47 protein-coding genes (1 of these 47 cut by a window edge) are annotated in these 57671 nt (G+C 38.9%); 26 read left to right on the top strand and 21 right to left on the bottom strand.

Annotation, left to right across the window (positions count from 1 at the left end):
- Window positions 1–382: 382 nt before the first annotated feature.
- The 4 genes from ABVT42_RS09815 to ABVT42_RS09800 all read right to left on the bottom strand — a co-directional run bounded on the left by ABVT42_RS09815 (window position 383) and on the right by ABVT42_RS09800 (window position 9211).
- Window positions 383–3058, bottom strand: coding sequence for a TonB-dependent receptor domain-containing protein (locus ABVT42_RS09815; protein WP_353874492.1), 2676 nt, complete (start codon window positions 3056–3058; stop codon window positions 383–385).
- Between the two features lie 170 nt (window positions 3059–3228).
- Complete coding sequence (locus tag ABVT42_RS09810; RefSeq protein WP_353874493.1) at window positions 3229–7314, bottom strand: hypothetical protein; 4086 nt, start codon at window positions 7312–7314, stop codon at window positions 3229–3231.
- Between the two features lie 489 nt (window positions 7315–7803).
- The gene (locus ABVT42_RS09805) at window positions 7804–8514 is read right to left on the bottom strand and encodes a dioxygenase family protein (RefSeq protein WP_353874494.1); all 711 of its coding nucleotides are present in this window, start codon (window positions 8512–8514) and stop codon (window positions 7804–7806) included.
- A 61-nt stretch (window positions 8515–8575) separates the two neighbouring features.
- On the bottom strand, window positions 8576–9211 hold the full coding sequence (locus ABVT42_RS09800) for a dioxygenase family protein (RefSeq protein ID WP_353874495.1): 636 nt from the start codon (window positions 9209–9211) through the stop codon (window positions 8576–8578).
- Between the two features lie 362 nt (window positions 9212–9573).
- On the opposite strand from ABVT42_RS09800, the gene ABVT42_RS09795 reads away from it, so the two are divergent.
- The 4 genes from ABVT42_RS09795 to ABVT42_RS09780 all read left to right on the top strand — a co-directional run bounded on the left by ABVT42_RS09795 (window position 9574) and on the right by ABVT42_RS09780 (window position 15840).
- Window positions 9574–10365 (top strand): IclR family transcriptional regulator, encoded by a 792-nt coding sequence (locus tag ABVT42_RS09795; RefSeq protein WP_353874496.1) that lies wholly within the window; start codon window positions 9574–9576, stop codon window positions 10363–10365.
- 350 nt (window positions 10366–10715) lie between these two features.
- Complete coding sequence (locus ABVT42_RS09790; RefSeq protein ID WP_353874497.1) at window positions 10716–12761, top strand: DUF3857 domain-containing transglutaminase family protein; 2046 nt, start codon at window positions 10716–10718, stop codon at window positions 12759–12761.
- 6 nt (window positions 12762–12767) lie between these two features.
- Window positions 12768–14885 carry a tetratricopeptide repeat protein gene (locus tag ABVT42_RS09785; protein ID WP_353874498.1) on the top strand — a complete coding sequence of 706 codons (2118 nt, stop codon included), beginning with the start codon at window positions 12768–12770 and terminating at the stop codon, window positions 14883–14885.
- Window positions 14886–15171: 286 nt separating this feature from the next.
- Window positions 15172–15840 (top strand): hypothetical protein, encoded by a 669-nt coding sequence (locus ABVT42_RS09780; protein WP_353874499.1) that lies wholly within the window; start codon window positions 15172–15174, stop codon window positions 15838–15840.
- Here ABVT42_RS09780 and ABVT42_RS09775 read toward each other — a convergent pair.
- The 4 genes from ABVT42_RS09775 to ABVT42_RS09760 form a co-directional block, all read right to left on the bottom strand.
- The gene (locus tag ABVT42_RS09775) at window positions 15837–16901 is read right to left on the bottom strand and encodes a GNAT family N-acetyltransferase (protein ID WP_353874500.1); all 1065 of its coding nucleotides are present in this window, start codon (window positions 16899–16901) and stop codon (window positions 15837–15839) included. The two genes, ABVT42_RS09780 and ABVT42_RS09775, sit on opposite strands and share 4 nt — an antisense overlap.
- Window positions 16888–18066 (bottom strand): GNAT family N-acetyltransferase, encoded by a 1179-nt coding sequence (locus ABVT42_RS09770; protein WP_353874501.1) that lies wholly within the window; start codon window positions 18064–18066, stop codon window positions 16888–16890. Before ABVT42_RS09770 ends, ABVT42_RS09775 begins: the two co-directional genes overlap by 14 nt.
- Window positions 18056–19759 carry an ABC transporter ATP-binding protein gene (locus tag ABVT42_RS09765; protein WP_353874502.1) on the bottom strand — a complete coding sequence of 568 codons (1704 nt, stop codon included), beginning with the start codon at window positions 19757–19759 and terminating at the stop codon, window positions 18056–18058. The genes ABVT42_RS09770 and ABVT42_RS09765 overlap by 11 nt, the downstream gene beginning before the upstream one ends.
- 413 nt (window positions 19760–20172) lie before the next feature.
- Complete coding sequence (locus ABVT42_RS09760) at window positions 20173–24600, bottom strand: two-component regulator propeller domain-containing protein (RefSeq protein ID WP_353874503.1); 4428 nt, start codon at window positions 24598–24600, stop codon at window positions 20173–20175.
- A 335-nt stretch (window positions 24601–24935) separates the two neighbouring features.
- On the opposite strand from ABVT42_RS09760, the gene ABVT42_RS09755 reads away from it, so the two are divergent.
- The gene (locus ABVT42_RS09755) at window positions 24936–26219 is read left to right on the top strand and encodes a threonine/serine exporter family protein (protein ID WP_353874504.1); all 1284 of its coding nucleotides are present in this window, start codon (window positions 24936–24938) and stop codon (window positions 26217–26219) included.
- A 33-nt stretch (window positions 26220–26252) separates the two neighbouring features.
- Here ABVT42_RS09755 and mutH read toward each other — a convergent pair whose 3' ends face one another.
- Window positions 26253–26933, bottom strand: a complete 681-nt coding sequence (mutH, locus tag ABVT42_RS09750; RefSeq protein ID WP_353874505.1) for a DNA mismatch repair endonuclease MutH — start codon at window positions 26931–26933, stop codon at window positions 26253–26255.
- 142 nt (window positions 26934–27075) lie between these two features.
- On the opposite strand from mutH, the gene rppH reads away from it, so the two are divergent.
- From rppH to ABVT42_RS09710, 8 genes are all read left to right on the top strand, one after another.
- Window positions 27076–27615: an RNA pyrophosphohydrolase gene (rppH, locus tag ABVT42_RS09745; RefSeq protein WP_353874506.1), complete on the top strand. Its 540-nt coding sequence runs from the start codon at window positions 27076–27078 to the stop codon at window positions 27613–27615.
- A 39-nt stretch (window positions 27616–27654) separates the two neighbouring features.
- Window positions 27655–29928, top strand: a complete 2274-nt coding sequence (ptsP, locus tag ABVT42_RS09740; RefSeq protein WP_367023727.1) for a phosphoenolpyruvate--protein phosphotransferase — start codon at window positions 27655–27657, stop codon at window positions 29926–29928.
- A 96-nt stretch (window positions 29929–30024) separates the two neighbouring features.
- The gene (locus tag ABVT42_RS09735; protein ID WP_353874508.1) at window positions 30025–30819 is read left to right on the top strand and encodes a sulfite exporter TauE/SafE family protein; all 795 of its coding nucleotides are present in this window, start codon (window positions 30025–30027) and stop codon (window positions 30817–30819) included.
- Window positions 30820–30898: 79 nt separating this feature from the next.
- A complete protein-coding gene (gene lgt, locus ABVT42_RS09730; RefSeq protein ID WP_353874509.1) occupies window positions 30899–31732 on the top strand; it encodes a prolipoprotein diacylglyceryl transferase in 834 nt (277 codons plus the stop codon).
- A gap of 146 nt (window positions 31733–31878) precedes the next feature.
- Complete coding sequence (gene thyA / locus ABVT42_RS09725; protein WP_353874510.1) at window positions 31879–32673, top strand: thymidylate synthase; 795 nt, start codon at window positions 31879–31881, stop codon at window positions 32671–32673.
- A gap of 17 nt (window positions 32674–32690) precedes the next feature.
- Complete coding sequence (folA, locus tag ABVT42_RS09720; protein ID WP_353874511.1) at window positions 32691–33185, top strand: type 3 dihydrofolate reductase; 495 nt, start codon at window positions 32691–32693, stop codon at window positions 33183–33185.
- Between the two features lie 15 nt (window positions 33186–33200).
- Window positions 33201–33407: a hypothetical protein gene (locus ABVT42_RS09715; RefSeq protein ID WP_353874512.1), complete on the top strand. Its 207-nt coding sequence runs from the start codon at window positions 33201–33203 to the stop codon at window positions 33405–33407.
- An 84-nt stretch (window positions 33408–33491) separates the two neighbouring features.
- Window positions 33492–34079: a DUF6942 family protein gene (locus ABVT42_RS09710; protein WP_353874513.1), complete on the top strand. Its 588-nt coding sequence runs from the start codon at window positions 33492–33494 to the stop codon at window positions 34077–34079.
- A 34-nt stretch (window positions 34080–34113) separates the two neighbouring features.
- Here ABVT42_RS09710 and ABVT42_RS09705 read toward each other — a convergent pair whose 3' ends face one another.
- The 6 genes from ABVT42_RS09705 to yihA all read right to left on the bottom strand — a co-directional run bounded on the left by ABVT42_RS09705 (window position 34114) and on the right by yihA (window position 39155).
- Entirely contained in the window at window positions 34114–34518 is a 405-nt protein-coding gene (locus ABVT42_RS09705; RefSeq protein ID WP_353874514.1) for an SMI1/KNR4 family protein, read from the bottom strand.
- Between the two features lie 168 nt (window positions 34519–34686).
- The gene (locus ABVT42_RS09700) at window positions 34687–35160 is read right to left on the bottom strand and encodes a hypothetical protein (RefSeq protein ID WP_353874515.1); all 474 of its coding nucleotides are present in this window, start codon (window positions 35158–35160) and stop codon (window positions 34687–34689) included.
- Between the two features lie 18 nt (window positions 35161–35178).
- Window positions 35179–35745, bottom strand: coding sequence for a hypothetical protein (locus ABVT42_RS09695; protein ID WP_353874516.1), 567 nt, complete (start codon window positions 35743–35745; stop codon window positions 35179–35181).
- A 333-nt stretch (window positions 35746–36078) separates the two neighbouring features.
- Window positions 36079–37281, bottom strand: a complete 1203-nt coding sequence (gene arsJ, locus ABVT42_RS09690; protein ID WP_353874517.1) for an organoarsenical effux MFS transporter ArsJ — start codon at window positions 37279–37281, stop codon at window positions 36079–36081.
- Between the two features lie 139 nt (window positions 37282–37420).
- On the bottom strand, window positions 37421–38428 hold the full coding sequence (locus ABVT42_RS09685; protein WP_353874518.1) for an ArsJ-associated glyceraldehyde-3-phosphate dehydrogenase: 1008 nt from the start codon (window positions 38426–38428) through the stop codon (window positions 37421–37423).
- 115 nt (window positions 38429–38543) lie between these two features.
- On the bottom strand, window positions 38544–39155 hold the full coding sequence (gene yihA / locus ABVT42_RS09680) for a ribosome biogenesis GTP-binding protein YihA/YsxC (protein ID WP_353874519.1): 612 nt from the start codon (window positions 39153–39155) through the stop codon (window positions 38544–38546).
- Between the two features lie 168 nt (window positions 39156–39323).
- On the opposite strand from yihA, the gene ABVT42_RS09675 reads away from it, so the two are divergent.
- The 5 genes from ABVT42_RS09675 to ABVT42_RS09655 all read left to right on the top strand — a co-directional run bounded on the left by ABVT42_RS09675 (window position 39324) and on the right by ABVT42_RS09655 (window position 44878).
- Window positions 39324–39920, top strand: coding sequence for a c-type cytochrome (locus ABVT42_RS09675; protein WP_353874520.1), 597 nt, complete (start codon window positions 39324–39326; stop codon window positions 39918–39920).
- A gap of 369 nt (window positions 39921–40289) precedes the next feature.
- Window positions 40290–41000, top strand: coding sequence for a thioredoxin domain-containing protein (locus ABVT42_RS09670; RefSeq protein ID WP_353874521.1), 711 nt, complete (start codon window positions 40290–40292; stop codon window positions 40998–41000).
- 17 nt (window positions 41001–41017) lie between these two features.
- Window positions 41018–41860: an endonuclease/exonuclease/phosphatase family protein gene (locus ABVT42_RS09665; protein ID WP_353874522.1), complete on the top strand. Its 843-nt coding sequence runs from the start codon at window positions 41018–41020 to the stop codon at window positions 41858–41860.
- 185 nt (window positions 41861–42045) lie between these two features.
- Window positions 42046–43620: a diguanylate cyclase gene (locus ABVT42_RS09660; RefSeq protein WP_353874523.1), complete on the top strand. Its 1575-nt coding sequence runs from the start codon at window positions 42046–42048 to the stop codon at window positions 43618–43620.
- Between the two features lie 79 nt (window positions 43621–43699).
- Entirely contained in the window at window positions 43700–44878 is a 1179-nt protein-coding gene (locus ABVT42_RS09655) for a hypothetical protein (protein ID WP_353874524.1), read from the top strand.
- Here ABVT42_RS09655 and ABVT42_RS09650 read toward each other — a convergent pair.
- Entirely contained in the window at window positions 44859–45488 is a 630-nt protein-coding gene (locus tag ABVT42_RS09650; RefSeq protein WP_353874525.1) for a GNAT family N-acetyltransferase, read from the bottom strand. The genes ABVT42_RS09655 and ABVT42_RS09650 overlap by 20 nt on opposite strands.
- Window positions 45489–45704: 216 nt before the next feature.
- On the opposite strand from ABVT42_RS09650, the gene ABVT42_RS09645 reads away from it, so the two are divergent.
- The 7 genes from ABVT42_RS09645 to accC all read left to right on the top strand — a co-directional run bounded on the left by ABVT42_RS09645 (window position 45705) and on the right by accC (window position 51953).
- Window positions 45705–47030, top strand: a complete 1326-nt coding sequence (locus tag ABVT42_RS09645) for an amidohydrolase (protein ID WP_353874526.1) — start codon at window positions 45705–45707, stop codon at window positions 47028–47030.
- Window positions 47031–47055: 25 nt separating this feature from the next.
- Entirely contained in the window at window positions 47056–47613 is a 558-nt protein-coding gene (locus ABVT42_RS09640; RefSeq protein WP_353874527.1) for a DUF2390 domain-containing protein, read from the top strand.
- A gap of 213 nt (window positions 47614–47826) precedes the next feature.
- Entirely contained in the window at window positions 47827–48258 is a 432-nt protein-coding gene (gene zntR, locus ABVT42_RS09635) for a Zn(2+)-responsive transcriptional regulator (protein WP_353874528.1), read from the top strand.
- An 8-nt stretch (window positions 48259–48266) separates the two neighbouring features.
- On the top strand, window positions 48267–49394 hold the full coding sequence (locus tag ABVT42_RS09630; protein WP_353874529.1) for an SO_0444 family Cu/Zn efflux transporter: 1128 nt from the start codon (window positions 48267–48269) through the stop codon (window positions 49392–49394).
- Window positions 49395–49556: 162 nt separating this feature from the next.
- Window positions 49557–49994: a type II 3-dehydroquinate dehydratase gene (gene aroQ, locus ABVT42_RS09625; RefSeq protein ID WP_353874530.1), complete on the top strand. Its 438-nt coding sequence runs from the start codon at window positions 49557–49559 to the stop codon at window positions 49992–49994.
- 59 nt (window positions 49995–50053) lie between these two features.
- Entirely contained in the window at window positions 50054–50512 is a 459-nt protein-coding gene (gene accB, locus ABVT42_RS09620) for an acetyl-CoA carboxylase biotin carboxyl carrier protein (protein WP_353874531.1), read from the top strand.
- Between the two features lie 91 nt (window positions 50513–50603).
- Window positions 50604–51953: an acetyl-CoA carboxylase biotin carboxylase subunit gene (gene accC / locus ABVT42_RS09615; protein ID WP_353895598.1), complete on the top strand. Its 1350-nt coding sequence runs from the start codon at window positions 50604–50606 to the stop codon at window positions 51951–51953.
- Window positions 51954–52392: 439 nt separating this feature from the next.
- On the opposite strand, the gene ABVT42_RS09610 is transcribed toward accC, so the two are convergent.
- A complete protein-coding gene (locus ABVT42_RS09610; protein WP_353874532.1) occupies window positions 52393–53001 on the bottom strand; it encodes a DUF4124 domain-containing protein in 609 nt (202 codons plus the stop codon).
- A gap of 328 nt (window positions 53002–53329) precedes the next feature.
- On the bottom strand, window positions 53330–54739 hold the full coding sequence (glnA, locus tag ABVT42_RS09605) for a glutamate--ammonia ligase (protein WP_353874533.1): 1410 nt from the start codon (window positions 54737–54739) through the stop codon (window positions 53330–53332).
- Between the two features lie 332 nt (window positions 54740–55071).
- Between glnA and ABVT42_RS09600 the strand changes: the two genes are divergently transcribed.
- The gene (locus ABVT42_RS09600) at window positions 55072–56076 is read left to right on the top strand and encodes a DMT family transporter (protein ID WP_353874534.1); all 1005 of its coding nucleotides are present in this window, start codon (window positions 55072–55074) and stop codon (window positions 56074–56076) included.
- A gap of 19 nt (window positions 56077–56095) precedes the next feature.
- Here ABVT42_RS09600 and ABVT42_RS09595 read toward each other — a convergent pair whose 3' ends face one another.
- The 3 genes from ABVT42_RS09595 to ABVT42_RS09585 form a co-directional block, all read right to left on the bottom strand.
- Complete coding sequence (locus tag ABVT42_RS09595) at window positions 56096–56527, bottom strand: GNAT family N-acetyltransferase (protein WP_353874535.1); 432 nt, start codon at window positions 56525–56527, stop codon at window positions 56096–56098.
- Window positions 56528–56630: 103 nt separating this feature from the next.
- Window positions 56631–57473 carry a hypothetical protein gene (locus tag ABVT42_RS09590; protein ID WP_353874536.1) on the bottom strand — a complete coding sequence of 281 codons (843 nt, stop codon included), beginning with the start codon at window positions 57471–57473 and terminating at the stop codon, window positions 56631–56633.
- A gap of 126 nt (window positions 57474–57599) precedes the next feature.
- Window positions 57600–57671 carry the 3' portion of a hypothetical protein gene (locus tag ABVT42_RS09585; protein WP_367023719.1) on the bottom strand. It continues 771 nt past the right edge of the window, so the window shows 72 of its 843 coding nt (coding positions 772–843); its start codon lies beyond the right edge, outside the window; it ends in the stop codon at window positions 57600–57602.

Genomic DNA, 57671 nt, shown 5'->3' with positions numbered 1-57671 from the left:
GAAATATTCATTTTTTCCATTACAACATGAATATTTTTTTAAATTCAAGTTCTGCTTGAATTAAATAATGTTTTTTCTTGGCTTAATTAATCGTAAGTTAATGCTAATTTAACTTTGAGATGGGATTGTATATTTTAAATATTTCAATTGTTTTACAGATATATGACAAACAAAATACAAATTTAAAAATTGCGAAACATTTTTGTCATACTTAGCTTTTTATCTGTTTATTGTAATAATTCATAAAATAAAAAAGGAGAGTTTCCTCTCCTGTTAATTAGATAGCTTTTTTATTTTAATTCATTATTTTTCGCAATCAACGGATTAAACATATTTGCAATGAGCTGACCGCATTTAATAATTTTTTTATATAGTTTTGTTATTAGAAATCAGTTGTAAATTGAACTGAGAATTCGGTACCAACCGTTTCACGTAATATATCAATACCTTCCTGTTCGATAGTTTTCTCTTCATTGAGAATATTTTTCAACTTGAATTTAACAGTACTATCGTAAGTTGGATACCAAGTATATACCAGATCTAAAGAGTGGAATGCTTGCTCTTCCGCATCTTCAAACCCGCCAACTCCAGGAACAATAATGCGAGGGCCAAAAACATTATAAACTACCGTTGCCGAGTGTTCATTGTTTAATGAATCCCAACCAAACTGCATATTCACTACCCATTCAGAGTGACCAATTAAGCGTCTTGTATTGTTGGTAATAACATTAGTAACATTAGAAGAAGTGTTCAATGCTTCTTTTAACTGTTCTTCAAACAAACAAGGCGTGTCAGGGTTAGTATCACTACAAATATTCACTTCAGAATCTGAAATTGTGAAGTTACCTGTCATAAAGTAGTTGGCAAAATCATCACCCAAGAATGAAAAGTCTTTTAAGAACTCAACTTCCATACCAATGACATCACCGTCTTCAGCATTTGCAGTTAATAGCTGCGGAGCCCCTTCAGTAGCACTGGGCAGCTCAATCATTTCGATTGGTCGGTCAATTTGTTTGGCAAACAGCGCAACCGACAGATTTTCACCTGACTCCATGTACCATTCCCAGCGGAAATCAACATTTTGTACTTCAGCACTTTGCAATGAAGTCGAACCACGAACCAAAAATTCAGTTAACGGATCGATGTAAAAACTGGTTGAAATATCTCGTAGATCTGGACGAATTGCGGTTTCGCTATAGTTAAAGCGGAACTGCATGGTGCTATCCAGCACATAAGTCGCAGCTAACGACGGATACCATTTATCTTCAGCAAAAGGAAGTCGTTCAAGCTCTTCTTTTTCTGCATCAAAAAATTCGCTATGAGGCTGTAATGGAATAGACACTTGGCGGAAGTCTTCGTAGCGAGCACCGAGTGTAAAGCGCCATGCCATTCCAAAATCCATATTCGCCATTAAATAATATGAATCAACCAATGTTGCAGCTTTATATTTATCACCACCACTGGTTTGGTCATTTAAACGAACACGATAGTCTTCCGCAAGTAGATTTTCATTTGAAAAGATATCTGAATAAACACTACCTTGCAGATAGTTTGAAGGAATAGCGAAGGTTTGTATCGCAATATCAATATTTTCTGCAGAACGCTCTTTTTCAATAAAATCAGCGCCAGCTTTCAGTTCTATGCTTGAATTGTCAAAATAGAACGGTAGTGAAAAATTAACGCCATAGTTTTCTGCTTGATCTTCAAGGTTTTGAAAGTGATATATGGTATCTACATCACTGGCAATTCTTTCTGCACGCTGTCCGCCTTCTAGATTAACTCGGAAAAAGGCATCCAAACCACCTGGTGCAAAGCGCTCGGAATTACTATCAGCATAATACCAGTCGATACCCAGATTATTATAGTCATTAAAGTTATGCGATCCTTTCAGTTGATGAGAAATCATTTCTCTTTCTTCATAGATCACATCTAATTGACGACGTTCATCATCTGGCTCATCGATTGTATTGGTCGATTCGAGTAATCGATTACGCATTCTATCGCGCGTATCACGTAACAAAATATTATTAAATTCAAACTTATGGTTTTCGTCATAATTAAATCCAACATTCACCATACCACTAAATTTAACATTATGTTCAGTTGAAGGACCATCAGAAAACTCATTAATTTTTACTGTGTCACCTGAACGGGAAAGATTATTAACATTTCGCTCTTCTGACACAACCCATTTATTCTTGTATGAAAAAGCAGCTAAAAAGCCTAACTCTGAACCATTATCAAAATCCAGTTTATTACCAAAAGTAAAATTCATACCAACATTTGGATCGATGCTTTCATCGTTGGCTTCAAAGTTTCGGTTTAACGAACCAAACAGTGCAACGGCTTGTTCATTAGGTATCTGATTGATTCCATCACCCGCAAAAGCTTGTTGCATGGCAATCGGTAATTCACGTGTACCATCATCACGACCATACCAGTCATGATCGCCACCTTCATACCAAGGCGAAGTATCTGAATTGTTACTATTAGTGCCTAGTTCAACTCCAACACGCAGTACAGGTTCTTTAGGAATCGACTTAATACGAATATTTACATTACCACCTGCAAAGTGCGCAGGTAGTTCGGGGGAATAAGCTTTCTGCACGCTTAAACTTTCAATAATACCAGCAGGAAATAAATCCAATGGCAAAACAGTTCGGGTTGGGTCAGGACTTGGTACGGTCATACCGTCCAATTGTGTTGCTGAATAGCGCTCACCCAAACCACGTATATAAATAAATTTTCCATCAACCAAGGTCAAACCGGTTACTCGGCGAAGCGCTGACGCAGCATCGCTGTCACCAGTACGCGAGATTTGCTCTGAACCTAAAATATCAGCAACAAATGCCTGTTCTTTTCTTTCGTCAAGAACCGCTTGCGCACTACCCTGTAAACGGCTACCTGTTACTACAACTTCTTCGACTTCTTCATTTTGCTGGTTATCAACCTGTTCGCTTTCTGCGGCGAAAACATTCACAGAAAAACCACCAGCCACTAATGCCAGATAAACCGCACGAGCAGTTTTTGGCATTTGAAATTTGTTTTTTCTAAACATGGCTTACTCCAACAAGTTACTTAATTTTTTCCCGGGAATTTATCCTTCAGGATTTATGCACAAGTAACCTATGATCTTTTTAACCCTTAAAAAAATGGTAAGGTACCTTTGAAAATTCATGATACCTTACCTATTTACTACTTTTCTTTTCGTTTTAAATCAAAACGGGCTTACAGACCAACGGTCACCCAACCAGCAGTCCAGTCGTCGTCTTCTTTTACTGCGCCGATAAAGTCAACATCATCAAACCAGCTATCGATAGCATTCATATCAGCAGCAGGATTAGTCGAAATTGTTTCGTATCCACTTAATACCGCAGCCATATTTGCAGCAACTGCGTTGCCTGTCTGACTCAGGAACCATTGCTCAACAGTCGTTGTAGCATTGATGTCGCCTTTGAAGTTTTCACCATTTTCACAAGCCATTACTGAGTGAGTCATAACCAGGTTAGCCGCTTCAGCTTGCGCTTTGGCTTCTGCACCATCAACTTCCAGACATTCACCCATGCCAGCAGGGCCAGTAACAATAACATTATGTAGTGCACCAGCAGTTCCATTTCTTAACAAAATACCTTCAGAACCTTCATCAGTCGCTGTAGAACCAATGATTGTAATGTTAGCAACTGTTGGTTTGGTTAAAGGTGTCGCTAATGGGAAGTCTTCACCGTTATCTAATTCAAAACCACGATTAGCTTTAGTATCATTCTGTTTCACTAATACATATTGTGCTTTACCAGTCCAACCAAATGACCAGTCAAAGCTGTCATCACCGTTACCCGTTAAGACAACGTGACGAACATTTACTGTACCACCGAAAAACTCAACACCGTCATCCAGATTTTCGTGTACATGAATGTAGTCAACAGTTGTACCGTTACCAACACCAGCAAACGAAATACCATTGAGCTCATCACCTGAACCTAATGTTTTACCCGCTTGCTTAACAACGACATAACGCAATGTACCCGAATTATCAGCTGGATCATCACCGCCATATAATCCTGCGTCACCTTCGGCAGCAATACTACAGTTAGCTAATTCAGTCGCATCAGCATCGTCACCTGCATCTGAAGTATCACATAAGTTAGAAGGTGCATTACCTAACAGCACTAACCCACCCCATTGACCAATATCAGTTGCTTGACCAGTCACATCTTGAATAGAAGTCATCGTAATTGGTGCTGAAGCACTTCCTAACGCTTCAATTTTTGAACCACGACGGGCAACCAGGAAGTCATCACCTGTCTCACCAATTAAAGTGGTACCTGGCTCAATATAAAGTGTGGCACTGTCGGCACGGTCATTACCAACGGCAGTGCGACCTTTTAAGATCCAGTGCTTATCGCTAGTCAGTACAGTGTCGGTAGTGAAAACAACATTATTATTTAATCGATAAACCGGTTTATCGGTTAATGCAGGGTAACTACCAGAAACATCGGTAGCTAAACCTTGCTCATCAGCTGCTGTTACGTTGGCAGGAACGCCAGAATTGACACCAACAGTCCAACCTTCCATCCAGTTAGTAGAACCATCGAAAGCACCAATGTAATCAGTCGCTGCAAACCATGAATCATCGTAGGCTTTCGCAGTATTAGTGCCATTACCTAGTAAAGGAGAGTCAGATTTAGGTGTATAACCATCAGCTAAAAGTTTAACCGCTTCAACATTATCGTAAGCGCTATTACCATCTTGGCCCAAGAACCATTGTTCTGCAGTTAATGTTGCTGTTGCGTTGCCTTTGAAGTTTTCACCATTTTCACAAGCAATCACTGAGTGAGTCATTACCAGGCTACCAGCTTGGGCATTGGCCATTGATTCATCACCATTAATTTCAAGACACTCACCCATACCCGCAGGGCCAGTTACAAAGACATTGTGCAAGCTACCAGCAGTACCGTTACGCAGTAAGATACCTTCTGATCCTTCACTAGTTGCATTGCTACCGACGATAGTAATATTTGAAACTACCGGATTAGTTAAAGGCGTTGCTAATGGGAAATCTTCACCGTTATCTAATTCAAAACCACGATGAGCGATAGTGTCATTGTGTTGCACATAAACAAACTGCGCTTTACCAGTCCAGCCAAATGACCAGTCAAAGCTATCATCACCATTACCGGTTAAGACAACGTGACGAACATTTACCGTTCCACCAAAGAATTCAACACCATCATCCAGATTTTCATGAACTTGAATGTAATCAACAGTTGTGCCATTACCAACACCGGCAAATGAAATACCGTTTAGCTCGTTGCCTGAACCTAACGCTTTACCTGCATGTTTAACTTGAACAAATTTAAGCGTACCAGAATTATCTTCTGGATTATCACCGCCGTATAATCCCGCATCACCTTCTGCACTAATACTACAGTTAGCTAGCTCAGTGGCATCGGCATCAAAACCATCATCAGCAGTGTCACATAAATTAGAAGGCGCGTTGCCGAGTAGTACTAAACCACCCCATTGACCAATGCCAGTTTCTTGACCAGTCATATCTTGAATTGAGGTCATTACGATTGGCGCACCACGTGTACCTAAGGCTTCAATTTTTGAACCACGACGGGCAACTAAGAAGTCATCACCTTGTTCACCAATAATGGTTGTACCTTGCTGGATATAAAGCGTGGCATTATCTGCACGATCATTACCTACCGCAGTGCGACCTTTTAAGATCCAATGCGCGTTATTGGTTAAGGTTGCATCTTCAGTAAAGGTCAAATTGTTTGCCAGACGATAAACCGGTTTATCGGTAATTTCTGGATAATCGGTTGATACATCTGTTGCTAAGCCTTTTTGGAAAGCATTTTGAATATCAGATGGGAAACCGCCATTAACCCCGACTGTCCAACCTTCAGTCCAGTCAACCGTTCCATCAAACGCACCAATATAGTTAGTTGAATCAAACCAGTTATCAATCGGCGCAGGATTCACACCAGCCCCTAATAAAGGAGAACCCGCTTGTGGCATATAACCATTAGGTGCCAGATTTAAAGTAGAGGAATCACTATAAGCTGAGTTGCCTTCTTGAGCCAAGAACCATTGTTCAACAGTTTGTGCTCCTGCTTGAACCTCACCTTTAAAGTTTTCGCCATTATCACAAGCGATAACCGAGTGAGTCATAATCAGATTGCCAGCAACAGCATTGGCCATTGATTCATCGCCATCAACTTCCAGACACTCACCCATACCTGCTGGGCCAGTTACTAAAACGTTGTGTAAACGACCAGCCGTACCATTACGTAGTAAAATGCCTTCTGAACCTTCATCAGATGCAGTGCTACCAACAATAGTAATGTTTGAAACCATTGGATTAGTTAGTGGAGTAGCAGCAGGAAAATCTTCATTATTGTCAAGCTCAAAACCACGGTGCGCTTTAGTACCATTATGTTGCACATAAACATACTGTGCACGCCCAGTCCAACCAAAAGACCAGTCAAAACTGTCATCACCGTTACCCGTTAATACAACGTGCTTAACATTGACTGTACCACCAAAGAATTCAACGCCATCATCCAGATTTTCGTGTACCTGAATATAGTCGACTTCAGTTTGGTCACCAACACCAGCAAAGGAAATACCGTTCAATTCATCACCAGAACCTAATGTTTTGCCCGCATATTTCACAACAACATATTTTAAAGTTCCAGAATCATCATTGGGTTTATCACCACCAAACAAGCCCGCATCGCCTTCAGCTTGTACACCGCAATTAGCTAATTCAGTCGCATCAGTATCTACGCCGTCATCTGAGCTATCACACAAATTCGAAGGGGCATTACCTAAAAGCACCAGACCACCCCATTGGCCAATACCGGTTGCTTCACCAGTAATATCTTGAATTGAGGTCATCGTAATTGGTGCAGTTGAAGTGCCTACGGCTTCAATTTTAGAGTCACGACGTACCACTAAAAAGTCATCGCCCGTACGGCCAACAATAGTTGTACCTGGCTGAATAGTTAATGTTGAGGCATCAGCACGGTCATTCCCAACGCCAACTTGACCTTTTAACACCCACAAGGTATCACTTTTGAAAGTAGCGTCTGAAGTCAATGTACCAGTGACTTCACAAACCTTATTGAATGCTCCAATTGGATCAACTGGAGTGGCAAAGTCAGGACATACTTCTACGGGAGGAGGAGGTGTTACTGGACCTACAATTTCATCCCCTTCATTAATATTGATATCGCCGCCGCCACAGCCAGCGAGTGCGAAAACCCCTGCAACAGCGCTAACTGAAATCAGTCGCTTAAAATTCATAATTCTCTCCATAAGGATATTTTATTTTTGCTAATTAAAAATCCCGACAAGCGTAGCGACATCGGATGTCACGAAGATTACAAAATGTGACAATCCCATGACATCTCGTTAAGCTATTAATTTATAAAAATAATTTCATATGAAGATATTTGAATATTAATTTATGTGCCACATTTCTCATTTTTTCATTAAACAATGTAATACATGAATAATTTCAGATTTTAGATTGTAAAGAAGGTAATTAGGAATAATTTAATTAATGTGATCAAATAAACAACGAAAATTTAAATTAAACTCTTCATTATAAAGGAGAAAAATGACAGAAAATCTCAGAAGAGCTGATCACTTTGCCAAAACATTACTTTTATATAAATTTTGTATAAAGTTAATAGCAGGAATCAAATTGTAAAAGCGAATAAAAATGCCGCAATCAATAGAAATTTTTAAGCGTGAAATCCTTGTGATTAACACGCTCCTTAGCTTTAAAAGTCAGTTGGTTTCAAAATAATTAGCATTGGGTCCACCAATGACAATATCAAACTGAAAACCCCGTTGTGCCTGATTATGTTGAGCCAGGTTTTGATGGGTCTGATATTCTTTGGCAATACTGCGAGGCGCATCGTCGCCCAACACAATATACATCGGATCAGTAGCCAGATTTTTATCACCTTTAAAATACATTTGTGTAATTAATCGGGCACTACCACCACGAATTGAAAAATGGATGTGTGAAGGACGCCAGCGACCAATATCCGGTCGAGCGAGGTATGAGCCAGGGTAAACGGTCCAAAAAATATATTCACCCTCATCATTTGTCAGGGTTTTGCCAATCCCTAAAAAATTAGGATCCAGTGGATAATCTGTGTGATCTTCTATATGACTATAGCGTCCCCATTTATTAGCGTTCCATATTTCAATAAGACTCCGTCTGACGGGCCGACCACGTTCATCGGTAACTTTACCAGTCACTTCAATAATCTCTCCCGCGGCTCGCTTATTTCCCGGAAAAATTCTGGTTAAATCATTTTCTCCCGGCTTTATCGCAACTTTAAGCGGATCAAACGCAATAAAAGATGCTCTGGCCTCAGGTGGAATTAAACGTAAGCGATGATTAGGAACTCGAACTTCAGCAGCGCCATCGGTAGGACCTGCCTTCATTTGTCGGCCTTGTAATTGGTTGGCAATGTTTTTAGTATTCATCAGTAAATGTCCTACACAAAAAAATAAATATCAGTCTCGATTATTTGAAAAGTTTTAAGTATCACTTAATTTTGGCTATTGGCTGTAAGTCGTCGAAAAAAGGCGTTTCATTTTCACCTTGCAATACAATATCGATTTCAAAAGCGCTAACTTGATTAGACTCACCCACCCGTTTAGCAATGAGCCGTTTTGCAAGTTGAGTCTCAAGAGAAGCCAATAAAGGATCTTGCAAGTTCTCACTGTGATCTTCAAAAAATATTTGAGTAACCACTCGAGTGATACCGTCACAGAAAATATTTAATGTAATATGTGGGGCACGGTATTGATGAGGAGAGCCTGTTAATTCAATTCTCCCCGGCATAATAGTTCTAACTTTAAAGTGTCCAGTATTTGAACGTTGCCGATAAAAGCCAGTGAACCGGGGATCATAGTCAGGGTGATCGAAATTTTGAGGAATACTCAAAATCCCTTTAGTATTGGCCTGCCAAAACTCAATTAGCGCACCATCAACCAAGTTAAAGTGGCTATCTCTCAATCGAAGACTTAAATCAATTGGTTTGCCTGCCACCTCAACACAAAGCCCTGGATGAACAATAGTCAAATCTTCTGACTCCTCATCAAGGAATGGAATTGGATAATAAGGCCCAATGGTGTCTTCGCCGTTAGCAGGCAAAATTTCAGGTAATATTGATTGCATTGATGCTCCTCAGATGTTCTTATTTTTGACCGAATAGCTATAGAAAAACATTCTAATAGTATTCAAAAATTTCAATCGATATTGAATACTTATGCTATTAAGGCAAACAACAAAATGATTGTATACTATCTTTGTTTTGCATTCTATTTTTTATTGAAAAACATCCAATTTTTCACAATTATCTACGACAAAATAACCATTACAAGCTGTTTGTATTTTATCCCCTGAAAACTCAACAACATGATTTATCTGGAAAAAAACAAATGAATCTTTTACAATCAGTCATTTACTCATATATACTTAGTTGGTTTTGCATACGAATAAAAATCGCATTTTTCCTAATTATTGAGAATATCAAGTTCATGAACGAAGTCCCTTTAAATAAAAATCATGCAACTTATTTTGTACCAGGCTTACAACGTGGGTTACGTGTACTGGAAATTTTAGCTGAATCTGGGACTCCCATGACCATAAATGACATTACAAAACATATGGAGTTTGGCCGTTCTTCGGTATTCAGGTGGGTTTATACGCTGAAATGTCTGGGTTTTATTGACTATTCAGAAACGAATAAAACTTACACGTTAGGTGCCAGAGTTCTCAATTTGGGCTTTGCCTATCTTGGTACACAAGAAATCATCAAACAAGCACGCGGTTTTCTTGAAGCACTACGAGATAAAACCGAAATCGCAACTCACCTAGCCATTTGTGATCATTCTGATGTTCTGTATTTGGATTGTTTACAAGCCAATCGCGGTATTCAAAGTAGTGCAAATACCGGAAAACGCGTTTCAGCTCATGCCTCACCTTTGGGTTGGCTGCTCCTCTCAGATTTATCTAATCGTGAATTAATCCAGCTATTTAATGATAAAGAACTCGCTAAATTTACCGAGCAAACGCCTAGCTCGATTAGTCAACTCAGCCAAAAAATCATAGAGGTCTCATCACTTGGTTATGTTATCAGCTTTGGGGCACTTAAAATTGGTGGAATTTCCATTGCTGCTCCAATTTTTGATGCCAGGGGGAAAGTCATTGCAGCTATCGATATTTCTGGGCCAGACTTTGCATTTGATAAAGACAAAATTAAAGAATTTTATGTGCCAGAAGTTTTAAAAACGGCTCAACAAATATCACAGCATATTCATTCAAATTAATGAAACCGCTAGTGGATTAACACTAAACATTAAATTAGCCTGTTCTTTGTACTTTAAATGTATATAATAAGTTAAGCCAAAGCAAAGATGTCATATAAAATATTATGGTATGCACATTCGGGCATTTACCTGATAAAATGCTCACAACATTATTTGATGACATTGAATTTTGATGACATTGAATATCGATATTATTTATCAACAAAGTAAATAACGCCATTTCCAAGTAAAGTATTGACTTAGTCATCAATGAAATTACTTTATTGGTATTTAATCGTTTTGCTGAAACGGCTCGAAAATTTACTTAGTGATAGCAATAACCTCTCGACGTTTAAATATTGGAAAATAATATGATGAAGGAAATACGCTTTTTAATACCCTCTATTTTTATAATTCTTTTTTCAATCACCTCACTTTATTCAACCACTTCCAGGGCCTTTGCTGAGAACGATCTCCCAGAAGTGCATATTAATCCTGAACCAGACTGGATTAATCAGACGCTGACCCAAGCAGACTATCAACCCAATGTTGCAAAAACCAATGATGATTTTAGTGTCAGATATATTTTAATTGAGCAACAGACGAATGCGATTGATAAAGATATTGTTAATTATCATCGCATTATTATGCAACCTATTAACGAAAAAGGTCTCGAGAAAGTTTCAGAAATTACTTTTGATTTTAATCCCTTATTTGAAGAACTCAGTGTTCATAAAATCGAAGTCAAGCGTGACAATAAATCTTATTCAAAATTAATACCCGACCAAATTAAAGTATTTAAAAATGAATCAGAATTAAAAAACCGACTTTACCTAAATGATGCAAGAGCATTAATTATATTAAATGATATCAGGGTTGGGGATATCATTGAGTACTCTTTCAGTCGTAAAGGAAGAAATCCTGTTTTAGGTGAAAAATTATTTGGTCAGTTTTATGCTGATTGGGGTGTTCCGGTTGAAGCAATTCGATTACGCCTACTAACCGATAAAAAGACTCAACTCCAGTTTCGTACACAATACCCTGCAACAAAAAAAGTTGAGCAAAATACTCGCGAATATTCATGGTCTTTTAACAATGTTAATCCAGTTAAAAATGAAGACCTCTACCCTTCATGGTTTTCCCCATATTCAATTATTGAGTATTCAGAATATCAAAGCTGGCGAGAAGTTAATCAGTGGGCATTAACCTTATATCCTCCTCAATCGGTCCCCGCTAAGCTACAACAAAAAATTAGTCAATGGAAAAAAGAATATCCCACAACGGAAGCACAAATTGCCGTAGCGCTAAAATTTGTACAAGATGAGATTCGATATTTTGGTATTGAAGTTGGAGAAAATACCCATAAACCTCACACACCTGAAGAAGTCTTTGAACGTCGCTACGGTGACTGCAAAGATAAAACAACTCTGCTAATTGCAATTTTGGCAGAACTCGGGGTCACCGCTCACCCCGCATTGGTTTCCAGCTATCAAGGAAAAATCCTCGATCAGCAATTACCAAGCCCTTTACCTTTCAACCATGTCATTGCTCATTTAAAATTTAATAAGCGAGATTACTGGCTGGATTCAACCGTCTCACATCAGCGAGGAGGGCTCAATAATATTGGATTTATTAACTATCATCACGCTTTAATTGTCGCCGAAGGTCAAAAGTCACTGGCCAAAGTAAATGCTAATGATTCACCTATTCCGCAAGTTTATTTAGAAGAAACCTATCATCTTTCAGAAGATAAAGAGGCGGTATTCTTGAATGTTAAAACGGCTTATGAAGGCATCAAAGCAGATAATATTCGGTATCAAATTGCAACGGAAAGTATACAATCTTTATCAGAACGTTATTTGAATTTTTACTCTCGTCAATTCGATAAAATCAGTTTATTAGAAAACATTCAAGTTATCGATGATGAAAAGTCCAATTTACTCACTACCATTGAAAAATACAAAATTCTCGACTTTGGCCGCAAACAGTCAGGTAAGCTTTACTCAGACTATTATGCGACAGGTATTGTCGAACATCTGGTAACACCAACAATTATTCAACGCGAACACCCTTTTGCGGTATCGCATGGATTTCAATTTCGTCAAAAGCAAATTATTGAGCTTCCAGATAATGACATTGTTGATTACTCAAAAGAAAATATTACTAAAGATATCGACTACTTTTCTTTTAGCAAACAAATTGATAAACAAGAAAACCGTATAACCATTACTTATGATTATCGGCCATTAATACCCACTATTTCTGCTAAAGAAACAGGTGACTACCTTTCTTCGGTTAAAGACTTAAAAGAGGCGTTATCTTTTTACCTTGTTACCAAAAACAATGCCAGTTCAACGGTACAGAGCCAACAAGAACGCCTTAAAAACTTGGCCCGAAAACTGATTAACAAGGAGTAGTTTGTCATGAAAAAGTTAACCTGCCATTTTTTTGCGATAGGGTTATGTCTGTTAATTAGCAGCTGTGCAAAAAACCCAAATAATAATACCGTTAACCGTGAAGACCAATACTTTATCAGCTTAATTGACAAATTTAAGCAAGATAAAAACGCTGTGACTTATCAACAATTATGGAAAGCATTTCTCAGTTCGAGTCATACCGAAAGCAGTGCAGTTAAATATGATGAATATATTGCGATTGCCCAACAATTAGAAAGTGGTGATTTAAGCTGTAAAGAGATCGACTGGACACATTTGCTCAATAAAAACTACTGGAGTATTAAACCTCACCTCAGTGCAGCAAAATGCAAACAATTTCTGGGGGATACAAAAGGGGCAGAGTTTCACGAAAATTTTGTGAGCTTAATCATCGATGGTGTTTTTAGCAGCGGTGATGGTAAAGATTATTTTAGCGCTTATGAAGTCGCTTCATGGGGCGATGTAGAAGACTTACTGGAAATTGCTGGCTATAAAAGTCTCGACTTTTACCTGCAAATTAAGGGGGCAGGACAAGGTCTTTATTATATCGTTATTGCTGAAGATCTGGAAACCGGAGAGCAACGAGAAATCTTTTTTGATAACACACGCTATATCAATGCTAATTTAGGTCATTTCAGTAAGGTTGGTAATGGTGAATTGGCTTCACAGGTTATCAATGAGCTTTCTGAAACAACACGCGTTGCTATGCTAGGTATGGGAGATTTATTGGCACAAGAAGAGCAATATGAAAAAGCTACCAACTGGTACCTGAGAGCATCACTTTATGATAGTGGCATCGCGTATTTGCGCTTGGCCAGTTTATGTCTAAAAGGCAAGTATACTAAATTTTCAGAGGGAACTTGCCTTGAGTTTATTATCGACGCTGCCGAACTGGGCATCGCAGAAGCTTACGTGCTTTTATTTGCCCTATATGAAGAAGGTATTTATGTTAAACCCAATAAGCAATTAGCTGATCAAATTTTTACATTAGCGGAGAAAAAAATAGGTAAAGGTAAAGTCTACGAAAAACTTGCTTTTCTTTATCTTCGCGAATTATTTGGTAAAGATAGAGATGATAAAGTCGACTATTATTTTAATCAGGCAGCTGAAAATGGCACTATCAGTAAAGTCTATGTGAGTCAAATTAGTCAAGCAGTCTATTCAGAATCGCTCTCCGAACAAGAACGCGAGAAACCACTTGCACAACTTAAAAAATTTGCGGAAAAAGGCAATCACTTTGCACAAGCCTTTTATGGGGCAAAATTACTTTTTGACTCATACGAAGTCACCGATGATACACTCATAAAAACAGCACTTGAGTATATTGAAAAAGCTGCTGAAGCCGGTATTCCCTATGCGCAGTTTATGATGGGTAATTTATATCAATATGGTGAAAAATACGATGGAAAAAGGGAAAAAGCACAAGCTTACTTTTTGAAGGCAGCCAATTCATGGCATGCTGATGCGCAATATGAAGTTGCCAGATATTACGAAAGACTCTCTGATTTAGCGATTTATCAATCAAATATCAATAAAATACTCAAATTGAATAAAATTGAAAAGGTTTCTTTTATTACAAGCCCACCTGACACAGATATGATTAACTGGATGCGAGCAGCTGCAATTCAAGGACATTTTAAAGCATTAATTGGGCTCGGGTATTATTATGAGCAAGGAAAAGGGGTATCTAAAGATCTTGAGAAAGCCGCCTCCCTCTATAAAATAGTTGCCGATCATAATAATAAAAATGGTCAATATAGTTACGCTTATATGTTAAAAAATGGTTTAGGGGTTGAGCGCAATTATGAAGCAGCTTTTGAACTCTTTAAGAAAGCGCAACAACAAGGTCACCTGGGCGCGACCAATCAATTAGGTTTATTTTATGAATATGGACTATACGTCAATAAAGATTTGAAACAGGCATTTTATTGGTACAACCAGGCTGCCGAAGCCAATTATCAATGGGCTCAATATAATATGGGTCGCTTGTATGAATCGGGTCTGGGCGTAACCAGTGATTTAACCCAAGCATTAAAATGGTATTCGCTAGCAGCCGAGCAGGGTCATAAAGAAGCCAAGGAAAAAGTAAAACAATTAAGTATCTAATTCTTACTTAATATTGAATCTTAACGAACCTTTTCAACTAACGGTAGTCTTATCTTTTATTGATAAACTACCGCTTTAATTTGTTATTCCGCTAGATTAATTTAGACCAACTCATTTTACCCGCTTATAAAATGAGGTCTTCATCACACGAAATTTAATCCAGCCGTTTTAGCCATAGCACTTTATCATCTCAACATGATATAATCGAGACAATACCGAATAAATATTAATCGATTAATATCATTCGCCTTACCAATATAACGATAAAATTATTCAAGGGTGGGAGTTGAAATATTATTTATTAGTGATTGCTTTTATTGTCTCAAATAAAGCCCAATCGTCAGTCACCGATACTTCAAATGAACCGTTGAGTCGATGGACTGTCTCTGCCAATTTGGCCCATGCGGCTCACGCAATTAGCGCTAATAGTTATTCCAATGAAGTATCAGAAACAACCGCTTTTGCCGCAAATCTGGAATATGCGCTCACCCCTTTAGCCTATGTTAATATTGGCTATGTTAACTTTGGTAAAGCAGATCTGTTTCAATATTCTGATACTGTTTTTACCAATCAAGGCTATTTGACCATCGACTCGAATAACCAAACATCATCAGAAGCATTACGGTTAGGAATAAACTGGAATGCTTTGCAGTTTAATCCAGAGCTGAGTATCTATTTAAGTGGTGGCATTAATACTTGGCAATTTAAATGGGAGCAAGATACCTTTGCTACAAACGGTGTAATTTCACTGAAAACTCATCGACTTTATGGCAAAGATACAGGGTTAGGAGGCTGGGCAGCGGCAGCAGTTCATTATCAGTATGATAAGCACATCCAATTAAATTTTGGCATTGAACATAATAACCTGGCAACAGATATTCAGCTCGGTCAAACCGGCCAAACTATTAATGTAAATTTTTCTCGGGTTTTATTAGGCATTAGATACCAATTTTAATAATTTGATAAACTGGCAAATAAAAAACTGAACAATAATTTATTTTGCCGACTCAGTATGCGATAAAATATTTTTTCAATCAGATTATTTTTAAAAAAAATACTACTAAAAATTATTTTTTGCTCTGGCCATAATCGATTTATAACTCGATTATGAGAATCAGTACAAGAGTCAACACAAGTAAAATTTACCCCCTCAAGCCCTTCTAGATTAAGTAGTTCAAGTACAACGCCAGGATACAATTGACGGAAGTTATCATCAAATGAAGTTTTAATTTCAAAAAAATAATCTTCTGAAAGCATTCTAATGGCAATTGCAATAGGTTTATCATTTCTCATTAACGCTTGGAACTGAATACTTTTATCTTTAATCGCCTGCTCAATAAAATCCTCATAGTATTTTTGATATTCAGGTTGACTTAATATTGCCCCCTTCACTTTAGATTTCCATCCTGCATGTTCAAGTTGGCAATAAGCTTGAAACCAGGGATAGTCTAGTTGCTTTTCAGAAGTTGTATAGTAAACAGAGGTATCAGAAAAAATTTTCTTTATAACCCTCCTGCTTTCTGAACGAACTTTTTTTGATAATGATTGATAATAATTTTGTTTGTCTTTAAATTGAGTAATCATTCCACGAAAAGACTGTCGGTGAAACCCGCGCTGATTAAATAATTTTCCAAGTGACATTGGTGAGTACGTTTCAACCAGAAAACAAGAAGCATTTAGTGCGTTTAAAAGCTGTAAATTAATATCATCCATTAATTGTGTATCACTAACTAACGGATCACTAATAAAACAGTGCTCATGACACCAAATTTTTATGCATTTGAATCCTAAGTAATGGCGATAAATGATAACGGGAAACAACGCCACCAGTTTTTCTTGTTCAAAAGCAGTTACAACTTTAATATTTTTTTTCAAAGAAATGTTTTTTAGTGCAGCACTTAAAACTAATTGACTAAAAAAAGGGTTTTTAAATTGACTATTAGTGGCCAGTTCATTCCATTGCTGCGAATCGATTAAATCAACTTTGTTGCGTTCAATTAATTTAATGCTTAACATTTTTATCAATTAACTTCTGACTATTGATAAGTAATTTATGCTTTGTCTTTTTTAATAAAGATAGCATAGGTGTCCAGGTTATGCGCTTGAGCAAACTGGCCAGATAAACCAATACAATTGTCGGTGTAATTTTAGCAACAATCAAATTATCACTGGATAATAATGTCTTTGCCCAAGGGTTAATATAGTAAGCAAAGCCCCCCAAAAAATCACCATTTTTATATCCTACATTAAAAAAGTTTTTTAAAAATAGACTGGTGCTTACCATTCCTGGCGAATAATGACGAAATTCCAAATCGTAGCAACCATGACTAAAATAGACAGTGTGTCCAAGTGTATAGGCAATTTCAGCCGAAACCAGTCGTTCACCTTGATATAAAAAACCAAAATATAAACGATTTTTCTCTGCCAGCTGGGCAAAAAATTCTCGGTAAAACTCTAGATTATTTTGGGACTTGCTTATGCCCACTTTTTCACTGGCTTTCCAGCTTCGCTGTTCGAGTTGTATGTATTCGTCTAAATGCGTCATAGCGGCTTCTGGTTCAGCATACACTTTAAATGAAAATGCCTCACCAAAGTCGTTTTCCATTTTTCTAACCCGTTTTCGCATTTTTCGATGCTTATTCCAAAAAACTTCCCAAGTTTCAGTCAAATCTACAATGGGACTATAAACATCTTCATTTCTTTTTTTAAGATAGCCTGAAGGAAAATATTTTTTGATCGCTTTTCTCGCATGAAAATCTTTTCTTACTTCAACCAATTCAAAAAACTGCCAACGCTTTTTTTGTAATTTTAAAAATTGAAATAATTTAGGCCAGGCAGACTTTTCAACATCTTTTAAAATTATTGGGTACATTTTATCTGCTTCGTTTAGTCCAGCATAAACGACAGCTCTAAATTTGGCATGGTGCCACTGGTAATCAGAGATCAAAAAGGGAAAAACCCCAACCAATTGGCCATTTTGTCGATTATTTCTAATCGCAATGACAAATATTTCATCGCTTGGTGTACAAAAATACTTGATGGCGGTATAAATGAAATCATATGAGTTATAAATCGATGGATAAGTACACTGTTGATGTAATTGCTGCCATTCTTGCTTTAGCATTTCAATCGATTCAAGCGTTTCACAACAGCTCAACTGCAAATCAGATTCATCCATCATTTGTCTCACCCTCTCTGTTTTTATTTGGTTGAAGCTCAATGATGTGAGTTGCTCTGTCAATCACAGAAGGTTTGTGCGTTACAAATAGTATGGTCAACTCCGATAAACGTGTCAGGTTGTTTAATATTTGGCTTTCTGTTTCAATATCTAATTCATTGGTTGCTTCATCCAACAACAAAATTTTCGGCGCATGATACAAGCTACGTGCAATTCCTATTCGCTGTTTTTGTCCACCACTTAATGTCAATTTGGAGTCACCAATTTTTGTATAATAACCTTCAACTAACTCTTGGGTAATAAATGAATCAATCTCTACAATTTTCGCCACTTGCTTCACTTGCTCAATATCGATTTCCGCCAGTGGTATGCCAAATGCGATATTCTCGAGAATACTACCTTCAATTAAGCGAATATTTTGCGGCACGTAGCCAATTTGTACAAGCCAGCTATCCAGGTTACTTTGCGTTAATTCAACACCATCAATACAAATACGGCCACTATCAGCTTTGATCAAACCGAGTAATAAATCGATCAATGTTGATTTACCAACACCTGAAGGACCGGTAATACAAGTCATTTGCTTTGCCGGAATACTAATTGTTAAATTTTTAAAAATATCTTTAATTGATGATTCATATTTAAATGATAATTCAGTCAGTTCAATAATCTCATTAAATACAATCTTTTCTCTCCGTGGATTTTGAGCTAGTCGTAATCTGACACTGTTTTTTTCATCATTGGTATCAGCAAACTCAGATAATATATGCTCAAGAGAAATCCCCAGGTAGCGCAAATCTTCTATACCGTCAAAAATTTCTTTAATTATCGGGATTAATCGATACACTGCAAATGCAAAAAAGGTAATTGAACTCATTACCATTGCAGAAGTATTAGCATGGGTCGAGAAATAGATAGCAATTAAAATTACAAGTCCAAAAGCAAATACTTCAATGATTTGTTCAGGAAACAAACGCAAAATATTATAACGCGTAGCATTTCGGGTAATCGCTTTTGCGGGCTGTGAAAAGCGCCTTAAAAAATATTGATTTTTTCTTGTGACTTTAATTTCGCGAAAAAACTCTAGACTTTGTCTGATTGCCGCATAGAGTTTCGACTCTAACAAGGTAAACTCTTCCCCGAGCGTTTCAATTTTTTTAACAATAAACCAATAAACAAGAATATAGGTGACAGCAATTACAGCACTAGCAAATAAGGTTACCCACACGTTAACGTAAAGCAACAACATAATGATAGTAATAGCAATAATCAGATCCGAAATCAGCCCGACTAGCGAAAGCAGACTTCCTACAATTACACGATCTACTTCAGAAACCACGTTACGTGTCATATCTGAAATCCGACGCTTTTTAAACGCTAAATAGGGACCTGTCATATACTGATTGAGCAATCTGACTGACAACTTAAACTCCTTCACATTAAAAAACTTGAGTGTCAACCAGTAATCAAAAATAACGAACAAGTTTCCTAATAACAAAATTGAAAATGCACCGGTCCCAATAATTATAAGTAGCGAGTCATGCAAATGTTGGGGAATATAAGACTTCAGCGTCAAAAAATAGGGATGCGTGTCAGCCAACGATGGTTCGGTAAGTAAGGCGATCAGAGGCATGACTGAAACGATACCCAACGCTTGTACCAAGCCATTAATTGTCGTCGTAAAAAACAAGAACAATAGCTGGAATTTCTCTTTTTGACTGAACTGGCTAAAAATCAGCCTTACGCTGGAATACACATATGCCCTTTTGTTTTGTTGATATACTTCTCAATTTACAGAAAAAATTATAGCAATTCGCAATAAATATTAATAGATTTATTCTTTGATAATAATTAACTTGTAAAAAATGACGAGATCGCGTTTCACTTTGACTATCATGACTGAATTTGCCTTGTAAAAAATTGATCTTCGTATCAATAAAACAGAATAATCTCACGGATAATATTTTTTATCTCAACTTGGTGGCAATTGATAAAACAGGACTATTTAATCAATACCCTGTTTTTAGTGTAGACGGGTTTATAAGCTGTGATTGGTTAATCGGTGAGTTTTTTTAGTGACAGCCTAGACAACTTTTTCATCTAATTTGATTATCTGAACCACCGCTTATCGAGTAAAGTACAAACACGATGAGGGTGGTTAAAACCTTTAAACTTAATTTCATTCAGTTGAGTAAACTCAAAGTCATCACGGCATTGCGCATAAATAGGATAACTCACCATAATTTTACCGGGTTCAGAATGGTTTTCTAGTCGAGCAGCCAGGTTTACGCCACTGCCAATTGCTCTAAATGCAACAATATCTTCACTGCCAAAGTTACCGACGGTTGCAAAATCCTGATGAATTCCAATACGCAGTTTCACATTATGGTCGATACCAGCTTCAAGCCATTCATCAGATAATTCTTCCATAGCCTGTTGCATTTCAAGTGCCAGGTTGGCGGCAGAATTTGCCTGCTGTTTTTTATCCATGTGTTCCAGAGCACCAAATAAAACAACTAATCCATCCCCAAGTATTTCATTTAACACGCCATTGCGTGCTTCAATTAAATTACCCATTTTACCAAGAAAGCTATTGAGTATTTCGGTAATAGCTTCAGGTTCAAACCGATCAGATACCGATGTAAATCCTGCCAGATCAGCGAATAATACGGTAATTTGCTTACGCTTTGCGACCAGTGGATTATTGGTATCCCCCGTAACAATTTGCTTGACCATTTCTTTTGGAAAGTACTTGCCTAGCCGTTCACATGCCTGTTGCAATGTGGCCGCGTGTGCTTTTTGCTGTTTTGCTTCGATTAAACCACCTAACAAGCGCATAGTATGTAAACGACTTAATAACACTTCACGCTCAATCGGTTTAGCAACATAGTCATTGGCACCCGCTTCAAATCCGGCACTGATATCGCGTGGTTGATAGCGTGCTGACAAAAGTAAAATCGGTAATTCAATGGGCGAGTATTTTTTACGTAGTTTTTTACACACTTCATAGCCCGATAAGCCTGGCATCATGATATCAATAACGGCCATATCAAATTTCTTTTGTTGCGCCAGTTGCACCGCTTTTAGACCATCTTCGGCGCATTCAACACTATAGCCATTCATTTGCAGTAAATCAGACAGTACCTGCAAATTAATCAAATCATCATCAGCAATCAGGACTTTGCCTTTACCTTGTGGCGAATAAACACCATCCGTACGCGTAATGGCTGTCGAGTTGTTATTGGCGTTATTTGTATTGGGCGAATTGATCAACTGTGTATTTGGTTGTGCCACCGTTGATTTGCTATTTTCAATTTCATGAGTGTTTTCCAGCCAGATAGGTACATCAAAATAAAACTTTGATCCTTTATTAACTTCTGACTCTACCCATAGATTACCGCCATGCTCTTCAATTAGTTGATGACTGACTGATAAACCCAGTCCTGTACCACGATTACTGATAATTTCTGGTAACGAAGCCTGTTCAAAGGGTTTAAAAATGATTTCCATTTGCGACTCATCAATCCCAATACCAGTATCACTCACACAAACTTCGACAAAATTACCTTGTACTGTCGCGCTTATTTCAATTTCACCATGGTGGGTATATTTAATGGCATTACCAATCAGATTATGGAGAATTTGCTGAATTCGGTTTTCGTCGGCATAAATAAGTGGCAGTTGATTAGGCAAGCGATTAATCAACTTTAAATTCTTCTCTTCTGCAAGAGGGTAAAGCAGACTAACAACCACATTGGCAATCGAGTAGAGATCGACAGCTTTTCGCTGCAATACCAGATTGTGATGTGACAGTTTCTTAAAATCTAAAATATCATTGATAAGCTGAGCCAGTCGTTTACCACCATCTATAATCATCTGTAAATGATTTAATGTCTTCTGGTTTTGTAAGCCTGCGACCCCTTCTTTTAACGATTCGGCAATACCGATAATACCATTGAGTGGTGTTCTTAATTCATGTGAGGTGTTTGCTAAAAATTCATCTTTTAGCTGATCAACCTTTCTTAAGTGTTCATTGATCGCTTTTTGCTCTTGCAGTTTTTTCTCATGAGAGTTTAAGTAAAAAGCAATTAATGAAATTAAAATAGCAAAATAAATAAAATATGCCCACCAGGTTTTCCACATTGGCGGCTTGATAATAAAGTTGACCAATGTACTTTTATTGACCCATATTCCATCACTGTTGGTTGCTTGCAATTCAAAGGTGTACTGGCTTGGATCGAGATTGGTAAATACCGCTTGGTTTAATCCATCGGAGTTTATCCAATCATCATTGTAAGGTTTGAGACGATATTTAAATCGGTTTCGTTTAGGATGGCGGAAATCCAGACTGGCAAATTCAAACATCAAATCATTGGCATCATATTCCAGTTCAAGCATTTGATTTTGATACAACACCCCTTTTGTTAAAATTGACTTCCCTTGCACTGATATGTCAGTAATTTTCACATTGGGTTGAAAGTTAGTCTGCACTCTTGAAACCGGATTAACAATAGTGACACCATTAACACTGCCAAAATATATTTCACCTGTTGTTGTTCGAATAACTGCATTTCCACTAAATTCATTTGCCGTGAGTCCATCTTCTATCGTGTAGTTCTTGAACTTGATTTTCTCTGGATCAAACTCGGACAATCCCCGGTTAGAGCTCAACCAAAGTTTTCCCGTGGCATCATAAGAGATCCCTAAAATTGCACTGTTGGGTAAACCATCTTTTTCTAGATAACTTTTAAAATAAAAGGTTTCTTTTTGAATTTGTTCCGCAGTTAACACATTCAAGCCATTAAATGTACCAATCCATAAGTTTCCCTGCGGGTCTTTATACAAACTACGAATAGTATTATCACTAATTGAAGTTTCATCACCTGGAATATTTTCAAAGCTAGTTAATGATCCAAACTCCGGATCATATCTTTGTAGACCTTTTCCCCAAGTACCAAACCAGATCATGCCATCGTCATCCTGCAACATCACTCGAATTGAAGCATCCCCTAGTTCTCCTTGGGCAACAAATCGATAATCCTGAACTATTTTGCGCGATTTTTGATCGACTCTGAGTAACCCGTCATCAGTTCCCACCCAGATATTACCAAAATGATCTTTTTCGATCATTCTCACCCGGTTATAACTGACATAGTCACGTGGATAGTTATACCGTTGGATAACTGTCAGCTCTTTGGTTTCGGGTGAAAAGACTCCCAATTGGCCTTGCGTATTACCTAACCAGATCATCCCTTGGTCATCGATAGTAAAGCTATAGATCTGGTTGCCAAAAGGACGCTGATTAGAGGCTTCAAATGCCAAAAAGTGCTCAAACTGATTGGTATTTGGATCGTAACGATTTAAACCCAGAGGCGTCGAAAGCCATATCATTCCTTGTTTATCTTCTTCAATATCCCATACAAATTCATGAGATAAGCTGTTTTTTTCATGAGGTGAATGAGTCAGTCGTGACATTCGATTAGCAAAAGAAATGGTGGTACTGATGCCGCCACCGGCTGTACCGACCCAGATTAAACCGGAATTATCCTGATAAAGGCTCCATATCGCATTAATGGTTAAACTGTGGCTATCGGCAGAGTTTCGTTCAATATGGATAAACTGGTTAGAGCCTTTGCGCCGAATATTAATACCACCTTCCTCTGTGCCCACCCACAAATCACCATTGCGCATTCTTAATATGGTACGAATATCGTTATCATTTAAACTGCCCGGCTTTCCCTTAATATGCTGATGGTGTTCAAATTTCATTTGATCGGGGCTTAAGTGATAAAGTCCGTCGAGTCGTGTACCAATCCATAAACTGTTATCTGTATCGAGATAAAGATCGTTGATTTGCTTGGGAGAATTAGACCGATTGTAGGTAGTAAATACCTGTTGCTCGACATCAAAATGAGCTAGCGCTTCTGTACTGGCAACCCATAAATGGCCATCACCATCATCAACAATATCAACAATTGCGCCATGAGGTAATGATTGATTATCAAGCGGATTATGATAAAAATGTGCAAATGCCTGTTTTTCGGGTAAATATAAGTTTAAACCGTGGGTTGTCCCAATCCAGATTCGGCCTTTTTTATCTTGATGAATAACGCGAACCTGCGGATGACTTAAACTGTCGAAATCATTTTCACTGGCAACAAACCGAACAAATTCACCGGTGTCAGGATTAAAGCGATTGACACCATTTTGATCGGTACCAATCCATAAGAACCCCTGTTTATCTTCGATAATTGACACTACAATATTATTAGATAACGAAGTCGGATCTTGCGGATTATTTTTAAAATTAACAAATCGATATCCATCAAAGCGGGTTAAGCCATCATAAGTACCAATCCAGATAAACCCCTGGCTATCCTGAAAAATGGTATTTACGGTACTTTGCGGCAGCCCTTGCTCGGTGCCAATATGTAAAAAACTGATTGAATTTCGATTTGCCAACGCAGGCAAAGCTAACCCAATAAAAATCAGGTTAAGCAAAACATATAAAATGTGAATTCGGCTGGAAATTTTCAAGAATAATTACGTACGTTAAGAATAATTTATTCGCTATTCTAGTAGCATAAAAAGTAACGCATTATGAACAAAAAGTCATTGGAAATTGAGGTAATTCTCAATTTTTTGTATAAAACTCCGACACTTTTCAAACTATGCAATCAAAAAACAGGTTTAAAGGTGAACTTTAATGACACGCAGTGTGCAATTACACTTGTTGTTTTTCATTCAACACCGTGAACTATTTTGCGGTACATTCAGGGTTGAGTTCAAGCAACAATACGAAATTCAAAAATAACTTTTTTCATTAATATGATGCCGATCATAATGACATTCATTAAATACAGGAATAACTAATGCCGCAATTATCAGACTCGCTGGCAACAGAAACCCGCTCACTAGACAGTGTACCACATGCGCCCGACCGAGCCGAGCCCATTGGTTTTTTGCTCCGCTTAGCCAAAGCATTGCATACATATGGATTACCTGCCTATGAGCTGGAAAATACCATGAATGGCTGTGCCGAGGCATTAGGCTACGGTATTCAATGTATGTCTTTACCCACATCAATCAGTCTGACCCTACTACCACCTAACGAGAAGCCACAGACCTTTATGATACGGGTAGCGCCTGGTGAAATTAATATGGAAAAGTTGCGAAAAACCAGTGCAATCGCTCAATTGGTTATCGCCGGTGTTTTAACCAGTCAAGATGGTGCAGCTCGCCTAAAGAAAATTTCACTCAGTAAATCAGAGTACCCTTGGTGGATAATCATTTTATCTTTTGCGGTGGCTTCGGCTTGTATTGCGCGAATATTTTCTGGCGGCATCACCGAAATGCTGGCCGCCAGCAGCGTTGGTCTGATGGTCGGCACCTGGGTGTTGGTTGCTCGCTTTCAACCACTGGTTGATCATTTATTACCGTCAATATGCGCATTTACTGCTACCTTGTTTGCCATCATGGTTCATCATTATCTACATGATATTGCCATTTCTGTTGTTGTTATATCGGGCATCATTATTTTGTTACCCGGTTTATCGTTAACCATCGCAATGGCAGAACTTGCGACCCAAAATATGGTGTCGGGTACAGCTCGCCTGGCAGGCGCAGCAACTGTTTTTATTCAATTGGCATTTGGCAGTGCACTGGCAGTCGAAATTGGTAAGCTGCTGGCATTTGATATTCGGGGCAGTGAAGTTTCCCCCGTCCCCTTGTGGTCTGTCTGGATTGCTGTATCAGGTGCAGCGATATCACTAGTACCTTTGTTTGAAGCACGTAAAATTGACGTGACCTGGTTTTTATTAGCCGCCCTAAGTGCATTTACCTCAGTCTATTTTGCATCGATGGTATTAGGCGCCTCATTAGGCGCTTTTTGTGGCGCAATTGTTATAGGCTTACTGGCCAAATGGAGCTCGCGTCTGTTTTTAATACCCGGCGCAATGATTATGATGCCCGGTTTTATTATTCTGGTACCTGGCGCAGTTGGCTATCGCAGCATGATGGCATTAGTCGATAAAGATATTTTAGGCGGATTACAAACCGCATTTGAAGTTGCGGTTATTGGTATAGCGCTAGTCGCTGGCTTTTTAATGTCATCAATGGTTCCATTACCTAAAGATAAACCCAAAGATGAATATTAAAGTGCTGAGCTCAATGCAGTATAACGCTTTGATTTAACTCAATTTAAGATTTTGAGCGAGAATCTGCTGCGTAAACTGCGGCCGCAAATAAAACCCTCGAGGTAAAGTTTCAATTAATTGTCCTTGACGGTTGGTTGTTCTTGTCAGCACCTTGGAGTTTGCTGCTTTTGGACGAACCTGTAGTACCTCACCATCACGCGCATTTAATTGATCGATTTTGCCAAGACTAACCAGTTCAATAGCATTTTCCCAATCCATTTTTAACAGGTGCATCTCAGCTTCACTCGGTCGCCATAAAAAAGGCGTGGCCACTCGAAATTCAGTGACAGACTGTCCAGCGGTTCTAGCAACGGGCACCCAAAGAACATGCTGTAACTTGCGGTAAACAGCGCTTAACTGCCAACAGCCAAAGGTTTCATCGTCTAAATTGTTATAAAGATTCAGTACGCATACATAAGTGGATTCTAATACCTTACCGTTATAATCAATAGGCAATGTTTTCAACTCAATATCCAGCAAGGAAAAATCTGGCTGCGACAAGTTTCCAGAATCAGCACCTAAAAACTTTTCTATCATTTGTCCTTGCCAGCCTTTTTTGCGAGTGAGACTGGCAGGCACCTCAATTTGCATCAATTGAGCAATCTCACCGATTGAACGACCCGACATACTTTCGGCTCGAACCATTAATTCATCAATTGTTTTTGGGGAATCCATTTGGCATATCTATTTTTGGTTGTAATTTGTGCAAAAATCTACAATTCAATCGTCAGTTTGACAGATATATTCAAAGAAATTTGCTGAATGGTCAAATGTGTGTTTGAATTAGTTCATAAAGAACTTAAATTGGTATCGATAAGTGATTGATTCAGAGGGATTTCGAGCCAACATTGGCATTATTGTATGCAATGATTTTGGCAATCTGCTCTGGACCAGACGCATAGGACAGAATTCCTGGCAATTTCCTCAAGGTGGAGTGGATGCAGGCGAAACTCCAGAACAAGCATTGTTTCGAGAGTTAAAGGAAGAGATTGGGTTAGACAGGCAAGACGTAAAAATTCTTGGCTCAACAAAAAACTGGTTAAAATACCGCTTACCTAATCGCTATATCCGACAGGATAGCTATCCTTTATGTGTAGGCCAAAAGCAGAAATGGTACATGTTAAGGCTCGTTTCAAACGAGTCTAAAATACATTTTGATGAAACCGGACACCCGGAGTTTGACCACTTTATGTGGGTAAACTACTGGTATCCTATGCGTCAGGTGATTTCGTTTAAGCAAGAAGTCTATCGCCAGGCTTTAGGTGAATTGATTAATTGCGTCATTGAAAACGTTAACCGACAGCGTAAACAACAGCGTAACCGCAAACATGTTCGCAAAGGCAAATCTCAGGAATAGAGTCTAAAATAATACCTTCACTCAAGAAGGAGGCAAGCATTGCTAGAACAACTGAGGCAAGTGACCCAGGCAGTCAGCCTGGCTAGTGGAAAACAGGACGCACTGGATGTCATTGTCGATGAAGTCTGTAAGGCCCTAAATGTCGAGGTATGCTCCATTTACCTTGCAGACTATCACACCAATGAATTCGTTCTAATGGCCAATCGCGGCTTGAGTCAACAGCTCATTGGACAGATTCGCCTAGCATTTAACGAAGGATTGGTTGGCCTTATTGGGCAAAGAGAAGAGCCTATCCATTTGCATCAAGCCAAAAAACATCCCTCCTATACTCAATCGACCAGCCATTTTGATGATAATTTAAATGCCTTTTTGGGAGTCCCCATTATTTATCAACGCCAAGTATTAGGTGTGTTGGTCATTCAGCAACAAGAACAACGGCGATTTCATCTGGATGAAGAAACGTTTCTAATAACTCTTGCGGCACAACTATCGGCATTACTCTCAAACTCTGAAATCAATGATTTGTTTGAAACAGCCGATGCAACCAGCCCGCTGATTCATAGTCTATGCGGCAGTGCCGCTTCTCCGGGTATTGCAATTGGACAAGCCCGCGTTATTTTTCCTCCAGAAAACATCCACAGCGTGCCAGATCGAAAAACTGAAGATATTCAGGGCGAGCTAAAAAATCTCACTGCCGCAGTTAAAGCCACTCACCGCCAGCTAGAAAGAATGTCACGCCGTATGCAGGGCCTGGTATCGGAACAAGAGCTATCGTTATTTGCAGCCTACAAACAAATTTTGATTTCTAAAGGGCTCAGTGATGAGGTAGAAAAACAAATTCAGCAAGGCTATTGGGCACCAACCGCTTTAAGGATTGTTATTCAAAAGCATTTGAAAGCTTTTTTATCCATGGACGATCCCTATTTGCGTGAACGTGCCAATGACATTGAAGATTTAGCCAATCGAGTACTGGCCCATTTGCAAAGGGCCAATAATACTATTCAGACGATTGAACCAGAAACGATTGTGGTGGCAGAAAGCATTACCGCCGCCATGTTAGCAGAATTGCCCACCGATAAAGTAGCAGGAATCATTTCTGTTAAGGGCTCTTCTACATCCCATGCTGCAATTTTGGCAAAAGCACTCGGTATTCCGGCCATTATGGGGATCGAAAATTTTCCGCTCACGCGAATCGAAAATCGCTCATTGATTATTGATGGCTATAATGGACAGCTTTATCTCTCGCCGAATCCAGCTTTAGTCAACCAATTTAAAGAGCTTATCGAAGAAGAAAAACAACTTTCTTATGAATTGACTCGTGACAAAGGACTACCCAATACCACCAAAGATGGATTTCGCATTAAGCTAATGATTAATTGCAATTATGGAACAGATTTGCATAAAGCTCGGTTACTGGGTGCCAATGGCGTTGGTTTATTTCGCAGTGAACTGGCTTTTATGCAGCTGGAACAATTTCCCTCAGAGAGTGCGCAAAGTGTTATTTACCGAGAACTGTTCGAAGAATTTAAACACTCCACCATTACCATTCGTACCCTCGACATCGGCGGTGACAAACAATTATCCTATTTTCCAATCAAAGAAGAAAATCCCTTTTTAGGCTGGCGTGGTATTCGTGTCACCTTAGATCACCCAGAAATATTTCTAGTTCAATTACGCGCGATATTTAAGGCAAGTGCCGGGTACAGTAAGCTAAAATTAGCACTCCCCATGGTATCAACGCTGGAAGAGCTAAATGAGTGTTATCGTTTGATTCATCAAGCATTTGCCGAAGTCGAAGAAGAACTCAAGTTTACTCATAAAGTGTTAAAAAAGCCCAAAATAGGTATCACGCTCGAAGTTCCGGCAGCGTTATTTAATCTGACCACTTTTACCAAAAGAGTTGATTTTATTTCTATTGGCACTAACGATTTGATTCAATATTTAATGGCGGTTGATCGCAATAATCTGCAAGTAAAAAGCCTGTATAGCCACTATCAACCCTCGGTATTACATGCACTCAAACAAATTGCAACTGAATGTGATAAGTCATCAACGCCTATACAGGTATGTGGTGAAATGGCTGCAGATCAGCTGGCAGCGCTGCTGTTGGTAGGTATGGGTTATCATGATTTGAGTATGAACGTCATCAGTCTGGCTAAAGTCAAACGCGCAATTTCGCGATTTGAATTGGCAGAGTTACAAGATATGGCAGCAACCGTACTAACCTTCGAAACCGAAGTTAAAATCAAGCGCTATATGATGAAAATGATTGAAAATAAAGGTCTTGGCGGCCTGGTTCGAGCAGGAATTTAAACCTACTTTATCAACAGCTTCATATGCCACGCATATCAATATCGTTTGAGATTGATTAAACTACACACTAGTTTTTCATAAACAGTCGATTTTGCATTGCTGGAAATTATCATTATTTTTGTTTTGGCAGGCTTAGCCGCGGGTTTTCTTGCTGGATTACTCGGTATTGGCGGCGGCTTTGTTATCGTACCGGTTTTAATTTGGGCGCTACCTTTAGCCGGAATATCACAAGCACAGGTCATACACTGTGCTATTGGTACATCACTGTTATGTATTTGTGTTACCGCAATATCTTCAACCCGCGCCCATCATGCTCGTCAATCGGTTAAGTGGTCAATTTTACCGCTCATTATTCCGGGTCTTATCACGGGGTCACTAATTGGCTCAACTACCGCTGCCTATTTGAATGATACCGCGTTAGTCTCAATATTTGTGGCAGGTGCATTTGCCACTGGCGGTTACCTGTTATCAGGTCATTCCCCGCAACAGCATCCCAAACCTTCACGTTGGCCCGAAATGCTCTATGGTACTTTTACCGGAACGGCATCAACACTGATGGGAATTGGCGGAGGTTCACTTTTAGTACCATTTTTAATTTATCGCGGAAATAAAGTTGTTGAATCCGTTGGTACGGCGGCCGCTTGTGGCATTCCAATTGCCCTATTCGGTGCAACCGGCTATGCCATTGCGGGCTGGTCTGAGCAATCAGTAGATTATGCAATCGGATACCTATACTGGCCCGCCTTTTTGGGCATTGTGCTTTTTTCCAGTTTAAGTGCGCCACTTGGGGCAAAAGTGGCGCATCGAATATCCCCCATTTATTTACGCCGCTTATTTGCAGGATTCCTTTTTTTAACGGGGCTTCAGCTGATCTATGGTCACTGGTTTTAATAAACCGTGTGAGGCAGCGTCTTAATCCTTTATAATGCCTTTCAATATTGATTAAATTAATAGCGACAGACTTGTTACTATGGAATTTCCAAACTTTGATCCGGTCATCTTTCAAATCTGGGGTCCAATAGGACTGAACTGGTACGGTTTAACTTACCTGTTAGGTTTTGTTGGGGCCTGGTGGATGGGCACTGTGCGCAGTAAAAAACCAAACAGCCCTTATAATGCCGAACAAGTGAGCGACTTTCTATTTTATGCTTTCCTTGGTGTCGTTTTAGGTGGACGCATCGGCTATGTACTGTTTTATCAATTTCCCCTATTTATTGAAAACCCGCTATATCTGTTTCGTATTTGGGATGGTGGCATGTCATTTCATGGTGGATTATTGGGCGTAATACTCGCTTTTTGGTATTTTGCCCGTAAAACCCAAACCGGTTTTTTCGATATTGCCGACTTTTTTGCACCAATGGCACCAATCGGATTGGCAACCGGTCGAATGGGAAATTTTATTAACGGCGAATTATGGGGACGAGTGACCGACGTCAGCTCAACCCCGTGGGCAATGCATTTTCCCCATGATCCGGCTGGCGTTTATCGACATCCCTCCATGTTGTATGAATGTGCGCTCGAAGGGGTTTTGCTATTTATTATTTTGTATTTTTATAGTCGAAATCCAAAGCCTAAAATGGCGGTTAGTGGACTATTTTTACTAGGATATGGTAGTTTTCGTTTTTTAGTGGAATATTATCGCGAGCCAGACGCTCATTTAAAAGAATTAGCAGAGTTTTTATCGATGGGACAAATTTTATCTTTACCCATGATCATTATCGGTCTGGTTATGATAATTATTGCCTATCAAAAACACAAACCAGCGACCGATGAGCCTGCAGTTAAATCGGCAAAAGCAAAGTAATTGATTAGTCAGGTAATGAGTCGTAACATTTGGGACAAACTAATTTGCATTATTTGGCATAATATATCCATTTACCAAGCCTGTTACTGCTCAATTAAAGGTACAGGCCAACACTGTACAATAGTGAATACTGTGAGACCAATACGTTGAAACAATATTTAGACATGATCCAACACGTAATGGATAACGGCGTCGATAAAGGTGACCGCACGGGTACCGGCACGCGCAGTGTGTTTGGTTATCAAATGCGATTTAATCTGCAACAGGGTTTTCCGTTGGTCACCACCAAAAAACTCCACATTCGCTCAATCATGATTGAATTACTCTGGTTTTTAAATGGTGATACCAACATAAAATATTTGCAGGATCAGGGTGTCAGTATTTGGGATGAATGGGCTGATGAAAATGGTGATCTGGGACCCGTTTATGGTGAGCAGTGGCGGCGCTGGAAAAAACCCGATGGAACAACGGTAGATCAAATTGCCAATGTTGTTGAAACCATTAAAAATAACCCAAACAGTCGCCGTATTATGGTTGTTGCCTACAATCCTGGGGTGGCTGATGAAATGGCCCTCCCCCCTTGTCATTCGTTGTTTCAGTTTTACGTTGCCAATAATCGTTTATCTTGCCAGCTTTATCAGCGAAGCTGTGATATTTTTTTAGGTGTACCTTTTAATATTGCCTCATATGCTTTGTTAACACACATGATGGCGCAGCAATGTGATTTAGATGTTGGAGAATTTATTTGGAGTGGTGGCGATGTTCATTTATATGCAAACCACTTTGAACAGGCTAAATGCCAATTATCGCGTGACCCGCTACCGCTACCTAAACTGAATATTTTGCGTAAACCTAAAGATATATTCAGCTATCAATATGAAGATTTTGAGATTGTCGATTATCAATCACATCCGCATATTAAAGCCCCAGTTGCCATTTAACCAGCCAGAGAGATCTTATGAATCAACCAATTATTTCTTTAGTGGCTGCAATGGCTAACAATCGGGTCATTGGCAAAGATAATCAGATGCCCTGGCATCTACCTGCAGACTTAAAACATTTTAAAAATACAACGATGCACAAGCCCATTATTATGGGTAGAAAAACTTTTGAGTCTATTGGCAAAGCACTTCCTGGTCGGCAAAATATCGTGATTACACGACAGACTGACTATATTGCAGAAAATTGTACACTAGTCGGCTCACTTGAAGCGGCCATAAAGTGCGTTCAATCTGTAGAAGAAATTATGATCATTGGTGGTGGCAATTTGTATGCTCAAGCATTACCAATGGCCAACAGACTTTATTTAACTTTAATTGATTTAGTCGTCGATGGTGATACACAGTTTCCAGCCTACGAACATCTGGATTTAACTGTGATACAACAGCAGTCGTTTACCGCTGACGAAAAAAATCCTTATGACTATCAATTTATTGATTATTATATTAACTGAAACAGAGGTGTGATTATGTCTGGACAAGGTTCTGCCGGCAACGTACTTGCTGCATTATGTAGCTTTTTTATTCCTGGATTAGGCCAGTTATTACAAGGTCGTTTATTACTTGCTATTGTTCAATTTGTCTTGGCTGCGGTTATGTGGATATTTCTCTTAGGCTGGTTAATCCACCTTTGGTCAATCATTGATGCAGCACTATTCAAACCAGATCGCTCATAAAGCCGATCTGTTATAAACCCAAGGGCGATAAAACCAATCGCCCATAAGCCCACAGATTTATCACAAAATTACAAATCAACTCATATGCAGGTTGGCATTGGTAATCACGCAGCAACACTTAAAGTTTATAATGCGAATCAACCTGACCTACCATTTATAAAAGCCAAAACACCTATCACACCATTAGGCAGCGGCGATATTGAGCGCATTAATCAAATAAACGGTAATCATTGGCGCAAAATATTCAATTGCCTGGCGAAGGTTTCCAATCTGATTGAGACACCTCTCAATATCCCTTGGCAAGTCTTTAGAGATGAAAAACTATTACGTGAAAAAAGTAATCAAGCGATTATTTTTGCCGAATTGAGCCAAACTAAAAAAATTCTACAGCAGCACATCGATTTAACTAATCAACTGCCCAACAGTTCCAACATGCCTGACTGTTCTCAAGTACCGAGTCAATCGAAACGCCCCATCGAAATTCATATTATTTGCGGCAAGCAATTTTTTAACCATCTAAACCTAGCCGTTGATTACTACTGGCAAGACGATGCATTTGCAATAGCACCAAAAAATAATATTATAGTGTCTCCTTATTTTGATTATCGTCAATTATCAAACCAAAAAATTGAGTCACTAGTACAATTGATTCAATATCTGCGAAGCGTTTAAAATGACTTATTGTGTCATTAAAAATTAACGTGTTTTAATTAGCCAACCAGATCGCTTCACACCAATCCCATATATTTTCCCAATAGTCATCTGTTAATTCTCCCGCTTGCCAATAATAAATTTCTCCAGACGAATTAATACAATAATAATTATCACCAAGTTGACAAATTGGCAAATATTCTCGTGGCAAACCTTGATCCCAAGCTAAAGCGGCAACCTCTGGTAAAAAAGTATGCTGATTTGGATCGGTTGCGGTGACCGGTTCTATTGCACCTAAAATATGATGGCTAACCAGCAATAGAAACTCTCTCAAATCATAAGGTAAAGACATTAAAAGCTGTTCTTCAATTTCTACCAGCTCATCTTCATCAGGTGGTTCATTTTCAACTAACTGCGGGATCGCTCGACTTTGTATGAGTGCAATTACATTTTCTTTCATTGAACAGTCTACTTACCAAACAAGGATATCGGCATTATATCGAAAGCAAGTATTTAAGCCATAAAATAATTTTTATAACACCAGTTATTGTCACAGCTTGATGGAGTATTATTTCAAAAAGCTTCTCTCAATACTTTGTAAAAACAAACTACTCATCAATTTTAGTGATTATTGGTTAATATTATTATTTTTGTTAAGTTCCTGAAGGGTAAATAATGATGCCAAATCGATAATTGGCACTGACTTTTTCTGATACTGAAAGCAACGCGTGATAATCGTATGTGGTAAGCGAATAGATGACGCTAATGGGCAAATTCGGGATTCATAAATCTGAATAAAAACGGGCGGTTTAAAACACTCGAGCCCCGCATAATGCGCTTTTTTATTCAGCCAATATTTTACAATCATTACCTGATTACAAGAAACATTTTCATTAACAGCCAGATTAGAAAGATTACACACGGGTAACATCCGCTGTTTCCAACGTAAAGTTTTATGACAATATTGCGGCGACAAAGGAACATTGATCATACGCGGATTAACAACGATTTCCTGTAATGCATGAATACCAAAAGCAATCGCGTCATTTTCACGATACTCAACCAACCAAGCATTCGAAACTTTTGATGATTCACCCATCATTGACTCTCCTCTGTTGAGTTAAATTTTTCCAAAAATCTGATTGAGACTTCGCGATGCACTATCAATCTGAGACAAATTTTCTGATTGCAGCCGCTCACATTGAGGTGTTGTTATTTCATAACATGGTGGAATAAAGTTGAGTAATTTGTAAAAATCAATCACAAAATAATAATGCGGTTCAATAAATAGAACTTTAATAATTGGAGACTTGGGCGTTTTCATTAGCCAAGGGAGCTCAGCTTCTTCTTTTATTGAACGAGCATCAGTAAATACAACATTTTTACAAAAAACACCTAATGAAAAACTTTTATCGGTTAAAAAAACAATTCGCTTTCTGGTTTGCGCGTTGGCGTGGGTAATAGTGAAGTTTCTATCAAAGGTTAAGCAAGGTACATTACGATAAAGTGAGCGACCACTGGACTCCCCTAATTCATCAATTAAAAGTACCGATTTAACAAAGTGAATATCAACCGCAACTCTCAAGCCATCCCAATCCATTAGACAGTATTCACCTTGAGTCAGGCTGATATATTGCGCAGAGCGCGCCATCCATCGTGAAGTAAAATCTTTCTTTTTCATTGCCATTAAACAATATCCTTGATTAGATTTTTAAATTACAGCCGCTAAAATTTATTCCGATTAAATTCAATTCGGTTTTTCCAGTAAAGACAAATGTTTTTATATTTCATCCAGTTTTTGGATACATAAGCGTTGAGCAATCACTGAGTTATGCAAAGTTTAGCACAGGATTTTTAAAAGGATAAAAAAGCGTAAAAAGATTGGTCAGAACAGCACAATGAGATAAAAGTTAAAATCTTTATAATATCTACAATCCCAAAATTTATAAATTAGATATTACGAATAAAATAAAGTATTTAAGGTGATTTGCATAGACGGTAATTTTAATCGCGCACGATTTTAACTAGACACCTTTTCGGCATATTTTAATTTAATAGTTATCAATAAACATAAAAAGATCATCATTGCCGAAGTCCATAAGCAAGCAACAAAACCAGCTTTCAAGAAAACTAACCCAGACAGTAAGGTACCAGCTAACCGTCCAGCCGCATTAGACATATAATAAAAACCAACATCAAGACTCACATTTTTTTGTGCCGAATAAGACAGTATCAAATAGGAATGAATCGCAGAGTTTACGGCAAATACCAAAGCAAACCCCAGCAAGCCTAATATAATATTGTAAGTAATATCTAAAGATAAGTAATTTGCGACAATCATGACCAAAAGGACCAATAATAACCCTGCTACCGCAATAATTGCATTGCGCGCAGTTGGGGCATGTGTGGGTGACTGAAACCCTAATAGTTTTGGCGTGATTGATTGAACGATACCATATAAAATAATCCAGCCAGCCATTAAAGTACCGACTTGTGCATGTTGCCAGTTTAACTGAGTTTGTAAAAATACTGGCAGAGCAATCACAAACCAGACATCACGTGCACCAAACAAGAAAAACCGCGCAGCTGATAAATAGTTAACTAGCGGGCTTTTAGAAAAAAGTTGTTTAAACTTTACCTTTACTCGACCAGCATTCAACTCGCCAGGCATTGTCAGCCAGCAAGCAATAGCAACGGTGCTTAATCCAACCATCAAAGTTAACAGTGAATTTTCATAACCTTGCCATTGCAATAAGAATCCACCCAGAAAAAAGCCAACCCCTTTTAAAGTATTTTTAGACCCGGTTAATAAGGCAACCCATTTAAACAAAGTACCTTCGGCTTCTTGTGGTAGCAATAATTTCAGCGAACTTTTAGCGCTCATTTTATTGAGATCTTTAGCAATGCCAGAGATGGCTTGAGCAAACATGACATATGCGACACTCAAATAGCTTTCAAAACTTAACAAATAAAGTGCACTTACTTGTAAAATTAATCCCGCAAATAATGTTTTATTCAGGCCAAAACGGGCAGCTAACCAACCACCTAACAAATTGGTGACAACACCAAATAATTCATAAAATAGAAATAGAAACGCAATCGACAATGCATCAAAACCTAACTGATGAAAATAGAGCACAACCAGCATCCGAAGCGCACCATCAGTCAAAGTAAATGCCCAATAAGCCACAGTGACCGTAATATAACTCTTTAGTGCTGACATTGGTTTAACCTAACCACTCAAGTAAGTCGAATATTCAAACTAAGTTCCTCTGATGCAGCAACTCAGGTTGATTCTATAATAATATTTATTTTTTATATTGGTATTAATTAATAGGCTTATTAATTAATGGATTTACTCATCAATAATGTTTTGCAATCATCAGCGCAATGTCTTTCATTCGTTCGACATAATTGATTTCATTGTCATACCAAGCAATGACTTTAACCATATTTTGATTGGTGACTTGTGTTGACAAGGCATCAATCACTGCCGATCTTTTATCATCTTTATAATCAACCGATACTAATGGCCGAGTTTCAAAACCTAAAATACCTTTTAACTGATTTTCCGAAGCGTATTTAAAAGCAGCATTAACCGTTTGTACATCGACTTTTTTATGGGTATTTACCACCAAATCAACGATTGAAGCATTAACGGTTGGAACACGCACAGCAAGTCCATTTAATTTTCCTTCCAATTCAGGAAATATTTTCATTATTGCGGTAGTTGAACCCGATGTTGTTGGAATTAACGATTCAGCACAAGAGCGCGCACGACGTAAATCTTTATGCGCTTTATCAATAATTCGTTGCGTGTTGGTAATATCATGAATAGTTGTCATTGCCCCTTGTTCAATACCAAAATTATCCAGCAATACTTTAATGACCGGCGCTAAACAGTTTGTCGTACATGATGCAGCGGTCACTAAATGATGCTGCTCAGGTTGATATAAATGATGATTAACGCCGTAAGCAATATTCAGTGTTGCATCATCTTTAACCGGACAAGCCACCAGAATTTTTTTTACACCTTGAGCAAAAACTTCGTCAAATAAAGCCGTCTGACGATAACATCCACTAGCCTCAATTAACAAATCAACATCTTTCCATTGAGTAGCCGATAGCTGCCGTTCTTGAGTAAACTTAATAGCATGATGATTAACAATAATTTTTCCATCTACCGCAGAAATGTCGTCTGGATAAAATTTACCATGTACTGAATCAAATGCTAATAAGTGAGCACTGCATTCGCAGGTTCCTTCAGGCTCATTAATATGAATAATTTCAAACTCAGGCTGGTTCCATATTGTCCGAAAAAACAATCGCCCCATTCGGCCGAACCCGTTAATCGCCACTTTTAAAGTCATTGCAGGAATCTCGTTAACTTGCTTAAAAATATGTTAGTCAGCGTTGCGTTTTAGCAGATATTATCTGGCATGAATAATTACTGTCATTCATTAAAAAATGATGACAATTAAAACATTAATCAAAGCCATACCAGGTTTTCAGTTTATCAATCAGTTGATCTAACCCAATTTTGTGGGTCGCAGAGAATATTTGGCAGGTAATTTCAGGTGAAAGTCGCGCCAAATGCTTGTTTACGGCTAGCATTGAGGCCTTACGCGCACCCGATTTTAACTTGTCCGCTTTACTTAATACCACATGAATAGGAATATTAGCCGCAACCGCCCACTGGATAATTTGTTTATCGGTTTCTTTCAATGGATGTCTGATATCCATAAAAATTACCAAGGCTTGCAAACAACGGCGTTTTTGCAGGTAATGGCTCAAGGTTGTCTGCCATTGCTCTTTCACACTTTTGGCGACTTTGGCAAATCCATACCCAGGTAAATCGGTCAGTCGGCTCCCATCATTCAGGCAAAAGAGATTAATTAGCTGAGTTCGCCCTGGTGTTTTACTGGTTTTGGCCAAACTTTTTTGTTCGGTAATAGCATTAAGTGCGGTCGATTTGCCGGCATTAGAACGCCCAGCCAGTGCAACCTCAATGCCTTCATCAGGCGGTAGCTGGTCAACTTGGGCAGCCCCCATTAAATAGCGGGCAACCCGAAACGGGTTATTATTCGTATTCATCATGAGCTGTGGCTTTTTGATCCGCGTTTGCCTATAATTCACGCATTCTCGATTTGATAGCCTGTAAGTATATGTTTTGCGGCCATTAACCTGCAAGACTTACACTAAATAAATTGGTCAACGGTGTTATCGGTCAAACTCCTTTTAACCGTATTGAATAAAGGTAATAAAATGATTAAAACTATTGGTTGTTTGCTGGCAATCTTGTTTGCTGGCAGTATTTCGGCAGGAGATGCCGCTAAGGGGCAAGCAAAAACAGCAATGTGCGCCGGTTGTCACGCTGCTGATGGTAACAGTCCACTTCCAGCTAATCCCAAGCTGGCCGGTCAAAATGAAAAATACTTGATCAAACAACTACATGACTTTAAATCAGGCGAGCGTCCCAGCGCCACCATGCAGCCAATGGCACAAACTTTAAGCGATGAAGACATCCAAGACGTTGCCGCATTTTATGCCAGCCAAAAGATTCAACATGCAGCAGTACCCGAAGAGTATATTGAGTTAGGCGAGCAACTTTACCGTGGTGGAGATTCTAATCGTGATATTCCTGCGTGTATGGCATGTCACGGCGCTAATGGAAACGGTATGTCTGCTGCCGGCTTCCCCAGTGTAGGTGGACAGCATCCAGAATATGTTAAAGCTCAATTAATTGCTTTCAGAAGTGGTGCGCGAGCCAATGATAAAAATGCCGTAATGCGTGATGTTGTCGCCAAAATGAGCGATAAACAAATTGAAGCTCTGGCATATTATATGGTTGGCTTGCACTAATAGAGTTGACCAAATTAATCAAACTCAGTTAATAGAAAGGTGGTTTTTTAACCACCTTTTTTATATCCAGCCCATCTGATAACGCACAAATAGCCTGTAAAACCAACTGGATTTTAAGTTCATTTTATCTGTTCTTATCAGAGTAATAATTCAAATATTGAATATTCCCCCTGCCTAGTCTGATTAACATATCAGCGCTATTTCATGTTTACATTGAGATCATTGGGTTTAACATTAACTCTTTCAAAAATTTATAAAATTTGAATCAATTTTGTTCCAGGACTTGAAATTGGGTTAAACGAGACATATCAAATTTAACACCGTATAATGAAAAACAGCCCATCCATCAAAACAACAAAACGCTGATTAATGAATTTTATTAAACGCAATTTTGCCCACTATTCAATTGTTTTTATATCGTTGCTGACTTTGTCTAAAGTCAATGCAACACAAACAATATTAGCCGCAGAGTCGCAAACCACCAATATCAATCAGGTCAGCATACAATCCGAATTTCAGCAAGGTATGGACTATTGGGTCATTAATTCAACCATTGAAGACAACATTAATGATCTCAACAAATTAAAGGTCATTGCTGATATCGAATTATTTTACTGGTTTGGCTGTGAACCTTGTAAAAAGGTTGAGCAAGTACTTACCAACTATAAACAACAAAATCCTGATTTAATTATTCGCTACACACCACTGGTTGCCCACTCCGACTGGCGTCAACAAGCCTATATTCAACCATTGCTTGAACAACTAGTTGAATTGGAAAATTTACCAGACAGACAAAAAATCTATGAGTCGTGTCTGATTGAAGATTGTGCAACATTAGCCAGTTTCGATTTAATTAATCAATGGTTATTAAAATACCTTCAATTAGAACAACTTCCACCCATAGACACCGCGAAAATCTGGCAAGCAGAAAAAGAATATCGAAAACGTGCAGATTCATTTTCTATTTCTCAAGTTCCGACTATTATTATTAGAGAAAATTATGCTGTCGATGCAAACTCTGCTAAAAGTTTGCATCGCTTAATGGCCATAGTTGATTTTTTGCTTCAAGAAACACGGTAATTTACACCTAGGATATCATGATTAAAATTAGTCAAAATCCTTCATCAACACCTTTTAGTCAAGCCTCCTCTTACCAAACCCGCAATCGGCTAAAATTACTCAGTTATAATATTCAAGTTGGTATTGGCAGTCATAGCTACCGAGATTACGTCATGCAAAGCTGGCGACATATTCTTCCTGATTCAAAACGTCAAGCGCATTTAACAGAAGTCGCAGAATGGTTAAAAGATTTTGATATTGTCGCATTACAAGAAGTAGACGCTGGCAGTCTACGAACCCAATTTATAAACCAGGTAGCCTATTTGGCACAAAAAGGTGGATTCCCGCATTGGCACCACCAGCAAAACCGGCATTTAGGTAAATTTGCAGCTCATTCAAATGGATTATTAACTAAACACCCGGTCGATTGCATTATTCACCATAAACTTCCCGGACGAATTGCCGGGCGAGGCGCAATTCAGGCAAACTTTGGCAAAGGCGATCACCAGCTACTGGTAATATCCCTTCACTTGGCGTTGAGTGGACAAGCCCGACGCAAACAACTGGCTTATATAGGACACCTGCTTAAAAATCATCCTTATTATGTCATTATGGGCGATCTGAACTGCGACCTGACTCAAGCCGCGGAAGAGTTTGCCAAGTGGGGTTTAGATATTCAGGCTGGCTGTAGACAACCGACTTTTCCTCGCTGGAATCCCAAGTACCATTACGATCAAATTTGGGTCAGCAACAACCTTAAAATTATCAATTGCCAAGTAATGGAGTTAGGTGTTTCAGACCATCTGCCAATAATGATGGAAATTGAAATTCCTGATAAACTGCAAAATATTAAAACAACCACACAATATGTTTTAAATTAACTATGATCACTAGGGTATTACACGGTTTACTTACGACATACCCTAAACTAAACACCGGTAAATTTGCGGAAAATCAAATCTATTTTATTAACTATTTAAATTAATATTTAGGCAATATTGCAGTATATTTAGCTAAGACCTGTAGTTAGGATCTGCTCACACAATGGAACCAAGACGATTTCAATATGACTGACATACCAATTCAAGAACTTGTCGAACAACAAGCAGAGTTGAAACGTTGTGTTTCACGGCTAAGCTTTGTAGGCATGGGTATCTCTCAAGATCTTGATGAGTCACTGAAAGATTTGCGTGAATTGATTAAGTCAGAGGCATCTGTTGAAGAGGTTAAACAACAAGTCGAAGTAATTAGTAAGTTATTACTTACTCTTGAAGATGAAAAAGAAAAGCTCGATCAAAAAGTTGAAGTGCTGGAACAAGAAACTAACTTTTTTCATTTATTTAAAAACAGCCCTCTTCCTAATGAATTAAAACTAGCTTTAAAAAAAGCTGAAAAAAGTTCATCCAGTTCGCAGGCGATTAAAATATCTAAATCAATTGTTGATGTCATACTGGACTATGTCTCAAAAATAAACGATACAGCCCCCCCGGCCAAACAAGGAGGGTTATTTAGTAATCTGTTTAATCGTTTATCTAAAAAAGATTTTAAAGATGACTCGGCATCAGTTAGCGATACCCTCACCTCAAATGTCCCCGAAGAATTAAGATCCTCGTTACAACACTTAATTGAGCAATTATCTGCAATCGATCATTATCGAGAAATTGCTACAAAATTGAACGAGAAAGTCTCTTTACTCAACTCGATTATGGAACTGGCGGATATTTTAGAATTGATAACCGGAGCCTTTGTCAATATAGCCAGCCATGAACATGAGCAACTTGAGCGCTTTTTAAAATCACTCGACAAACGAATTGAGCGGGTTAATACTTTTATCAGCAATACCTCACACTACAGTCAAGTCATCGCCAAAAACAGCGAGCAGCTCGACCAAGACATTCAAGGAAGTGTTCTCGATATCAAAACGGGTGTCGAAACGGCAACCTCTTTACCAGAAGTCAAAGAACAGTTGTATCGAAAAATGGATATGATTGTGTCAAAAGTGAATCAATTTTGCATTGAACAAGAATCTGAGCGAGAAATTCTACATAAGAGTATCGAAAGTCTGCAAGAGCAGTTACGCGCAACAGAAGATGAATCATCACGCTTAAAAGAAGAGTTTGCTGCACAGCGAATGCGAGCCCAAACAGATCCATTAACTCATCTGCCTAACCGCTATTCTTATAATGAAAGACTGACACAAGAATATAACCGCTGGCGTCGTTATCGCAGTCCCTTAAGTCTGGTCATTTGTGATATCGATCATTTTAAGCAGGTTAACGATCAATATGGACATGAAGCCGGTGATGAAGTTTTAAAAAAGGTTGCTCATTTTTTACAGGTCAGCCTGCGGGAGTCAGATTTTGTAGCACGTTTTGGTGGCGAAGAATTTATCATCTTATTACCAGAAACCCCCTTAATAGATGCAACCAAAGCTATGAACAAACTTCGTCAAGGCATTAAAGACTTGATTATTCCATTTGAGAATTATTCCATTTCGGTAGCAGTTTCTATCGGCATTTCTGAGTTTGAAAACAGTGATACTGCAAAAGCGGTATTTTCGCGTGCCGATCAGGCATTGTATCGCGCGAAAGAAAAAGGTCGAGACCAGGTATGCTGTCAACGTGCACAACGAAATCATTAACAGGGTATAACATTTTGCTATCTAGCAAACAAAAAACTTTTTCCCATTACAGCAAAGCTTTTCGATTTTACTAAAAATAATGCGCCTGAATCCTGATCAATTTACCCGCTGGGAGCCCTTCGTTGAGTTAAAACAGCAACTCCACCAAATTGCCAACCAGCAACTGAACTTAGCACCACAAGCTCGCGATACATTAGAAACAGCTGTATTTAATTTTATTTTTACCCAAAATTTCGATGCCATTGAAGGTGGCTACTATATTCAACAAGATGACAGCCTGGTTTGTGACAGTTATCAAAACTTATTGATTGCTGAGTTCTTTCTATTAGCCGATCGCGTATTTTTTAATGGTCAGTTTTTATTTATTGCACATAAAATTATTAATAACATACTGACACACCAATTCGATCATGAAAGAATGCAATGTCATACTCAGTCTTGCTACCCGTTAAACCAAATTCCTTTTCAATTCACGCCCGATGAACTATTAACAATATTGTCTGATGAAGAAAGTCGATTACTTTTTTCACTATTAGATCTAAATTTAGATCAAGCTAAAGCGCAGTCAACGCATCCAATATTAATATGCTACAAAAAAGATCTAAAAACTGCAGCAAACGCCATCACCATGCAAATTAAACAGGCACAAATTCTCGAAAACCTGTTGGCAACCCGATTAAGCCAACAACAAATTTCGCTATATCAGCTAAATAAAATTGAATGTAAAATGGCGTCTCACAGTAAAGATTCATTATCACTTATAGCCAGTACTCAATTACTTTCAGCATTAACGCAATTAATTTTATGGCATAGTAATCAACAATATATTTTGTTAGCAGAACAACTGAGTAAAACCTTATTAGAGCATATCAAGCAGCAAGAAACACAATCAAATCAATCCCTTGCAATTTTTATAATTTATACTTTATTAACCTACCAACAAATTAATTTTAATTTGCCACAGCTTGAGCAGATTGCCAGTGTATTTTCAGCACTTATCAGCAATCATCCAACAGTTTTAAGTTCTGCTTCAAAACAACCGACACTACAACAGCAAATTTCTCAAATCATACAGATTCTTGATTATTTTAACTTGCGGGTCTCTTCAGAAAAAAAACAATTACAACAACTCAACTTTACTGACAACACACTGAACATTGAATGTATTAGCCAATCACCACAAGATTTAATTCAACAGCAAAATTATCTTGCCAAATACAATCAGCATTTAAGGTTATTTATTCAGCAGACAATTTAATATCTGGCCATTCACTGCGCAGCATTGCCATTACAACATCATCTGTCCACTCACCTTTATGCCAACAACTTTGTCGGTGATGGCCTTCATGTCGAAAACCGACTTTTTGAAACAAGTTGAGAGATCGTACATTACGCGGGTCAATACATACGTGAATACGGTGCATTGCCAATTGTTCAAACAAGTAAGCTAATAATCCCAAAATTGCTTCTTTGGCCAAACCTTTACGTTGATAGTCAACATTCAGCGCAACGCCTAGTTCAGCCTGCTGGCCACTGTGTGGTTCGATACAAAAAGCAACATCACCAATAATTTTATTTTTAATCTCACCTTCCCGCCCCTCAAGTACAACCTGATACCAGTGTCCCGCTAAAGCAGGTTCGCGTTGCCACATTTGCTCAGCATAGGCCGCAACCTCAGCAATTGATTCGGGTGTCCAACCTTGAAATAACGATACATCGGGTTGATTGCGATAAATAAAAACAGTTTCCGCATCTTTAACTTCTAAAGGTCTTAGCTGAATTCGAGCCGTGGCTATCAGTGCAGGGTGTGATTTAACGCCCACTTTATTTTCAGCAACTTGTAATGGATTGTTTTTCTGATTACTCATTTTGAATATTCCTTATTAAGTATTTCTTGTATGAAGACTTTGACTAACACCCATAAACCTTTTTTCACTCTATGACTGTATTATAAGAAGCGCAAAGAATACTTGTCCCGCCACCGTGAAAACAGTAAGCTGGGTTTGGTTAACTGGTCATGCATTGAATCATTTTAAGCCATATTGCCAACTCAATCCCATATTTTAGTGACAAAAGGAAGCCAGATGAATCGATTTATTAAGAAAACAACAAAGATTGCGGGTATTTTTTTAATCTCGGCATTGTCGATAACCCAACTTCTTGACGCCAATGAACTTGATGCAGGCAAACTCAAGCAACAAGTCAAAGAAATTGAACCCAAAGTCATCAAGTGGCGTCGCCATATTCATCAAAACCCAGAGCTATCTAATCGTGAATTCAAGACTGCAGCCTTAGTTGCCAAGCATTTAAAATCGCTTGGCTTAACCGTACAAACAGATATTGCTCATACAGGGGTTGTGGGAATATTACAGGGGGCACTTCCTGGAAAAGTGGTTGCACTGCGCGCCGACATGGATGCCTTACCCGTTACCGAAAGAACCCAGCTTCCATTTGCATCAACCCAAACTACTGAATACGGAGGCCAGACCGTGGGAGTCATGCACGCCTGTGGACACGACACGCATGTGGCAATACTCATGGGTGTTGCAGAAATACTCAGCCAGCGAAAATCCGAAATTAAAGGCACCATTAAATTTATTTTTCAACCTGCCGAAGAAGGTGTTCCAGAAGGCGAAGAAGGCGGCGCCGAGCTAATGGTCAAACAAGGCGTACTAGAATCGCCCAAAGTTGATGCAATTTTTGGACTGCACATTTCATCACAAACACCTGTCGGCATGATTGCTTATCGCCCAGGCGGAATTATGGCGAGTGTTGATGACTTTAGAATTCGCGTTAAAGGAAAGCAAACTCATGGCTCAGCACCTTGGTCAGGTACCGATCCCATCGTTATTTCCAGTCAAATCATCAATGCGCTGCAAACAATTGTGTCACGTCAACTAAAGCTGACCGAAAATGCGGCGGTCGTGACTGTAGGTAGCATTCATGGCGGTGTACGCTCAAATATCATTCCCGAACAGGTCGAAATGACCGGTACTATCCGAGCCCTAAATCAACCAATGCGCGAACAAATTCACCAAAAAATACAGCAAATCGCCACAGGTATAGCCGAAAGTATGGGTGCAACTGTCGACATAGCCTTACCCATGTCTTCCAGTTATCCGGTCACTTATAATAATCCCGAACTGGTTGAGATGATGTTACCATCGTTAAACAGAACCCTGGGTGAACAGAACATACTACTCATTGATCCAATCACCGGTGCAGAAGACTTTTCGTTTTTCGCACAAAAAGTCCCCGGATTTTACTTTTTCCTTGGTGGACGTCCAACCGATATCTACGCAGATAAAGTAACCACACACCATACACCTGATTTTTATATCGATGAATCAGCTTTACAGCATGGTGTGTTAACACTTTCAAATATGGCACTTGATTACTTGAATAATTAGCCATTAGCGACCATCATTAAGGGGTATGAATAATAATCCCCCTGACAAACAATCGACCGATTCGCCAGCCGAAAACTTCTGGCGATCTTCCGGTGAATTTTACTCTGATCCTCAAGTCAGTAATCACTTGCTGGCGCTACAAGATCAACAAAGTAAAAATATCAATCAATTGCTATTTGCACTGTGGGTTAGCAGCTACTACAACATAGAGTTAGATAACAGTTTTACTCAAAAATCGACAGTAGACGAAGAGCGAGCAAAGTCATGGGCAGATAATATACGCAATCTGCGCTTTGATATTGGATTAGACTCCCATGCAGATGGCTCAGAGGAATATTCACAACTTAAAGATATTATTTTAAAAACAGAACTTAAAATTGAACAAATACACCAGCAACGACTCGTCACAGGCTTGTTAAACTGGATAGAAGAAAACAACAAAGCTTGTCCATCCTCACGAGATAAAAATGAATTGGTTCAATATAATCTCGGTGCACTATGCGGTGCCCCTGCCGATCCATTAGATTTTGAACTGTTGACCGAACTATGGCTACACTATTGGCAAAATCGCCAAAATCAGTAAATCCCTAAGCTTAATATCATTCATGGTTCGGTCTTTATATACCAGCACAATAGCTATGCCAGTCATTAACACCTGATAGGTGATGCCAGCTATGTAAACTAAACCAACTAAGTCACCACAAAATCTCTACGTCATATTTTTAATAATCTAATTCAGTAAAATTTAATATCGCTGTTGACTCTAAAGTGTACTTTAGGGTTTATACTGAGTTCCATGAAAAAACAACTATTTCGAATTGGCGAAATCGCCAAACAGACCAATACCAGTGTTGAGACATTACGATATTATGAGTCTCAAGGATTATTAATCGCCAGTGAACGCACATCGGCAGGTTATCGGCTGTATAGCGAACAGGATTTACATCGTTTAAACTTTGTATTACAAGCCAAGAAAGTTGGTTTTTCATTAAAGGAAATCAGTCACTTGCTAGGCTTACAGCTGCATAAGGATGAGCATACCTGTGAAGAAGTAAAAACCTATACTGGTCATAAAATTAGTGAAATTGAAGCAAAAATTCAGGATCTCGAAAAAATAAAGCAAGCATTGCAAAACATTTACAGCGCTTGCTGTGGTGGAAACGAAAGCGCCGTTAATTGCTCTATTTTACATTTTTTTGAAGATCCGAATAACTTTAAACAACATTAGGTCAAATTATGTTTGAGCACATTGTTAATTTTATTGGAAACTTTATTGGACTATTTACCGAATCATCGCTTTGGTTACTGCTGGGATTATTTATAGCTGGTTTAATGAAGTGGATGGTGCCACTGGAATTGCTAAAGCGGCATATGGGTAAAAACGACTTGCTGTCGGTGATTAAAGCTGCTTTTATTGGTGCGCCTTTACCCCTTTGTTCCTGTGGCGTCATTCCGGCAGCAATTGGCCTGCGCCGAGCAGGCGCTTCAAAACCCGCCAGCATTTCCTTTTTAGTGGCAACACCGGAAACCGGCGTTGATTCTATCTCTGTGTCCTATGCACTATTAGGTCCATTTATGGCGATTATCAGACCTGTTGCGGCAATTTTTAGTGCTATTTATGCTGGCATTCTCGTCATGTTTGTCAGCGAGAAAGCGCCTAACCAAGATGAACAAAATAATGAACAAAACATGGTACACGCCGATCCAGAAAAGTCTTCAAGTCACTCATGCTGCGCTTCGAAAAAGACTGAAAATCAAAAAAAGCCAGAATCAATTACCTTATTAACTCGTTTGAAAAATCTGTACCAATTTTCAACCGGAAAACTACTCGACGATATCATCAAGTGGCTAATGATTGGCCTGCTGCTGGCTGCGGCCATAAAAACCTGGGTACCTACTGACTTTTTAACGCAATGGGGAGATGGTTTTCTGGCCATGTTAGTCATGGCACTCATAGGGATCCCCATGTATATTTGTGCGACAGCATCAACGCCCATTGCCGCCGGATTTCTGGCTTTGGGTGTCTCTCCAGGCGCGGTTTTAGTGTTTATGCTTGCGGGTCCAGCGACAAACTTGTCGACAATGGGCATGATACGCCAGGAAATGGGGAATAAAGTTCTACTTATTTACTTATTCAGCATATTTAGTGCAAGTATTAGTATTGGCTATTTCACCAACTGGGCAGTTGCCAGTTTTGGGTTCGAAATTAACAAAGTGGCTTCTCATATTCACGAAATGAATGAGTCACCTGTATATATTATCAGCGCAATCATACTGGCATTGCTCATCCTGAAAAATTTGATCTTGCAAGTTAAGCGATCTTTCCATAAGAGAAACCCACAGGTTTCGACAAAAAGCGCCTAAAAGTGTCAAACTTCGAAAAACTGGCAATAATCTAAAAAACTCATTTAAAATAATGAATTTTCAATAGAAATAATTTTTTTATTGATATTTATTGCTAGTTCTTCGAATTTAGCGTATTTTACCTCCATTAAACTTTCAAATTAGCCATTAAATGGAACACTTATGAGTGTTTTAATTGTTAACGGTCCCAACCTAAATTTGCTTGGGACCCGAGAACCAGACATTTACGGTGCGGCAACGCTGGCGCAAATTGAAGCGAAATGCCTGCAAATATTCTCAAATGCGGGAATAGATGCCAGTTTCATGCAGTCGAATGCAGAACATGAGATCGTAGACTGTATTCAGCAAGCAATGACCAATAAAGTTGAGTACATTATTATCAATCCCGCCGCCTTTACTCATACCAGTGTCGCTATTCGTGATGCCTTGTTAGCCGTAAATATTCCATTTATTGAAATTCACCTGTCAAATCCGCACAGTCGAGAAGCATTTAGACGTCACTCTTATTTAACCGATGTGGCAAAAGGCGTGATTGCCGGATTTGGTGAACAAAGTTATTACTTGGCCTGTCAGGCGGTGATTAACCAGCTAAAACCCTAAAGAATTACGCAAATTAATCCTAATTTTAGTCTTTTATTTATTTTCAAGGTGTTGTCATTATGGATATTCGAAAAGTAAAAAAATTAATCGAATTATTAGAAGAATCGGGCGTTGCAGAAATTGAAATTAAAGAAGGTGAAGAGTCTGTTCGCATTAGTCGAGCAACGGCACCCATTTCAGCTGCACCAGTCCAATATACTACTGCGCCAGCCATGCCAGCAGCGCAAGCCGCAGCGCCTGTTGCCGCAGCAGAACCAGCAAGCGCAGCAGCCGAAGAAGTTTCAGGTCACCAAGTCAAGTCACCGATGGTCGGCACATTTTATCGCGCCCCTTCTCCAGGATCTAAATCATTTGTTGAAGTTGGCGATCAGGTTAAACCAGGCGATACCCTGTGCATCATTGAAGCAATGAAAATGATGAATCAAATTGAAGCGGATGCCGCAGGAGTGGTTAAAGCCATTTTGATTGAAGATGGCGAGCCCGTTGAATTTGATGAAGGATTATTCATCATCGAATAGTCGACTGATTATCCCCAATCAGGTTGGGAGATCACATTCACAAGTTGAATACATCTCCACATTTAATAAATCAGATAATCTGGAAGATAAGATGCTTGATAAAGTTGTTATTGCCAATCGTGGAGAAATTGCTCTGCGAATTCTGAGAGCATGTCGGGAACTCGGAATAAAAACAGTTGCTGTCCATTCGACAGTTGACGAAAACTTAATGCATGTAAAATTAGCCGATGAATCCGTGTGTATTGGTCCGGCATCGCCGCTAGAAAGTTATTTAAATATTCCCGCCATTATTGCCGCTGCCGAAGTTACTGATGCCGTCGCAATTCATCCGGGATACGGATTTTTAGCAGAAAATGCTGATTTTGCTGAGCAGGTTGAAAAAAGTGGATTTACCTTTATTGGCCCTAATGCTGACTCTATCCGCTTAATGGGTGATAAGGTTTCTGCCATTACTGCAATGAAAAAAGCCGGTGTTCCCTGTGTGCCTGGCTCTGATGGACCGCTGGGCGATGATCCAAAAGAAAATCTGGCCATCGCCAAGCGTATAGCTTACCCAGTCATTATTAAAGCCTCGGGCGGCGGCGGCGGACGTGGTATGCGGGTGGTTCACAAAGAAGAAGATTTAATTAAATCAATCGAAATGACCAAAGCCGAAGCCAAAGCAGCATTCAACAATGATATGGTGTATATGGAAAAGTTTTTACAAACACCACGCCACGTTGAAATACAAGTCATGGCTGATAATCATGGTAACGCCATTTATCTGGGTGAGCGCGATTGCTCAATGCAACGTCGCCATCAAAAAGTTGTTGAAGAAGCTCCTGCCCCAGGTATTACCGAAGAAAAACGCCGCTTTATTGGTGAGCGCTGTGTACAAGCCTGTAAAGAAATTGGCTATCGCGGTGCTGGAACCTTTGAATTTCTTTATGAAAAAGGCGAGTTTTATTTTATAGAAATGAATACTCGAGTACAGGTCGAACACCCTGTATCAGAAATGATTACTGGCGTTGATATTATTAAAGAACAACTTCGCGTTGCCGAAGGACAACCCTTGTCTTTCAAACAAGAAGATATTCACCTGCGCGGTCACTCAATTGAATGCCGAATTAATGCCGAAGATCCTCGAACTTTTATTCCTTCACCCGGTACTATCAATCGCTATCATGCACCCGGCGGTCCAGGTGTGCGTTGGGACTCACACATTTACTCAGGTTATCGAGTTCCACCAAACTACGACTCGATGATTGGAAAATTAATTACCTATGGCGAAACACGAGAAGTTGCGCTGGCACGAATGCAAATGGCGCTGGATGAAGTGATTATTGATGGTATTAAAACCAATATCGAATTACAGCGAAAAATAATGTCAGATGAAAACTTTTTAAAGGGTGGCACTAACATTCATTATTTAGAGCACAAACTGGAAAATGAGGCGAGTTAATCACTCACTCATTTTGACAACCTTTTATTTTGACAATTAAGTAAGTTGAAATCAGTTAGTCGATTATCGTTGACGACAATACAGAGTCGTCAAAAGTAGTCACTAAAACAAGTCACTAAAACCACGCATAAAAACGAATTGTCAAAAAAAGTATAAAGAACAGAAAATTTCTAAAAAAATGCCCGCATATCAGCGGGCAAATCAGGGGTTGAAAATCAAGTTGTCATCAAATTTGATTTGATAAGAATAATAGAGGATCAACCCTTTAGATTCTGAGACTAAATTAACATTCTATTGACATTGATTTTTATAACGCTTTTTAAAAATAAAAACAAGTTTATCAATTCAACTGATTTATTTTATTTTGCGATAGAAAACAGCTTAATTGCTTCATTATTTTGTCATTGAAAAACCGCTAAGTTTTCACTTTTACTTTTTTCTAGTTTTTCGATTTCTTTTTAATTCGATTCAACAAATGAAATGAATTTGTCTGACTTGCCTGAATTTGTTTGCCCGTTTCATCCACGATGACAACTTGAGCCGAATGTTGACCATAACGAACATTTTCAGCTTTAACTTGTAAGCTTCCCTTGTCACTTTTAATTAACTGACCATCGAGAAAAAAACGTAGCTGATGCTGTTGTTTTAACGCAGGCTGAATTGTTGCAACCAGTGTTACCGTTGCGGCATTATTACGAATCACCCCATCATTTTCAGGCTGGGTAAGCACCAGTTGCTGATAAGCATCCATCACTGGCGAGTTGCTATTGCTCGTTGGATTTTCTTGGGGTTTGTATTGCTCTAAAACCGAATAATCAGGCGTTTCCATTTTAATGGCAGGCACTTCTTTTACTTTATGCTCAGTTGCTCCCTTACGGGGTTCGTCTGTGTAGTGTACCTGTCCATATTTATCGACCCATCGATAAATTTTCTTTTCGTCTTCGGCTAAGGCAAGTTGGCTGATAATGATACCAGCTATCACGATACCCCAAATAACCAATACTCTTACAGTCGATAAACTGTCGGAACTAAAGAGATGCGGTTTCATAGTGCTCTCCCAATTGTTAACATAAATTTTTGTTACCGATATTAAAGCGGTATGCAGATAACCTACAAACGGCTCATTAAGATTAACCCAGTTGACTTCAAATGCCTATTAAGCTGTCTACATTTTCATAAAAACAGCTGAGTCTTCTATCCTTTAACCATTTTTTCAATCACCGACTTGCCTCGCTATTAGCAAATCCTGATTGGTGAATAATTCGAGTATGTCTTAATCATCAGACATATCAACCTTTCAACAGTTTCATGGAAAGTGTAAAACAAAAAAGCCCGACATCAAGCCGGGCTTTAGTTTTTACAAAATTTGTTAGTGCTTACAGGCTGTAATACATATCAAATTCAGCAGGATGCGTTGTCATGTTCAAGTAAGTTACATCTTCCTGCTTCAGTGCAATATAAGAGTCGATAAAGTCATCACTAAAAACATTACCTCGAGTTAAAAACTCACGGTCACGATCTAAAGCTTCTAGTGCCATTTCTAAGGAGCTGGCTACTTGTGGAATTTCAGCCGCTTCTTCAGGTGGTAAATCGTATAAATCTTTATCCATTGCATCACCAGGATGAATTTTGTTTTGAATACCATCAAGACCCGCCATTAACATCGCAGTAAATGCCAGATAAGGATTAGCAATTGGATCAGGGAAGCGGACTTCAATACGACGACCTTTTTCACTTGGTACATGCGGAATACGAATCGACGCACTACGATTTTTCGCGGAATACGCTAACATAACTGGCGCTTCAAATCCTGGGACCAAACGCTTATAAGAGTTGGTAGAAGGGTTTGTTAATGCGTTTAATGCACGCGCATGCTTTATAATTCCACCAATGTAATAAAGTGCTTCTTCTGATAAACCACCATATTTATTACCTGCGAACAGATTCACGCCATCTTTTGCCAATGATTGATGAACGTGCATACCGCTGCCGTTATCACCAACAACCGGCTTAGGCATAAAGGTTGCTGTTTTACCATAAGCGTGAGCAACATTATGCACAACATATTTTAAAATTTGCGTTTCGTCGGCTTTGGCCACTAAAGTATTAAACTTGGTCGCCAACTCATTTTGGTTAGCCGTAGCCACTTCGTGGTGGTGAGCTTCAGTTTTTACACCCAACTCTTCTAAAACCAAACACATTTGTGAACGAATATCTTGCGAAGAGTCTACTGGCGGTACAGGAAAATATCCGCCTTTTACGCGTGGTCTGTGAGCCATGTTACCATCATCATAGCGACGCTCTGAGTTCCAAGCAGCTTCGTTAGAATCAATTCGATATGAAGCGCCTTTCATATCAATGCTAAAACGCACATCGTCAAACAAGAAAAACTCTGGCTCAGGCCCAAAATACGCAGTATCGGCAATACCAGTCGATTTTAAATAAGCCTCAGCACGTTTTGCGATAGAACGTGGGTCACGATCATAACCTTGCATGGTAGAAGGTTCTAAAATGTCACAGCGCAGGTTAAGTGTGCTGTCTTCACAAAAAGGGTCAATTACCGCAGTATCAACATCAGGCATTAATACCATGTCAGACTCATTAATACTTTTCCAGCCAGAAATTGAAGAGCCGTCGAACATTTTACCTTCTTCTAAAAAGTCCTCATCGATGCAGTGAGCAGGCAATGTAACGTGCTGCTCCTTTCCTTTTGTATCAGTGAATCTCAGGTCGACAAAAGAAACTTCGTTTTCTTCTATCATTTTAAAGATATCTTTATTGCTCATTGTGTTTTCCTCAAACATTGTCTGGAATGGATAATTTTTTTTTAATTACTTCACTGGCAAAGGTAAAAGCAAAGTTGATGCCAGTTTTTATATTCAACAAAAAGCGAAATTAAGGCAATTATAGTTGGATAATCCCGAATAAAAAGCCTTTTTTTGGTGCATGGACAGCAGCTCATGCACCAAAATGGTGCATGAGTTAATCTTTGTACATTGTTAAGACTTTGGCATTACTTTTTTTAATGCGAACTCTCAATTTTATTTGCTTGCGCTGAAAAATTATCCAATTACACTACTCGCCTGTATTATTTTTGAGCAGCTTTATTATTAAGCCCATGTCATTTACCAATTGTCATACCGCCAAAGCCACCACTCAGGTGATCATTGCCATTATTATTTGGGCAGCCTCATTTATCGCCATGAAAGTTGCGGTTGCCGAACTTGGCGCATTTTTAACAGTATTTTTGCGGATGCTATTAGCCGTGGCGGTACTGGCGTTTTTCTTGCCTCAAATCAAGCAGGCGAGACATGTGTATCAAAAAGGGGACATTTGGCTGATTTTAGGCCTGATTTTATGTGAACCTTGCCTCTATTTTGTCTTTGAAGGTTTAGCGCTGACTTATACTTCGGCATCAGAAGCCGGTATGATCACCGCGCTGCATCCTTTTATGGTAACCATTGCTGCTTTTTACTTTTTAAAAGAAAGCATTAACTCGCGTATGGTGATTGGTGGCATTATCGCTGTGATTGGCGCGGCTTTGTTATCATTTTTAGGTGAAGCCAAAGCCTCCTCAAGTCATCATTTACTAGGAAATGGCCTGGAATTTATTGCGATCTGCTTTGCCACGGGCTATAGCTTACTGGCAAGAATGCTGGGAGAGCGCTACTCGCCGGTCTTTTTAACCAGTATGCAGGCGTTATTTGGAACACTTTTCTTTTTACCGCTGGTACTTGCCTTTAATAAGCCTGTTCCTGCCGAAGTTTCTGGCGAAGCCATTATGGCTGTATTATTTTTAGCCTGGGGAGTCAACGTGATTGCCTTTATTTTATATAACGCCTCATTAAGGGCTCTACCTGCCAGTCGAGTCGGTAGCTGGATGAATCTTTTACCAATATTTACGCTATTCTTTGGTTGGCTATTACTCGATGAGTCACTAACCCAATGGCAGTATCTATCTGTCGGGTTGATTATTTTTGGTGTTATTTTCAGTCAATTAAAACCAAAGCGTAAAACTGTTTTTATTGAGCAATCAATTATCAAAGATGACTATATTGAGCAGGTGATTGAAGCAGAAACATCAGCTAATCAATCGATTAAAGAGGTAACAGCCAAAGCTTGATGAATATTTGTCAATACGATCAATTGGGTTGGGTGTTTAAATCAACGCCCATTTTAATATAGGCAACCTGACTTTTATAGAAAATATCACCTATTGCTTTCAGCCCAAATCGTTCATAAAAATTAATTGCTTCGGTGCGAGCATCGCACCAAAAGTAATCAACATTTTGCTGTTGTAGTTGGTTAAGCAAAAAGCGCAGCATTTGTGAGCCAACACCCTGATTTTGAAATTCGGGTAAAGTGGCAAACTTTCTAAGCCTGGCGCTACGTTCTATGATAAAGATTGACGCCACTGCAATTAACTGTTGTTCATTAAAATATGCCCCAAAGTGCAAAGCTGTCTCATCTTCTTTTAAACGACAAAACTCGATAGATTGGTTGGGCCATAACACTCGATGACGAATCATCAACGTTTGTTCTGCCAGAATAGGTTTTATTGAAATAGTGAGCATAGTGGGCCAGTCAATGTTTTAAGCAACCAAACATAAAGCATATTAGCAGGCTTTTCATTAAACCTTAATCAAACGCAATGAACACAGACTAAATCACCACCAGCTATTCAATTGCATGTTGCTCAATAATCGCTAACAACTCATCCACATCATCCGGTTCAACGGGATCGTCTGGATGAATTTTCGGTTCTACATAGCGCGTATTAATGCGATAACCTTGTTGGATTAATTCCACTTCTTTTTCGTAGCGTTGTTTTTTAAATTTTTTAACAATATCAACCCAAAGTGACTGCCAATTATCTCGTTCTTTATCCTTAAAATGGTTTTTGCCTTTAGCCTCAATTGTTATGAGAGTGTGGGTAGCTAAATAAACACCAGGTTCTTCAACTTTCATAAACTTAGAATGTCGTTCAAAACTCACTTCTAAAAAGTCATCATTATAATAGAATACCCAGCTACCACCATATCTCAGCTTCATCCACTCCTCAAGGCTAGGGATGTAAGTTGGGTCCGGTGTATAGATACCATTTTCAATGGCATAGGCAAAAGACTCCTTTCCTAACAGTCGGGGATAAGTATGATACCTTAAATAAGGCTTCCAACCCAAGGTAAGTAAGGACTGTAAATGGGTCATTAATAGTATACGGGCTTGGTCATGCTCGATAAATTCATCTGGCGTTAAGCCACTATTAACACTAAAGTCATAAATACCACGACTTAAAAATTCAGCATCTTCAGTTCCAACGATACTTAAAACATTGGGGATAAGGAAACTCGCACTACCTGCCTCAATACGAACTTGTCCTTTACTATTAACTGGCCAGTCATGTTCATAAAAATTTAAACCTGCTGGCTGTTTATCAATATGCTTTTTTACATAGTGGGAGTTTTTCTGTTGATAGTCGTCAACACTCATACCGGCTTGAACAATAAAAGGGGGCGCCATAGTCGTAATAACCTCCCGCTCGGATGAGGGTTTGCACCCTATTAAACTCAAAAAGCCAAACCACATAAGCCACACTTTAATATGAGTGAATCGCAAATCAACGTAAACTCCTGCTTAACCAATGGACTATTCAATCGCATGTTGTTCGATAATCGCTAACAACTCATCCACATCATCCGGTTCAACGGGATCGTCTGG

Origin of the sequence: Aliikangiella maris (assembly GCF_040719265.1) — a bacterium.
In the GTDB taxonomy this organism is placed as follows: domain Bacteria; phylum Pseudomonadota; class Gammaproteobacteria; order Enterobacterales; family Kangiellaceae; genus Aliikangiella; species Aliikangiella maris.
This window is presented reverse-complemented; position numbering and strand designations above follow the sequence as displayed.

Bases quoted from the DNA above. Each gene is read 5' to 3' on its own strand.
- zntR (WP_353874528.1), top strand. From the start codon at position 47,827: ATGAAAAAACAACTATTTCGAATTGGCGAAATCGCCAAACAGACCAAT.
- ABVT42_RS09640 (WP_353874527.1), top strand. From the start codon at position 47,056: ATGAATAATAATCCCCCTGACAAACAATCGACCGATTCGCCAGCCGAA.
- ABVT42_RS09610 (WP_353874532.1), bottom strand. From the start codon at position 53,001: ATGAAACCGCATCTCTTTAGTTCCGACAGTTTATCGACTGTAAGAGTA.
- ABVT42_RS09805 (WP_353874494.1), bottom strand. From the start codon at position 8,514: ATGAATACTAAAAACATTGCCAACCAATTACAAGGCCGACAAATGAAG.
- ABVT42_RS09670 (WP_353874521.1), top strand. From the start codon at position 40,290: ATGAATTTTATTAAACGCAATTTTGCCCACTATTCAATTGTTTTTATA.
- ABVT42_RS09710 (WP_353874513.1), top strand. From the start codon at position 33,492: ATGCAGGTTGGCATTGGTAATCACGCAGCAACACTTAAAGTTTATAAT.
- ABVT42_RS09660 (WP_353874523.1), top strand. From the start codon at position 42,046: ATGACTGACATACCAATTCAAGAACTTGTCGAACAACAAGCAGAGTTG.
- ABVT42_RS09595 (WP_353874535.1), bottom strand. From the start codon at position 56,527: ATGCTCACTATTTCAATAAAACCTATTCTGGCAGAACAAACGTTGATG.
- folA (WP_353874511.1), top strand. From the start codon at position 32,691: ATGAATCAACCAATTATTTCTTTAGTGGCTGCAATGGCTAACAATCGG.
- aroQ (WP_353874530.1), top strand. From the start codon at position 49,557: ATGAGTGTTTTAATTGTTAACGGTCCCAACCTAAATTTGCTTGGGACC.
- ABVT42_RS09815 (WP_353874492.1), bottom strand. From the start codon at position 3,058: ATGTTTAGAAAAAACAAATTTCAAATGCCAAAAACTGCTCGTGCGGTT.
- ABVT42_RS09790 (WP_353874497.1), top strand. From the start codon at position 10,716: ATGATGAAGGAAATACGCTTTTTAATACCCTCTATTTTTATAATTCTT.
- ABVT42_RS09775 (WP_353874500.1), bottom strand. From the start codon at position 16,901: ATGTTAAGCATTAAATTAATTGAACGCAACAAAGTTGATTTAATCGAT.
- ABVT42_RS09665 (WP_353874522.1), top strand. From the start codon at position 41,018: ATGATTAAAATTAGTCAAAATCCTTCATCAACACCTTTTAGTCAAGCC.
- ABVT42_RS09770 (WP_353874501.1), bottom strand. From the start codon at position 18,066: ATGATGGATGAATCTGATTTGCAGTTGAGCTGTTGTGAAACGCTTGAA.
- ABVT42_RS09675 (WP_353874520.1), top strand. From the start codon at position 39,324: ATGATTAAAACTATTGGTTGTTTGCTGGCAATCTTGTTTGCTGGCAGT.
- lgt (WP_353874509.1), top strand. From the start codon at position 30,899: ATGGAATTTCCAAACTTTGATCCGGTCATCTTTCAAATCTGGGGTCCA.
- ABVT42_RS09785 (WP_353874498.1), top strand. From the start codon at position 12,768: ATGAAAAAGTTAACCTGCCATTTTTTTGCGATAGGGTTATGTCTGTTA.
- yihA (WP_353874519.1), bottom strand. From the start codon at position 39,155: ATGATGAATACGAATAATAACCCGTTTCGGGTTGCCCGCTATTTAATG.
- ABVT42_RS09810 (WP_353874493.1), bottom strand. From the start codon at position 7,314: ATGAATTTTAAGCGACTGATTTCAGTTAGCGCTGTTGCAGGGGTTTTC.
- ABVT42_RS09650 (WP_353874525.1), bottom strand. From the start codon at position 45,488: ATGAGTAATCAGAAAAACAATCCATTACAAGTTGCTGAAAATAAAGTG.
- glnA (WP_353874533.1), bottom strand. From the start codon at position 54,739: ATGAGCAATAAAGATATCTTTAAAATGATAGAAGAAAACGAAGTTTCT.
- ABVT42_RS09695 (WP_353874516.1), bottom strand. From the start codon at position 35,745: ATGGCAATGAAAAAGAAAGATTTTACTTCACGATGGATGGCGCGCTCT.
- mutH (WP_353874505.1), bottom strand. From the start codon at position 26,933: ATGGATTCCCCAAAAACAATTGATGAATTAATGGTTCGAGCCGAAAGT.
- ABVT42_RS09685 (WP_353874518.1), bottom strand. From the start codon at position 38,428: ATGACTTTAAAAGTGGCGATTAACGGGTTCGGCCGAATGGGGCGATTG.
- ABVT42_RS09590 (WP_353874536.1), bottom strand. From the start codon at position 57,473: ATGGCGCCCCCTTTTATTGTTCAAGCCGGTATGAGTGTTGACGACTAT.
- ABVT42_RS09655 (WP_353874524.1), top strand. From the start codon at position 43,700: ATGCGCCTGAATCCTGATCAATTTACCCGCTGGGAGCCCTTCGTTGAG.
- ABVT42_RS09700 (WP_353874515.1), bottom strand. From the start codon at position 35,160: ATGATGGGTGAATCATCAAAAGTTTCGAATGCTTGGTTGGTTGAGTAT.
- accC (WP_353895598.1), top strand. From the start codon at position 50,604: ATGCTTGATAAAGTTGTTATTGCCAATCGTGGAGAAATTGCTCTGCGA.
- ABVT42_RS09630 (WP_353874529.1), top strand. From the start codon at position 48,267: ATGTTTGAGCACATTGTTAATTTTATTGGAAACTTTATTGGACTATTT.
- accB (WP_353874531.1), top strand. From the start codon at position 50,054: ATGGATATTCGAAAAGTAAAAAAATTAATCGAATTATTAGAAGAATCG.
- ABVT42_RS09645 (WP_353874526.1), top strand. From the start codon at position 45,705: ATGAATCGATTTATTAAGAAAACAACAAAGATTGCGGGTATTTTTTTA.
- arsJ (WP_353874517.1), bottom strand. From the start codon at position 37,281: ATGTCAGCACTAAAGAGTTATATTACGGTCACTGTGGCTTATTGGGCA.
- ABVT42_RS09715 (WP_353874512.1), top strand. From the start codon at position 33,201: ATGTCTGGACAAGGTTCTGCCGGCAACGTACTTGCTGCATTATGTAGC.
- ABVT42_RS09600 (WP_353874534.1), top strand. From the start codon at position 55,072: ATGTCATTTACCAATTGTCATACCGCCAAAGCCACCACTCAGGTGATC.
- ABVT42_RS09795 (WP_353874496.1), top strand. From the start codon at position 9,574: ATGAACGAAGTCCCTTTAAATAAAAATCATGCAACTTATTTTGTACCA.
- ABVT42_RS09705 (WP_353874514.1), bottom strand. From the start codon at position 34,518: ATGAAAGAAAATGTAATTGCACTCATACAAAGTCGAGCGATCCCGCAG.
- ABVT42_RS09755 (WP_353874504.1), top strand. From the start codon at position 24,936: ATGCCGCAATTATCAGACTCGCTGGCAACAGAAACCCGCTCACTAGAC.
- ABVT42_RS09800 (WP_353874495.1), bottom strand. From the start codon at position 9,211: ATGCAATCAATATTACCTGAAATTTTGCCTGCTAACGGCGAAGACACC.